The sequence below is a fragment of the Burkholderia anthina genome (genome assembly GCF_902498995.1).
Lineage (GTDB): Bacteria > Pseudomonadota > Gammaproteobacteria > Burkholderiales > Burkholderiaceae > Burkholderia > Burkholderia anthina.
The window spans coordinates 1-55,700 of the sequence record NZ_CABVLY010000001.1; the positions used below are offsets into that span (position 1 = coordinate 1).

54 protein-coding genes (1 of these 54 running past the window's edge) are annotated in these 55,700 nt (G+C 68.4%); 35 read left to right on the forward strand and 19 right to left on the reverse strand.

Going from position 1 to position 55,700, the window contains the following annotated elements:
* The 3 genes from BME24068_RS00005 to BME24068_RS00015 form a co-directional block, all read left to right on the forward strand.
* A partial coding sequence (locus BME24068_RS00005) for an acetyl-CoA C-acetyltransferase (RefSeq protein ID WP_174924804.1) occupies positions 1-822 on the forward strand: 822 nt, incomplete at its 5' end.
* 182 nt (positions 823-1,004) lie between these two features.
* Positions 1,005-1,748 carry an acetoacetyl-CoA reductase gene (gene phbB, locus BME24068_RS00010; RefSeq protein ID WP_174924805.1) on the forward strand — a complete coding sequence of 248 codons (744 nt, stop codon included), beginning with the start codon at positions 1,005-1,007 and terminating at the stop codon, positions 1,746-1,748.
* Between the two features lie 111 nt (positions 1,749-1,859).
* Positions 1,860-2,060 (forward strand): hypothetical protein, encoded by a 201-nt coding sequence (locus BME24068_RS00015; protein WP_096508670.1) that lies wholly within the window; start codon positions 1,860-1,862, stop codon positions 2,058-2,060.
* An 82-nt stretch (positions 2,061-2,142) separates the two neighbouring features.
* On the opposite strand, the gene BME24068_RS00020 is transcribed toward BME24068_RS00015, so the two are convergent.
* The 10 genes from BME24068_RS00020 to BME24068_RS00065 form a co-directional block, all read right to left on the reverse strand.
* Complete coding sequence (locus BME24068_RS00020; RefSeq protein WP_096508671.1) at positions 2,143-2,436, reverse strand: hypothetical protein; 294 nt, start codon at positions 2,434-2,436, stop codon at positions 2,143-2,145.
* A gap of 22 nt (positions 2,437-2,458) precedes the next feature.
* Positions 2,459-2,992, reverse strand: coding sequence for a hotdog family protein (locus BME24068_RS00025; RefSeq protein ID WP_174924806.1), 534 nt, complete (start codon positions 2,990-2,992; stop codon positions 2,459-2,461).
* Complete coding sequence (locus tag BME24068_RS00030; RefSeq protein WP_174924807.1) at positions 2,989-3,807, reverse strand: beta-ketoacyl synthase chain length factor; 819 nt, start codon at positions 3,805-3,807, stop codon at positions 2,989-2,991. The genes BME24068_RS00025 and BME24068_RS00030 overlap by 4 nt, the downstream gene beginning before the upstream one ends.
* The gene (locus BME24068_RS00035; protein WP_174924808.1) at positions 3,804-5,030 is read right to left on the reverse strand and encodes a beta-ketoacyl-[acyl-carrier-protein] synthase family protein; all 1,227 of its coding nucleotides are present in this window, start codon (positions 5,028-5,030) and stop codon (positions 3,804-3,806) included. The genes BME24068_RS00030 and BME24068_RS00035 overlap by 4 nt, the downstream gene beginning before the upstream one ends.
* Before the next feature lie 63 nt (positions 5,031-5,093).
* Complete coding sequence (locus BME24068_RS00040) at positions 5,094-5,972, reverse strand: polysaccharide deacetylase family protein (protein ID WP_174924809.1); 879 nt, start codon at positions 5,970-5,972, stop codon at positions 5,094-5,096.
* Positions 5,969-8,449, reverse strand: coding sequence for an MMPL family transporter (locus BME24068_RS00045; RefSeq protein WP_174925069.1), 2,481 nt, complete (start codon positions 8,447-8,449; stop codon positions 5,969-5,971). Before BME24068_RS00045 ends, BME24068_RS00040 begins: the two co-directional genes overlap by 4 nt.
* 8 nt (positions 8,450-8,457) lie before the next feature.
* Positions 8,458-9,084, reverse strand: a complete 627-nt coding sequence (locus BME24068_RS00050; protein WP_174924810.1) for an outer membrane lipoprotein carrier protein LolA — start codon at positions 9,082-9,084, stop codon at positions 8,458-8,460.
* The gene (locus tag BME24068_RS00055) at positions 9,081-10,055 is read right to left on the reverse strand and encodes a lysophospholipid acyltransferase family protein (RefSeq protein WP_096508677.1); all 975 of its coding nucleotides are present in this window, start codon (positions 10,053-10,055) and stop codon (positions 9,081-9,083) included. The genes BME24068_RS00050 and BME24068_RS00055 overlap by 4 nt, the downstream gene beginning before the upstream one ends.
* On the reverse strand, positions 10,052-11,791 hold the full coding sequence (locus BME24068_RS00060; RefSeq protein WP_174924811.1) for an AMP-binding protein: 1,740 nt from the start codon (positions 11,789-11,791) through the stop codon (positions 10,052-10,054). Before BME24068_RS00060 ends, BME24068_RS00055 begins: the two co-directional genes overlap by 4 nt.
* 65 nt (positions 11,792-11,856) lie before the next feature.
* Positions 11,857-12,501 (reverse strand): COG4648 family protein, encoded by a 645-nt coding sequence (locus tag BME24068_RS00065; RefSeq protein WP_174924812.1) that lies wholly within the window; start codon positions 12,499-12,501, stop codon positions 11,857-11,859.
* Between the two features lie 564 nt (positions 12,502-13,065).
* Here BME24068_RS00065 and BME24068_RS00070 point away from each other — a divergent pair.
* The 5 genes from BME24068_RS00070 (at position 13,066) to loiP (ending at position 17,391) form a co-directional block, all read left to right on the forward strand.
* Entirely contained in the window at positions 13,066-13,350 is a 285-nt protein-coding gene (locus BME24068_RS00070) for a phosphopantetheine-binding protein (RefSeq protein ID WP_096508681.1), read from the forward strand.
* A gap of 115 nt (positions 13,351-13,465) precedes the next feature.
* A complete protein-coding gene (fabG, locus tag BME24068_RS00075; protein WP_174924813.1) occupies positions 13,466-14,182 on the forward strand; it encodes a 3-oxoacyl-ACP reductase FabG in 717 nt (238 codons plus the stop codon).
* Positions 14,183-14,284: 102 nt separating this feature from the next.
* Positions 14,285-15,547, forward strand: coding sequence for a chorismate transformation FkbO/Hyg5 family protein (locus tag BME24068_RS00080; RefSeq protein WP_174924814.1), 1,263 nt, complete (start codon positions 14,285-14,287; stop codon positions 15,545-15,547).
* 125 nt (positions 15,548-15,672) lie between these two features.
* Positions 15,673-16,479 (forward strand): glycosyltransferase family 2 protein, encoded by an 807-nt coding sequence (locus BME24068_RS00085; protein ID WP_174924815.1) that lies wholly within the window; start codon positions 15,673-15,675, stop codon positions 16,477-16,479.
* 150 nt (positions 16,480-16,629) lie between these two features.
* Positions 16,630-17,391 (forward strand): metalloprotease LoiP, encoded by a 762-nt coding sequence (gene loiP, locus BME24068_RS00090; RefSeq protein WP_096508684.1) that lies wholly within the window; start codon positions 16,630-16,632, stop codon positions 17,389-17,391.
* 118 nt (positions 17,392-17,509) lie between these two features.
* Here loiP and BME24068_RS00095 read toward each other — a convergent pair whose 3' ends face one another.
* From BME24068_RS00095 to BME24068_RS00110, 4 genes are read right to left on the reverse strand one after another with little or no spacing between them, the layout of a single operon-like run.
* On the reverse strand, positions 17,510-19,216 hold the full coding sequence (locus tag BME24068_RS00095; protein WP_174924816.1) for a lactate permease LctP family transporter: 1,707 nt from the start codon (positions 19,214-19,216) through the stop codon (positions 17,510-17,512).
* A gap of 50 nt (positions 19,217-19,266) precedes the next feature.
* Positions 19,267-20,712: a LutB/LldF family L-lactate oxidation iron-sulfur protein gene (locus tag BME24068_RS00100; RefSeq protein ID WP_096508686.1), complete on the reverse strand. Its 1,446-nt coding sequence runs from the start codon at positions 20,710-20,712 to the stop codon at positions 19,267-19,269.
* Positions 20,709-21,434, reverse strand: coding sequence for a LutC/YkgG family protein (locus tag BME24068_RS00105; protein ID WP_174924817.1), 726 nt, complete (start codon positions 21,432-21,434; stop codon positions 20,709-20,711). The genes BME24068_RS00100 and BME24068_RS00105 overlap by 4 nt, the downstream gene beginning before the upstream one ends.
* Positions 21,431-22,231, reverse strand: coding sequence for a (Fe-S)-binding protein (locus BME24068_RS00110; protein WP_174924818.1), 801 nt, complete (start codon positions 22,229-22,231; stop codon positions 21,431-21,433). Before BME24068_RS00110 ends, BME24068_RS00105 begins: the two co-directional genes overlap by 4 nt.
* A 134-nt stretch (positions 22,232-22,365) precedes the next feature.
* Here BME24068_RS00110 and BME24068_RS00115 point away from each other — a divergent pair, with 134 nt between their 5' ends.
* The 5 genes from BME24068_RS00115 to BME24068_RS00135 all read left to right on the forward strand — a co-directional run bounded on the left by BME24068_RS00115 (position 22,366) and on the right by BME24068_RS00135 (position 27,806).
* On the forward strand, positions 22,366-23,082 hold the full coding sequence (locus BME24068_RS00115) for a FadR/GntR family transcriptional regulator (protein ID WP_096508689.1): 717 nt from the start codon (positions 22,366-22,368) through the stop codon (positions 23,080-23,082).
* Between the two features lie 231 nt (positions 23,083-23,313).
* Entirely contained in the window at positions 23,314-24,939 is a 1,626-nt protein-coding gene (locus BME24068_RS00120) for a phospholipase D family protein (RefSeq protein WP_174924819.1), read from the forward strand.
* 238 nt (positions 24,940-25,177) lie between these two features.
* On the forward strand, positions 25,178-25,951 hold the full coding sequence (locus tag BME24068_RS00125) for a class II aldolase/adducin family protein (protein ID WP_174924820.1): 774 nt from the start codon (positions 25,178-25,180) through the stop codon (positions 25,949-25,951).
* A gap of 343 nt (positions 25,952-26,294) precedes the next feature.
* Positions 26,295-26,729 carry a CHRD domain-containing protein gene (locus BME24068_RS00130; protein ID WP_174924821.1) on the forward strand — a complete coding sequence of 145 codons (435 nt, stop codon included), beginning with the start codon at positions 26,295-26,297 and terminating at the stop codon, positions 26,727-26,729.
* Between the two features lie 114 nt (positions 26,730-26,843).
* Positions 26,844-27,806: an alpha/beta hydrolase gene (locus tag BME24068_RS00135; protein ID WP_174924822.1), complete on the forward strand. Its 963-nt coding sequence runs from the start codon at positions 26,844-26,846 to the stop codon at positions 27,804-27,806.
* Here the strand turns inward: BME24068_RS00135 and BME24068_RS00140 are convergent.
* The gene (locus BME24068_RS00140) at positions 27,776-28,618 is read right to left on the reverse strand and encodes an EcsC family protein (protein ID WP_096508694.1); all 843 of its coding nucleotides are present in this window, start codon (positions 28,616-28,618) and stop codon (positions 27,776-27,778) included. The genes BME24068_RS00135 and BME24068_RS00140 overlap by 31 nt on opposite strands.
* 106 nt (positions 28,619-28,724) lie before the next feature.
* Here BME24068_RS00140 and BME24068_RS00145 point away from each other — a divergent pair, with 106 nt between their 5' ends.
* Together BME24068_RS00145 and BME24068_RS00150 are read left to right on the forward strand one after the other, a co-directional pair.
* On the forward strand, positions 28,725-30,320 hold the full coding sequence (locus BME24068_RS00145) for an MDR family MFS transporter (protein ID WP_174924823.1): 1,596 nt from the start codon (positions 28,725-28,727) through the stop codon (positions 30,318-30,320).
* A 26-nt stretch (positions 30,321-30,346) separates the two neighbouring features.
* Positions 30,347-30,793 carry a MarR family winged helix-turn-helix transcriptional regulator gene (locus BME24068_RS00150; RefSeq protein WP_096508696.1) on the forward strand — a complete coding sequence of 149 codons (447 nt, stop codon included), beginning with the start codon at positions 30,347-30,349 and terminating at the stop codon, positions 30,791-30,793.
* Between the two features lie 145 nt (positions 30,794-30,938).
* On the opposite strand, the gene BME24068_RS00155 is transcribed toward BME24068_RS00150, so the two are convergent.
* Together BME24068_RS00155 and BME24068_RS00160 are read right to left on the reverse strand one after the other, a co-directional pair.
* Entirely contained in the window at positions 30,939-31,520 is a 582-nt protein-coding gene (locus BME24068_RS00155) for a DJ-1/PfpI family protein (RefSeq protein ID WP_096508697.1), read from the reverse strand.
* A 171-nt stretch (positions 31,521-31,691) separates the two neighbouring features.
* A complete protein-coding gene (locus tag BME24068_RS00160; RefSeq protein WP_174924824.1) occupies positions 31,692-32,972 on the reverse strand; it encodes an amino acid deaminase in 1,281 nt (426 codons plus the stop codon).
* Positions 32,973-33,091: 119 nt separating this feature from the next.
* Here BME24068_RS00160 and BME24068_RS00165 point away from each other — a divergent pair, with 119 nt between their 5' ends.
* The 6 genes from BME24068_RS00165 (at position 33,092) to BME24068_RS00190 (ending at position 37,526) form a co-directional block, all read left to right on the forward strand.
* On the forward strand, positions 33,092-34,027 hold the full coding sequence (locus BME24068_RS00165) for a MurR/RpiR family transcriptional regulator (RefSeq protein WP_174924825.1): 936 nt from the start codon (positions 33,092-33,094) through the stop codon (positions 34,025-34,027).
* Positions 34,028-34,029: 2 nt separating this feature from the next.
* Positions 34,030-35,511, forward strand: a complete 1,482-nt coding sequence (locus BME24068_RS00170; protein WP_174924826.1) for an N-acyl-D-amino-acid deacylase family protein — start codon at positions 34,030-34,032, stop codon at positions 35,509-35,511.
* A 124-nt stretch (positions 35,512-35,635) separates the two neighbouring features.
* Complete coding sequence (locus tag BME24068_RS00175) at positions 35,636-36,022, forward strand: RidA family protein (RefSeq protein ID WP_006751946.1); 387 nt, start codon at positions 35,636-35,638, stop codon at positions 36,020-36,022.
* 296 nt (positions 36,023-36,318) lie between these two features.
* Positions 36,319-36,672 carry a DUF1493 family protein gene (locus tag BME24068_RS00180; protein ID WP_174924827.1) on the forward strand — a complete coding sequence of 118 codons (354 nt, stop codon included), beginning with the start codon at positions 36,319-36,321 and terminating at the stop codon, positions 36,670-36,672.
* A 78-nt stretch (positions 36,673-36,750) separates the two neighbouring features.
* Entirely contained in the window at positions 36,751-37,110 is a 360-nt protein-coding gene (locus BME24068_RS00185) for a hypothetical protein (protein WP_174924828.1), read from the forward strand.
* Entirely contained in the window at positions 37,104-37,526 is a 423-nt protein-coding gene (locus tag BME24068_RS00190) for a hypothetical protein (protein ID WP_174924829.1), read from the forward strand. Before BME24068_RS00185 ends, BME24068_RS00190 begins: the two co-directional genes overlap by 7 nt.
* 67 nt (positions 37,527-37,593) lie before the next feature.
* Here the strand turns inward: BME24068_RS00190 and queF are convergent, their stop codons facing one another.
* Positions 37,594-38,424 carry an NADPH-dependent 7-cyano-7-deazaguanine reductase QueF gene (gene queF / locus BME24068_RS00195; protein WP_174924830.1) on the reverse strand — a complete coding sequence of 277 codons (831 nt, stop codon included), beginning with the start codon at positions 38,422-38,424 and terminating at the stop codon, positions 37,594-37,596.
* 12 nt (positions 38,425-38,436) lie between these two features.
* Positions 38,437-39,960 (reverse strand): threonine ammonia-lyase, biosynthetic, encoded by a 1,524-nt coding sequence (gene ilvA, locus BME24068_RS00200; protein WP_174924831.1) that lies wholly within the window; start codon positions 39,958-39,960, stop codon positions 38,437-38,439.
* A 587-nt stretch (positions 39,961-40,547) separates the two neighbouring features.
* Between ilvA and BME24068_RS00205 the strand changes: the two genes are divergently transcribed.
* From BME24068_RS00205 to BME24068_RS00270, 14 genes are all read left to right on the forward strand, one after another.
* Complete coding sequence (locus tag BME24068_RS00205; protein WP_174924832.1) at positions 40,548-44,573, forward strand: DUF3683 domain-containing protein; 4,026 nt, start codon at positions 40,548-40,550, stop codon at positions 44,571-44,573.
* Between the two features lie 87 nt (positions 44,574-44,660).
* Positions 44,661-45,104, forward strand: coding sequence for an HIT family protein (locus tag BME24068_RS00210; protein WP_096507085.1), 444 nt, complete (start codon positions 44,661-44,663; stop codon positions 45,102-45,104).
* Entirely contained in the window at positions 45,101-45,514 is a 414-nt protein-coding gene (locus BME24068_RS00215) for a gamma-butyrobetaine hydroxylase family protein (protein WP_014896073.1), read from the forward strand. The genes BME24068_RS00210 and BME24068_RS00215 overlap by 4 nt, the downstream gene beginning before the upstream one ends.
* 52 nt (positions 45,515-45,566) lie before the next feature.
* Entirely contained in the window at positions 45,567-46,298 is a 732-nt protein-coding gene (gene ubiE, locus BME24068_RS00220; protein WP_096507086.1) for a bifunctional demethylmenaquinone methyltransferase/2-methoxy-6-polyprenyl-1,4-benzoquinol methylase UbiE, read from the forward strand.
* Positions 46,299-46,339: 41 nt separating this feature from the next.
* Positions 46,340-47,371, forward strand: coding sequence for a Tim44 domain-containing protein (locus tag BME24068_RS00225; protein WP_174924833.1), 1,032 nt, complete (start codon positions 46,340-46,342; stop codon positions 47,369-47,371).
* Between the two features lie 164 nt (positions 47,372-47,535).
* Complete coding sequence (locus tag BME24068_RS00230; protein WP_096507088.1) at positions 47,536-48,162, forward strand: ubiquinone biosynthesis accessory factor UbiJ; 627 nt, start codon at positions 47,536-47,538, stop codon at positions 48,160-48,162.
* Between the two features lie 12 nt (positions 48,163-48,174).
* Complete coding sequence (ubiB, locus tag BME24068_RS00235) at positions 48,175-49,752, forward strand: ubiquinone biosynthesis regulatory protein kinase UbiB (RefSeq protein ID WP_096507089.1); 1,578 nt, start codon at positions 48,175-48,177, stop codon at positions 49,750-49,752.
* Positions 49,753-49,769: 17 nt separating this feature from the next.
* Positions 49,770-50,396: a class I SAM-dependent methyltransferase gene (locus BME24068_RS00240; protein WP_174924834.1), complete on the forward strand. Its 627-nt coding sequence runs from the start codon at positions 49,770-49,772 to the stop codon at positions 50,394-50,396.
* Positions 50,397-50,493: 97 nt separating this feature from the next.
* A complete protein-coding gene (locus BME24068_RS00245) occupies positions 50,494-50,835 on the forward strand; it encodes an FmdB family zinc ribbon protein (protein WP_174925070.1) in 342 nt (113 codons plus the stop codon).
* 61 nt (positions 50,836-50,896) lie between these two features.
* The gene (locus BME24068_RS00250) at positions 50,897-51,547 is read left to right on the forward strand and encodes a DUF502 domain-containing protein (RefSeq protein ID WP_162826253.1); all 651 of its coding nucleotides are present in this window, start codon (positions 50,897-50,899) and stop codon (positions 51,545-51,547) included.
* 67 nt (positions 51,548-51,614) lie between these two features.
* Entirely contained in the window at positions 51,615-53,417 is a 1,803-nt protein-coding gene (gene aspS, locus BME24068_RS00255; RefSeq protein ID WP_085042373.1) for an aspartate--tRNA ligase, read from the forward strand.
* A gap of 156 nt (positions 53,418-53,573) precedes the next feature.
* Entirely contained in the window at positions 53,574-54,068 is a 495-nt protein-coding gene (gene nudB, locus BME24068_RS00260; protein ID WP_174924835.1) for a dihydroneopterin triphosphate diphosphatase, read from the forward strand.
* Positions 54,065-55,339 carry a cardiolipin synthase ClsB gene (gene clsB, locus BME24068_RS00265; protein WP_096507093.1) on the forward strand — a complete coding sequence of 425 codons (1,275 nt, stop codon included), beginning with the start codon at positions 54,065-54,067 and terminating at the stop codon, positions 55,337-55,339. The genes nudB and clsB overlap by 4 nt, the downstream gene beginning before the upstream one ends.
* A gap of 200 nt (positions 55,340-55,539) precedes the next feature.
* A protein-coding gene (locus tag BME24068_RS00270) for a TetR/AcrR family transcriptional regulator (RefSeq protein WP_096507094.1) crosses the window boundary here: on the forward strand, positions 55,540-55,700 show its 5' portion. 439 nt of this gene lie beyond the right edge of the window; the window shows 161 of its 600 coding nt (coding positions 1-161); it begins with the start codon at positions 55,540-55,542; its stop codon lies off the right edge, out of view.

A 55,700-nucleotide genomic window follows, 5' to 3' on the forward strand; every position in this document is an offset into this window, starting at 1 on the left:
TCGCCGCACGTGCTGCCGGGCTCGCGCGACGGGTTCCGGATGGGTGACGCGAAGCTGGTCGACACGATGATCGTCGACGGCCTGTGGGACGTGTACAACCAGTACCACATGGGCATCACGGCGGAGAACGTCGCGAAGGAATACGGGATCACGCGCGAAGAGCAGGACGCATTCGCGGCGCTGTCGCAGAACAAGGCGGAAGCCGCGCAGAAGGCCGGTCGTTTCAACGACGAGATCGTGCCGGTGTCGATACCGCAGCGCAAGGGCGAGCCGCTGCAGTTCGCGACGGACGAATTCGTGCGTCACGGCGTGACGGCGGAATCGCTGTCGGGCCTGAAGCCGGCGTTCTCGAAGGACGGCTCGGTGACGGCGGCGAACGCGTCGGGTCTGAACGACGGCGCGGCGGCGGTGCTGGTGATGTCGGCGCAGAAGGCGGCGGCCCTGGGGCTGACGCCGCTTGCGCGGATCAAGGCGTACGCGAACGCGGGGGTGGATCCGAGCGTGATGGGGATGGGTCCGGTGCCGGCCTCGCGCCGTTGCCTGGAGCGTGCGGGGTGGACGCCGGGCGACCTGGACCTGATGGAAATCAACGAGGCATTCGCGGCGCAGGCGCTGGCGGTGCACAAGCAGATGGGCTGGGACACGTCGAAGGTGAACGTGAACGGCGGCGCGATCGCGATCGGCCACCCGATCGGCGCATCGGGCTGCCGGATCCTGGTGACGCTGCTGCACGAGATGGTCAAGCGCGACGCGAAGCGCGGGCTGGCGTCGCTGTGCATCGGCGGCGGGATGGGCGTCGCACTCGCGGTCGAACGTGGCTGAGCAGGGCGTCGCGCAGAGGTCTGACGACGATATCGCGCGGAGCAGGCAACCAACAACAAGCGTGATGTTCCGGTGCGCGCCCGCCCGTAAAGGGTGGCCGCGCATCGCAGCGGTGGGGCGGCAGCATGTGCCATGCCGTCGCTCCGCATCATTGACTACTTTTTTTGTCGGTAACTTATAGGATGACTAAGCGAATTGCGGTTGTGACAGGTGGAATGGGCGGTCTTGGTGAAGCGGTCAGCATCCGGCTGCACGATGCGGGTCACCAGGTCGTCGTCACGTATTCGCCGAACAATGCCGGCGCCGATCGCTGGCTGACCGAGATGCACGCGGCCGGCCGCGCATTCCACGCATATCCGGTCGACGTGGCCGATCACGACTCGTGCCGGCAGTGCATCGAGAAGATCGCCGAGGACGTCGGCGCGGTCGACATCCTGGTGAACAACGCGGGCATCACGCGCGACATGACGCTGCGCAAGCTCGACAAGGTCAACTGGGATGCGGTGATCCGCACCAACCTCGATTCCGTGTTCAACATGACCAAGCCGGTCTGCGACAGCATGGTCGAGCGCGGTTGGGGGCGCATCGTCAACATCTCGTCGGTCAACGGCTCGAAGGGCTCGGTCGGTCAGACCAACTACGCGGCCGCGAAGGCGGGCATGCACGGCTTCACGAAATCGCTCGCGCTCGAGATCGCGCGCAAGGGCGTGACGGTGAACACGGTGTCGCCGGGCTACCTCGCGACGAAGATGGTGACGGCGATCCCGCAGGACATCCTCGATACGAAGATCCTTCCGCAGATTCCGGCGGGACGGCTCGGTCAGCCGGAGGAAGTCGCGGCGCTGGTCGCGTATCTCTGCTCCGAGGAAGCGGGCTTCGTGACGGGCTCCAACATCGCGATCAACGGCGGCCAGCACATGCACTGACGCGCGGCGGCCCGGCGGCGTTCGCGCGCGTGTCCGGGCCGCGCTCCCGCTGTATCCAGCGCCGGGGCGGCGCGCACGCGCGCGGCACCGGCCTCGCATTCCGGAGGACGCATGGGCGACACCTGGATGGGACTCGCGATCGGCGGCTCGGCACTGGCCGTCGCGCTGACGATGGCGATCGCGCTTCACTGGCTGGAGCGGCGCCGCGCGCGGCTGCTGCGCAACTTCGATCATCGCGATTGCTGGCTCGTCGCGTACGGCAAGCGCCTCGCGCGCGGGCCGGCGCGCCGCACCCGCGGCGGCGCGCGATAAAGGCGGCGCGGCGGCGCGATTCGCGCGTCTGCCGCATCTCGCCGCTCGCGCATCCGATCGGCGATGCGCGCGCCGCCCGCGTTCAATCGCTCTTCTTCTGCGCGCCTTCGCCCGAATCGCTCTTGTGGAAGATCCGCTTCGTCGTGCGCTTGGTGGCATCCCAGCCTTCGCGCGACGCATGCGCGATGCCGTGACCGACCGTCTTCGCGGCGCTCGCGGTCGCATGACCGAAGCCGCGTGCGGCCTCGCCGGTCTTGTGGGCGGCTTCCTTCGAATCCCGTTTGATGTCCTGCTTCACTTCGGACATGTCTGCGTGCGCGATCGGGCTGATCAGCGCGAGAACGAGCGCGGTGCGAATGAACTGACGTGCTTTCACGACCTGATTTCCTTGGGCAAATTCATCGGGGATCGGCGTCGCCGGCCGGCGACGGACGAAATGCGCCGGCCGCCGATGCATCGAGCATCACGGCGGCACGGCCGCTGAGCAGCACGCGCTCGCCGCAGCGCAGCGCGAAGCCGTACAGCACGGAGCGGTTATCGCCGCCGATGCGCTCGGCCTCGATGGTCAGCGGCAACGCGAACGTGTCGAGCCGGTCGACGAACGCGTCGACGTTGCGCACGCTGGCGAGATAGCCGACGCGCGGGCGCGTTTGTTCCGCTTGTTCCGGTCGCTCCGCCTGCTGCGTGCCGAGCAGCGCGCCGTGCACGGCCATCGCCTGCGCGGCATATTCGATTCCGCAGACCGACGCGAGCCGGCCTTGCGAACGCAGCGGATTGTGCGGATCGCGATGGCTCGTCGCGCTGCAGCGGATGCGTGCGGCATCCCATGCATCGACGCGATCGAGCAGGCACATCGCGCCGTCGTGCGGGATATGCGCGGCGATCCACGCTTGATCGAGCGCGGGTATTCGTGACGATGCGGGCGTGGTCATTGCGCGTGCTCCGCTGCGCCATCCGGCATCGCGACATCGACCTGCACGCGCGTATCGGGCAGATAGTCGAGCACGACCCGCGCCGGGCGCCGCGCGGCGAGCGCGTCGAGCAGCGGCAGCGCGCGTGCGGCCGGATTGCCGGTGCGCAGCGCTTCGAACCCGGCGTTCGCGAGCGTGGTTGCCGGTGCGTCGGTCAGTTGCACGTCGATGCGCGCGAGCGCGCGCCCGGTCGAGTCGGGTGCGAGCACGAGCGCGACGCCGAATGCGTCGACGATCGGCCGCACCGCGTGCAGCGGCTCCGGATAGTCGGTGTCGTACGCGATCAGCAGGCTCGGAACGCGGTCGACCGCGACCTGGCACAGGCTTTCGAGCAGGCCCGCGCAAAAGCTGCCGTCGTGCGCGCACAGCACGTTCGACGTCGCCATCGCACGCGCCGCGATGCTCCAGTAGCCGGCCGGCGCGTTGTGCACGGAGTTGTGGAACCGCGTGGGCGACAGCTGGCGATCGTCGCCGGCGAGCGTTTCGCAGATCGCGTGGCAATTCTGGCCGTCGCCGCCGGATGCGCTGAACACGGTCGCGAGCGCGGCGGCGTCGCGCCCGCTCGCGGCCGCCGCTTCGTGACCGACCGCGAGCGCGACGCGCACGACGGGGCCGGTGCGGCGGCGTTCCGCCGGCGGCAGGCCGGCCGGCGGCGGCAGCACGGTGCGCGCGTTCGCATAGGCTGCGCGGCCCGCGAGCACGTCGGCCGCGTGCGGCCAGTCGTTCAGTCCCGGCCCGATCAGGCCGACGCTTTCGATGAAGGCGGTCAGCATCATGTCGGCTCCCGGCGGCTGGCAGGCTCGGCGCGGCCGAGGATCAGGCTGCAGTTCGTGCCGCCGAAGCCGAACGAATTGGACAGGACGGCGCGAATGCGCGCGTCGCGGCTGGCGAGCACGTAATCGGCGGCCAGCGCCGGGTCGGGTTGCGTCGTGTTGACGCCGGCCGGCACGAACTGCTCGCGCAACGCGAGCGCGGCGACGACGGCTTCGAGCGCGCCGGCGGCGCCGAGCGTATGGCCGGTCGCGCCCTTGGTCGAGCTGCACGGCGTGCGCGCGAGCAGCGCGCCGACGGCGTGGCTTTCGGCGGCGTCGTTGCTGGGCGTCGCGGTGCCATGCAGGTTCACGTAGTCGATCCCGCTCGCGTCGAGGCCGGCCGATGCGAGCGCCTGTTCGATCGCGATGCGCGCGCCGAGTCCTTCAGGGTGTGGCGACGACATGTGATGCGCGTCGCTCGATTCGCCGATGCCGAGCAGCAGGATCGCGTCGTCGTCGTCGAGCGCGGCGGGCGAATCGGGCACGCGTTCGAGCAGCGCGAACGCGGCGGCCTCGCCGATCGAGATGCCGTCGCGCGCGACGTCGAACGGCCGGCACGGCCGGCGCGACAGCAGTTCGAGCGAATTGAAGCCGTACAGCGTCGTGAGGCACAACGAATCGACGCCGCCGACGACGGCCGCGTCGATCAGCCCCGCGTCGATCATCCGGCGTGCGGAGCCGAACACCTTGGCGCCCGACGAGCACGCGGACGAGATCGCCGTCGCGGGCCCGCGCAGCGCGAAATACGCGCGCACGAACGCGGCGACCGAATACGGGTTGTGCGTGTGCGCATAGCGGAACCCGGCCGGCAGCGCGCCGCTTGCCGGATCGCGGTGCGCGTACGCGCGCTCGGTTTCGAGGATGCCGGACGTGCTCGTGCCGATGAACACGCCGACGCGCGCCGCGCCGTAGCGCGATACGGCCGCCGCGACGTGCGCGTCGAAGCCGTCCTGGACGAGGCCGAGTTGCGCGAGGCGGTTGTTGCGGCAGTCGAAGTCGGCGAGATCCGCGCGCACGGGCTGCGCATCGACGCCGTCCACGGCGCCGATCCACGTGTCGAGATCGGCGCGTTCGAAGTGGCACGGCACGAGGCCGCCGCGCGCGTTGCGCAGTGCGTCGAGCGTCGCGTCGAGGCCGCGGCCGATGCAGCTGGTGGCGGTGAAGTGCGAGAGCAGGAGAGGTTTCACGAAGGTCGCATCCGGTGGCCGGAACGGGCGCCGCGGCGAGGCTGGCGGGCGCGCCGGGCGTGGTCAGATTTTATCAAGCGGGGGTGTCGCAATGCCCGTCTGGCGGGGCGGCTCGGGCCCGAGCGCGGCGCGCAGCGTGATCCAGTGCAACTGCGCGTCGGCGGCCGCGCGCAGCACCGCCGGCAGCACGTCGAGCACGACCGGCTCGCCACGCGTATCGCGGGCCGCATGGCCGTCGTGCACGAGCAGGATGTCACGCGGTGCGAGGTCTTTCAGCAGGCGGCGCGCGACGGTGCCCGCGTCGTGTGCCCGCGTGTCGAAGCCGCGCCGCGTCCAGCTCGCGAGCTGCAGGCCGAGCTCGCACAGCACCGGTTCGAGAAACGGATTGCGCAGGCCGGCCGGCGCGCGGAAGAACCGCGGGCGCGTGCCGGCGATGTCGGTCAGCGTCTGCTGCGCGGCCGCGATCTCGCGCCGCAGTGCGGCGGGCCCCGACAGCGAGAACGTATGCCGGTGCCGCTGGCTGTGATTCTCGATCGCATGGCCGCGCGCGACGATCGCTTCGATCCACTGCGGATGGCGGCGCGCGAGATCGCCGATGCAGAAGAAGGTTGCGCGCGCATCGTAGCGGTCGAGCAGGTCGAGCACGCGCGGCGTGACGTCCGGGTCCGGGCCGTCGTCGATTGTCAGTGCGATCCGGCGGCCGGCGCCGGCGGGCAGGCGCGTCCAGTTCGGGCCGAGCAGCGTGCTGCGCGGCCACAGGCCCGCGGCGGTCAATGCGAGATGCGACGCGACCACGCCGCCGGCGGCCCACGTCCACGTGGCCGGCTGTGCGACCACGGCCGCGAGCGCGCCGACGTGCAGCGCGGCCGTGCCCGTAATCAGCGGCGTCGGCTTCCAGCGGCGTGCATCGTCAACGGACGAAACGGATGCGCGCGCGTTCATGCATGCCCTCCTGTCGGACGCGGTCGCGGGCTATCGGTGCGCGGCGTGTGCGGCGCGAGAATCGCCGCGAACGCGAGCGCCAGCATCGCGCCGGGGCCGACGGTCAGCCCGAAGGTTTCGAGCAGCGGCACGCTCGACAGCGCGAGCAGTCCGAAGCCGGCGACGGTTGCGAGGTTCGCGATCAGCAGCGACACGAGCGTGTACGGCGTGATCGGCTGCGCATCGTCGCGCTTGCAGAAGAACAGCGCGTAGTTCGAGCCGACCGCGACGATCAGCAGCATCCCGACGAGGTGCAGGATCGTCAGTTGCACGCCGGCGAGCGCGAAGCCGGCGGCCACGACGAGCACGGCCGCGACGAGCGGTGCGAGCGCGCGCGCGACGCGTCGCGGCGAGCGCAGCGCGATCAGCAGCAGCACGGCGATCGCCGCGAAGCCCGCGAGCGACAGCCGGATGTCCTCGTGCACGTAATCCACGTACAGGCGATCGGCCTCGGCCTTCATGTCGATGAACAGCGCATCGGGCACGCCGGCGCGCGCGACGGCCGCGCGGATCGGCGCGGCATCCAGACCGGGCGACGGCTGCGTGGCGGTGCGCGCGACGTCCGGTGCGCGCAGCGGCAGCATCGCGCTCCAGCGGCCGGCGCGCTCGGTCAGCAACGCGTCGACGGCGAGCGCCATCGACGTGCCGCGCAGATCCGCGCGCGTGAGCAGCGGCGCGTGACGCGCGGCGTCGACATCGGCGATGAACGGGGCGAACAGCCCGGGCTTGACCGCGATCGGCTGGTTCTCGACCGCGTCACGCATCCTTGCGGCAAGCACGTCGGGCGCCGGCAGGCTCGCCTGGCGCGCGCGCTGCGCAGCGTCGCTCGGCAGGTAGCGCGCGGGACTTTCGAAACCCGCGAGCGCACCGCGATCGACGAGCGGCTGCAATTGCGCGGCGACGCGTTCCGCGCGTTCGAGCGCAGCCTGTTCGGTCGGCGCGGAAATCACGACGAGGTAGCGCACGTCCGGTGCGCCGACGTCGGCACGCAGGCGCGCGTCGAGCGCCTGCGCGCGGGCGGGAACGGGGCTCAGCGCGGCGAGCTCGCGGCTCCACAGGCCGCCTCGATGCAGCACGAGCGTCGCGCACGCGGCGAGCACGAGCACGGCGAGCGGCCAGCGCAGCCGCGGCGCCGCATCGGCCGCGCGTGCGAGCACGGCGCCCGCGCGCGACACGTCGCGAATCGCAACGTGCTCGCCGCGCAGGTGCGGCAGCACGAAGCGCGTGACGAGCGCGGCGGACGTCAGCCCGGCGATCGAATACAGCCCGAGCTGCACGAGGCCGGGGAAGCCCGAGAACAGCATCGACGCGAAGCCGCACACGGACGTCAGCACGCCGAGCCGGATCGTCGGCCAGTATGCGGCGATCCAGGCGCGCGTCGCGTCGGCGGGCCGTTCGGCGCCGCGCGCCGCACCCGGTGCCGATTGCACGAACAGGTAGATCGAATAGTCGACGGCTTCGCCGATCAGCGTCGTGCCGAAGCCGAGCGTCAGCCCGTGGACCGTGCCGAACGCGACGCTGACCGCGGCGATGCCGGTCGCGACGCCCGTGAGCACCGGCAGCAGCCCGAGCGCGAGCGTGCGCGGCGAGCGATACAGCGTCAGCAGCAGCGCGACGATCAGCACGACGCTCGCCGTCGACAGCCGCTCGACGTCGTGCCGGATCGTGTCGCGCGTCTCGACCGAGAACACGCCGGGCCCCGTCATCGCGAGCGTGTACGCGCCCGGGTTCGGCAGCGCCTGCGTCGCGGCGGAGAACGCGCGGCGCACGGCGTCGAGCGCGCGTGCCTGCGCATCGGTGTCGGAGCCGGCGGCGGCCGTCTGTGCGACGAGCACGGCGCGCGCGCCGTCGCGCGACGCCCACACGCCGTCGCGCAGGGCCGGCTGCGCGCCGCTGTCGAGCTGGTCGACGAGCGCACTGACTTCGCCGGTCGGATCGCGCGGCAGCATCGCCTTCGCGACGAGGCCTGCCGACGAGCTCAGCAAATCGAGGCTGTTGCCGAGTGCCTGATGCAGCCCGTCGGCGCTGAAGCGCTGCGGCGTGACCGTCGGGCTCAGCAGGTAGCGATGGTCGAACACGAACTGCCGGTCGCGCGCGTCGTTCACGGCCTCGCCGTTGTTGACCGCCGAGAATTGCCGGTCCGCGCGCAGCGTGCCCGCCACGCGGCGCGACAGCGCGGCACGCGTGGTCGCGTCGCCGCCGTCGATCGCGACGAGGATCAGCCGCGACACGATGCCGTCGCGCAACTGGTCGACGAGCACGCGCTGCCCGGCGCTCGGCGCGCGCGGCAGGAACGCGGACAGGTCGGCCGTGAAGTTCGCGCGGGCGATCGCAATCCCGCATGCGACGAGCGCGAACAGCCACACGAGCACGGCGCGCCGCTGCCACACGGGCACGCGGCGAGCGACGGGGGCGGGCGGCCGGGCGCGTTCGTTCATCTCGTCCATCAGTTCGCGGCGACGGGTTGCAGGCGCATCAGCGAATGGTCGCCGTCGGCCTGCCGGATCGCGACGCTGCGCAGCGCGTCGCGCGTGCCTTCGAGCGTGATCGTGCTGACCACCTTCAGCATCCGCGAATCGAGCGGCGTGAGCGTCAGCGTCCAGTCGTCGCCGCGTCCGGCGAGCGCGACCTTGTAGACCTGCTCGAGCGCGAAGCGGTTGCCGGAGAGCGTCGCGCGGATGCTGTCGATGAACGCGCCGAGTTCCGGGTAGCGAGACAGCGCGAGCGTGTACTTGTGGTTGTTGCGCTCGACGGTGAGCATGTCGCCGTCGACGACGAGATGTTCGGGCTTCGGGCTCAGCGTGTGCTTCTCGAGATGGTCGGGCGCGACGAACACGAGTTCGCCCGACGATTCGATCGGTTGCGCGGCGATCGACAGGGTCTTCGTCTCGGTGAACGTCGCGCGGCCGGACTTGTGCTGCGCGAGCGTCGACATCAGCCGGTCGAGCGTCCACGCCGAGCCGGTGTCGGCGGCATGCGCGGGCGTCGCCAGCGCGACGGCGGCCGTGACGGCGAACGTGCGCACCGCGCGGCGCAGCGCGAGCGGAAGCCAGGAGCGGTGAACGGCGGTCATGCGTCGGAATCCCTCGTGGCGGTCAGATCGGTATGCGCGCGCGCATCGTCGCGGCGCGCGGCGATCTCGTCGCTCCGCCAGAAATCGAAATAGTTGAACCAGTTGTACGGCGCCGCGCGGCAGTACCGGTCGAGCAGCGCGACGTAGCGCGCGAGCGCCGCGTCGACGGCCGCCGCGCGCGCATCGCGGCGCACGTCGGAGAAGTCGGCGAGCGTCTCGAAGTGCACATCGTAGCGGTTGCCGTCGCGGTAAAGGCCCGTCATGAAGAGCACCGGACGCCGCAGCATCGCGGCCATGTACAGCGGCCCGAGCGGAAACGCGGCAGGCGCGCCGAGCAGCGGCAGCCGCCGCAGCGACGCGGCCGCATCGTCGAGCAGCGTGCGGTCGGCCAGCATGCCGACCATGCAGTTCGCGTCGAGCCGCTCGCGCACTTTCAGCATCGAGTCGACCTGTCCGAGCGGAATCACTTCGGGCTTCGCGGCCGGGTTCACGGCGGCGAGCGTCGCGTTGATCTTGCGCGCGTTTTCTTCATACATCGTGACGACGACGCGCAGGTCCGGACGCGTGCGGCCGATTGCGCGCACGACTTCGAAGCTGCCGAGGTGTGCGCCCAGCATGAACGCGCCGCGCCCGCCGGCGAGCGCGTCGTCGACGAGCGTTGCGCCGTGCAGCCGGATGTCGAACAGGTCGAAGCGGCCGTTCATCAGGTAGATGCGATCGTGGATCGTCGCCGCGAACGTGAACACGTGGCGGTACACGTCGCGCCAGCGCGCGGGACGGCCGAGCGCGCGGCGCAGATAGTCGCGCGACGCCGCGCAGGCGGCCGGCGAGAACAGCACGAAATACGCGGCGATGACGTGCAGCACGACGCGCGACGGCCGTCGACCGAAGTACAGCGAGATCCACGTCATCGCGCGCAGCAGCGCGGCGTTGCTGCGCTCCTGGCGCTCGGCCCACGCGGTGCGTTTCATGGCCGCGCGCCGTCCTGCGGGCCCGGCGGGGCGGACAGCATGCCGGTCGCGACGTCGCGCGGGCCGACCCGCAGCGTGAAGCGGATCGCGCCGCCGGCCGCCGCCTCGAACGCGAGGTCGACCGGTTCGCCGGGCGCGACCGGGCTCAGGAATTTCGCGGAAGCGAGCCGCCACGTGTGCAGCGGGCGGTTCAGCGACGCGCCGAGTGCTGCGATCGCGTGATCGAGCAGCACGACGCCCGGCACGATCGGATGACCGGGGAAATGACCGGGCAGCGCCGGATGATCGGCGGGAATCGTGAACGCGAGCGGCCGCGCGTCGGCCGTGGCGGTGCGCGCGTGCCGGGCGACGAGCGCGGCGAGCACGTCGCGCGGCAGCTTGCCGGTTTCGTTGCGCGGCAATGCCTCGACGAACACGAGCGGGCGCGGCATGAATGCGGAATCGATCCGTTCGCGCAGCGCGCGCTGCAGTTCGGCTGCGGCAAGCGTCGGCGCGACCACGAGCGCAACCAGACGCGTGACGGATTCGCGGTCGGCCTCGCCGTTGGCCGGCGCGGTGTCGTCCGGCATGAAGAACACGCCGTCGACCACACCGGCAATCGCGTTCAACTGATGATTCAGGTACGCGAGCGACGTGCGCTTGCCGGCGATGTTGACGAGGTCGGCCTTGCGGCCGTGCAGCAGGAACCGGCCGTCGTCGAGCAGTTCGAGCGCGTCGCCCATCGGCACGGGCGTCTCGACGTGCCCGCCCGACACCCACACGGTCGGCCCGCCGTCGTCGCTCGCATGGCCGTGATCCGTTGTGTCATGCGTGTCGCGCGCGTCGAGCCGGATCTCCGGGAACAACGACCAGGCCGCGCCCTGCGACGTGCGGCGCGTGGCGATCTGGCCGGTCTCGGTGCTGCCGTAGATTTCGACGAGCGGCGCGTGGAGCGCGGCTTCGGCTTCGCACGCGAGTTTTTCCGACAGCGGCGCGGTGGCCGACAGCACGAGCGCGGCCGGCGGCAGCGCATGGCCGGCCGACAGCAGTGCGCGCAGGTGGGTCGGCGACGTGACGAGCACGCGCGGCTGCGGGATGGCCTGCAACGCCTCGCGAATGTCGACCGGGTAGAACGGCTGGCGGTTGCTGAACGCGAGGCCGCCGATCAGCGCGAGCAGCACCGTCGATTCGAAGCCGTACATGTGCTGCGCGGGCACGGTGCCGATCAGCGTGGCCGCGTCGCCGTCGAGCAGGCCGAGGCGGTCGGCCGCGGCGCGCACGCAGCCGACGAGGAAGCCCCAGGTCTTGCGGTGCGGCACCGGCGCGCCGGTCGAGCCGGACGTGAACACGTACGCCATGATCCGCGCCGCGTCGATCCGCGGCACCACGAAGTGCGCGTCGCCGGCAAGCGCGGCGGGGGCGGCGTCCGGATACGCGAAGCGCGGCAGGTCGATCGTGCAGTCCGGCGCGTCGTGCAGGCAGAACGCATCCGGCGCGAACGACGCGAGCTGGCGAACCGTTTCCGGCGTGTGCGTCGACGGCAGCAGGCTGATCCTGCCGGCGACGAGCGCCGCGCACAGGCTGACGGCGAAGCGGTAGCGGTCGCGGCACACGTTGAACACGTGGCCGCCGGCGGGCAGCGCGGCGGCCACGCGCATGACGTCGGCGACGAACGCACGCACGGTGACGGGCGAGCCGTCGCGCCAGGCGATCGTCTGGTCCGGCGAGGAATGGAATACCAGCGGGTGAGTCGGCATAAATCAACGGAAACGGAAGGCGGTGACCGGCGCGGCCGCGAAGCGGCGCCACGCCGGTCGTGAATTCATCGTGACGGCTGCGTCGACGCGCGGTACGCACGCACCGCGTCGATCATCCGCGGCCGCGCGTCGTCGGGCAGCGCGAAGCGCCGGCACGCATGCTCGGCGGCGAACATCACGGCGACGAGCGGCAGCGACAGGTAGTTGGCGAAGGTCGACCACGCGACGATCGGCGCGGCCGCGAACATCAGCGTCGACACCGCGGCGATCGCGACGAAGAACAGCGTCCACGCGAGCGTGATGCGCCGCGTATAGCGCGCGACGGGCGGCGTGATCGTGCCGTGGATCATCGTCGCGAAGCGCGTGCAGAGCGGCATCTGGCCGGCCGCGAGCGTGCGGCCGAACAGCAGCGCCATCGCGAGGTTGAAGCTTGCGTGCTCCAGATACAAACCCCATTCGAAATGCCGCGCGAGCGGCATGCGTGCGGCCCACAGCACGGCGGCGACCAGCAGCCACGCCGGCACCAGCCATGCGCGTCGCGGCGAGCGCCACGCGGCACCGAGCGCGATCAGCAGCGGCGGCACGAGCGCCATCGCGAGGCCGAAGCCGTGCGCGCCGGGCGTCGCGGCCGCATGGTGCGCGCCGATCTGCCAGGCCGCCACCGCACCGACCGCGCCGACGCCGCGCGCGACGTTCAGCAGCGTGCTCATGGCCGCGCTCCATGCGTGCCGGGCAGGCGCGCGTTGCCGGCGGTCGCGGCATGGCGGCCACGCGGCAGGCAAAGCGGCGAGCGAGGCTGAGCGGAACGGTCGAACGGGCGCGGCATGGCGGCTGGAAACATCGGACGGATCGAGGCCCGGACGCAAGCGTCGGGCCGTTAAACATCATATGAAAGGCAGCCGGGGCAGGTGCATCGTCCGGCTGTCGTGCACGCACATTTTAGGGCCCCGGCACCGCGGTTCGGAGCAGGCGCGGCCGGGTTTTGTAACCGAATGTATGGCAGCGCGCTGAACGTTTCCCGATGACGATTCGTTTACATCCGAAGCGGCTCAAGCGTCTCGTGCGATCCGGTCCCGACAGGGGCCTCGGCGGGGCCCTTCAGTCTGTAACCATTCGCGGTATACGCGTCGATACCCATCGTCTAGAATCCGCGTAACTTTTACAAACGATCCCCAGATTACGCAGGCGGGGAAGCCGGCAGACACCGGAGGGACGGAGATTTGCACGCGCCGGGCGTGCACGACAGTTGCCGTTTCCGGGCGCCTTCCGCTGCCATGGGCCGCCTGCCCGCAAGCATGATGAACGCACTGGAACAAGAGCTCGCCACGCTGATCATCGGCGAACTGAATCTCGAAGACGTCCCGCTTGATACGGTGACGGCCGGGACCCCGCTGTACGGCGAGGGCTTCGGGCTCGACTCCATCGACATCCTGGAAATCGCGCTGCTGATCTCGAAGAAATACGGCTTCGAGCTGCGCTCGGACAATCCGGACAACAAGCAGATCTTCGCGACGCTCGGCGCGCTTGCCGGGTACGTCGCCGCCCATCGCACGAAGTGACGGCGGCGCGCGCGGTCGCGACGCGATACGCGGAGGATGACGGCATGCGGCGATGGTCGCTGGGCGGCACGCCGCCGCGTCGATCGAGGTGGAACGCGATGAACGGAGCAATTCGATGCGGGCGCTCGTAACGGGCGGCAGCGGCGCACTCGGGCAGGCGATCTGCACGGCGCTCGCGCAGGCCGGCCATGAAGTGTGGGTGCATGCGAACCGCAATCCCGAGCACGCGGAGGCGGTCGCGCAGCGGATCGTCGCGGCCGGCGGCGCCGCGCACGCAATCGCGTTCGACGTGACCGACGCCGATGCGACGCTCGCCGCGCTCGCGCCGTTCATCGACGATGCGCCGGTGCAGATCCTCGTCAACAACGCGGGCATTCACGACGACGCGCCGCTGGCCGGGATGTCGCGCGAGCAGTGGCGCAGCGTGATCGACGTGACGCTCAACGGTTTTTTCAACGTCACGCAGCCGCTGTTGCTGCCGATGATCCGCACGCGGCGCGGCCGGATCGTCAATATCGCGTCGGTCGCCGGCGTGACCGGCAACCGCGGGCAGGCGAATTACGCCGCCGCGAAGGCGGGGCTGATCGGCGCGACGAAGTCGCTGTCGCTGGAGCTTGCGTCGCGCGGCATCACCGTGAACGCGGTCGCACCCGGCATCATCGAATCGCCGATGGCCGAGCACGCGTTTCCCGCCGACCGGATCAAGCAGCTCGTGCCGGCGCAACGCGCGGGCCGGCCCGACGAAGTCGCGGCGATGGTCGCGTATCTGGTATCCGATGCGGCCGCCTATGTGACCGGGCAGGTGTTGTCCGTCAACGGCGGGCTCGCATGACGACGACGCACGCAGCGTCGGATTGACGCGGCGCAACGCGCGCAACGCGGCGTGTAGCAACCGTGGTGCCGCGAGCCTGCGCCGCTTAGTGAGGAAATCGAAGTGTCAGTGCATCCAGTCGACGCCGAACGGCGAGCGTGTTCCCTGTCGTCCGCCACGGCGGCGGTCGCGCGCGGCCGCATGGCAGCCGGGCTCGCCGCGGACGGCGGCAATCGTGCGCTGCGACTCGTCCGGATCGATCACGCGCGGCTGGCGGTGCGCCTGCACGATGCGCAACGGCGCGGCGACACGTTCGACCAGGTGTTTCCCGGCGCGCTGGGCGCGGTGTGTATCGGCGCGGCCGGCGTGTCGACCGACGCGATGGCGCGCCTGCTGACCGATGCCGCGCCCGACCTGCCGCTCGCGCCCGTACCGATGGCGCTGCTCGACGCCGGCGGTCACGCACGCGCCGGCGCCGTCTGCGAAATCTGGCAGTGCGACGCGCCCGACCTGCGCAGCGAACGGCGCGGCGCGCTGCAATACCGCTACAGCGAAACGGCGGGGCTCGTGTTCGGCAGCATCGTCGTGCAGGAAGCGACCGGTGTGACGGGTGCGGATCGCGACGGCGGCATGCCGCTCGAACGGGCGACCCATGATGCGTACCGCGCGCTGTTCGACGTGCTCGATACGCTCGGCATCGTGCATCCGCTGCGGATCTGGAACACCGTGCCGGCGATCAATGCGCAGCAGTTCGGAATCGAGCGCTATCGTCAGTTCAATATCGGCCGTCAGCGCGCATTCGACGCGTGCCGCCGCGCGCTGACGGGCGGCGTGCCGGCCGCGTGCGCGCTCGGTTCGATCGTGCCGGTCGCGGGCGACATGCCGCCGGCCGCGCCGCTCGCGATCCATTTCATCGCGAGCCGCACGCCGGCCGATCCGGTCGAGAACCCGCGCCAGGTCAGCGCGTATCACTACCCGGCGGAATACGGCCCGCGTGCGCCGACGTTTGCGCGCGCGGCCGCATGGAGCGACGGCGATGCGCCGCCGCTGCTGTTCGTGTCGGGCACCGCCAGCATCGTCGGACATCGCACCGCGCATCGCGGCGACGTCGTCGCGCAAACGCGCGAGACGATCGCGAACCTGGCCGCCGTGCTCGAGCAGGCCGCGCGGCAGGGGCATGGCCCGTTCGCACTGGCCGACCTGAGCTATCGCGTCTACGTGCGCGACGCCGCCGATGCCGCGGCGCTCGCCGCGATCGAACGCGCGTTGCGCGATGCGGCCGGCCCCGACGTGCGGCCGCTGTTCGTCCACGCGGACGTGTGCCGCGACGATCTGCTGGTCGAGATCGAGGCGAGCGCCGGGCATCCGCTGGAGCCGTTGTCGTGAAGCGCGCGGGCCTGTCGCTGCGCGAACCGTCGACGCGCGCGGGCGGCGTCGACGCAGCCTGTCCGCTGTCGCCCGCAGGTCATACACTTTTGTCAGGATCACCGTCTTCGCAATCGGCCGTTCCCATGTCCAAGCTGCACGCCTCGTCCACTCATCTCGTTCTGATTCCGAGCTACAACCCGGGCGCCAAGGTCGACACGACCGTGCGCAACGCCCGCGCGCAGTGGAATCCGGTGTGGGTCGTCGTCGACGGCAGCACGGACGGCAGTGCCGAGCGGCTGCAGGCGATGGCCGAGCGCGATCCGGGGCTGCGCGTGATCGTGCTGCCGGAGAACCGCGGCAAGGGCGCAGCGGTGCTCGCCGGGCTCGACGCGGCCGCCGCGAGCGGCTTCACGCACGTGCTGACGATGGATTCGGACGGCCAGCATCCGGCCCAGCTGATTCCCGACTTCATGGCCGCGTCGCAGGCGGCGCCCGACGCGATGGTGCTCGGCCTGCCGAAGTTCGATGCGAGCGCGCCGCAACTGCGCGTGCAGGGCCGCCGGCTGTCGAACGCGTGGGCCGACCTCGAGACGCTGTGGGCCGGGATCGGCGATTCGCTGTACGGCTTTCGCGTGTACCCGGTCGCGCCGCTCGCCGCGATCATGCACCGGCAGCCGTGGATGCGCGGCTTCGACTTCGATCCCGAAGCGGCGGTGCGACTGTGCTGGGCCGGCGTGCCGCCGATCCGCATCGAAGCGCCGGTGCGCTACTTCGGCGAGCACGAGGGCGGCGTGTCGCATTTCCACTATGGCCGCGACAACGCGCTGCTCGCATGGATGCATCTGCGGCTCTTCGCCGGTTTCGTCGCGCGGCTGCCGATGCTCGTCGCGCGACGGCTGACGCGCCGGTCGCGCTCGCCGTTCAGCCGGTCGCCGGGTCGCAGCGATTGATTGCGTTTTCGGCATCAATTCGCTGGATGATCGGGCATTGCGTGTCGAATCGGCAAGTAATCAAGTTGTCATGCGTTGTAAACAACTGGTAATTTTCTGCCGGATTATGCAAAATCGCCGCTCCTAAATACAACTATCGAGGGATCCGGGATGCATATCAAGAAAGCGGCGGCAGCATGTGGCGTGGCGTTCCTGTTGAGCGCATGCGGCGGGATGCAGAGTCTCGACGCGAACAGCCTGACGTCGGCGGGGACCAACCTGTTCAAGGCGGCAACGCTGTCGGACACGGACATCGCAGCCCTGTCGAACGATTCGTGCAAGGCGAGCGACGCGGAATCGAAGATCGCGGCACCGAACAGCGCGTACTCGAAGCGTCTGACGAAGGTGATGAAGGGCTTCGGCGACATGACGCTGAACGGCCAGAAGGTCAACTACAAGGTCTACGTGACCAAGGACGTCAACGCGTGGGCGATGGGCAACGGCTGCGTGCGCGTGTACAGCGGCCTGATGGACATGATGAACGACGACGAACTGCGCGGCGTGATCGGTCATGAAATGGGCCACGTCGCACTGGGTCACTCGAAGAAGGCGATGCAGACGGCCTACGCGGTCAGCGCGGCGCGCAGCGCGGCCGGCGCGGCGTCGCCCGGCGTGGCGGCACTGACGAGCTCGCAGCTCGGCGACATCACCGAGAAGTTCATCAACGCGCAGTTCTCGCAGACGCAGGAAAGCGCGGCCGACGATTACTCGTTCGACCTGATGAAGCAGAAGGGCATGAACCAGAAGGGCCTCGTCACCGCGTTCCAGAAGCTCGCGCAGCTCGACGGCGGCCAGAGCTCGATGATGAGCTCGCACCCGTCGTCGGCGAGCCGTGCCCAACACATCCAGGATCGCATCGCGAAAGGCAGCTGACCGCCTCGTGCGGCGCCGGTGCGGCACGCCCCGGCGTCCGGCGCGATGAAGAAAAACCCCACGCTCGTCCGGGCGTGGGGTTTTTGTTTTTCGGGGGTGCGTGGCGCAGCGGTGCGGCTTACGGCACCATCCCCGGCAGCACGTAGGCCTGCACGAGCGTGATCAGGCCGACGATTACGACGAACAGCAGGCTGTGGCGCACGGTGAAGCGGAACAGCTCGGACTCCTTGCCGACGAGGCCGGTCGCCGCGCAGGCCACTGCAATCGACTGCGGCGAGATCATCTTCGCCGTGACGCCGCCCGTCGTGTTCGCGGCGACCGCGAGCGTTTCCGGCACGCCGAGCTGGTGCGCGGTCGTCTGCTGCAGCGAGCAGAACAGCGCATTCGACGACGTGTCCGAGCCCGTCAGGAACACGCCGAGCCAGCCGAGGAACGGCGAGAAGAACGGGAACGCGGCGCCGGTCGCGGCCAGCATCAGCGCGAGCGTCGACGACATCCCCGAGTAGTTCGCGACGAACGCGAACGCGAGCACCAAGCCGATCGACAGGATCGGGCGCGTGAGTTCCGACAGCGTTTCGCCGAACGTGACGAGCGCATCGCGCGGCTTCATCCGCAACAGCACCATCGAGATCAGCGCGGTCACGAGGATCGCGCTGCCGACCGCCGACACGAGATCGATCTTCAGCACGGCCTCGAGCGCCTTCGGCGTCGCGGCGATCGGCGCGGTTTTCACGACCAGCTGGTCGAGCCCCGCCACATGGAACTTCAACACGGTCGACGCGAGCGCGCCGTGCGCGGCGAACAGCGCCTTGAACGGCGCGATGCTCCACACGGTGACGACGGCGGTCAGGATCAGGAACGGCGACCATGCGCGCACGGTCTGCGCGAGCGTGTACGGCGACGCCTGACGGCTCGTGCGCGCTCCCGCAACGTTGCTGCCCGCGCCGAACCCGCCAAGCGCCGCGCCGCCGCCCGAAGCGACGATGCCGCCGGCCGTCTGTTTCGCGCTGCTCGGCTGCCACACCTTCAGGAAGGCGGCGAGCGCGACGAGGCTGACGAGCGACGACGTGATGTCCGGCAGCTCGGGCCCGATGTGGTTCGACGTGAAGTACTGCGTGATCGCGAAGCTGCCGCCCGCGACGAGCGCGGCCGGCCACGTCTGCCGCACGCCGCGCAGCCCGTCCATCATGAACACGAGCCAGAACGGCACCGCGAGCGACAGCAGCGGCAACTGGCGGCCGGCCATCGCGCCGATGTGCATCGGGTCGATGCCCGTCACCTGTCCGGCGACGATGATCGGAATGCCCATCGCGCCGAACGCGACCGGCGCGGTGTTTGCAATCAGACACAGTCCTGCCGCGTGCAGCGGCTTGAAGCCGAGGCCGACCAGCAGCGCGGCCGTGATCGCGACGGGCGCGCCGAAGCCGGCGGCACCTTCGAGGAACGCGCCGAACGAGAAGCCGATCAGCAGCATCTGCAGCCGCTGGTCGTCGGTGATCGACAGCACCGACGCGCGGATGACGTCGAACTGGCCGGTTTTCACGACGATCTTGTACAGGAACACGGCCGCGACGATGATCCACGCGATCGGCCACAGGCCGTACGCGAAGCCGAAGCCGGCCGCCGCGAGCGCCTGCGGCACGGGCATCCCGTACGCGAGGATCGCGACGCCGAGCGACAGCAGCAGCGTGATCGCGGCGGCGACGTGCCCCTTCATCCGCAGCGCGGCGAGCGCGACGAAAAAGAAGATGATCGGAATTGCGGCGACGAACGCCGACAGCCCGAGGCTGCCGAGCGGGGTGTAGATCTGATGCCAAACCTGCATGGGTGTCTCCTCCATGGATTTCTATTGGTACGGGTTTGAAAACGGATGGGTTATTCGGGCTGGCCGCGAGCGCGCAGCAGGTCGGACAGGCTGCGCGGCGCGGGCTCGAGCGGCGTGCGGTGCTGGGTCCAGCCCATCTGCTTGGCGGGCGTCAGCGCGCGCAGCCGCGTCGCGGTCCAGCGGAATGCGCGATACGCGCGCGGATGCGCGAACGCACCCGACCAGAAGCGCCACACGAGGTCTTCCGCGCGGTTGTAGTTCGCGCCCTGGCCGCGCAGCGGGTGTGCGACGGGTTCGTCGGGCTTGCGGTTCGCCTCGGTGCGCAGCCGCACGAGCAATTGCGGGATCGGAATCCGGACCGGGCACACCTCGCCGCATGCGCCGCACAGCGTCGACGCGGTTGGCAGGTCGGCCGTCGCGTCGAGGCCAAGCAGGTGCGGCGAGATGATCTTGCCGATCGGGCCCGGGTAGGTGGTGCCGTATGCGTGGCCGCCGATGCGCGTATAGACGGGGCAGTGGTTCATGCACGCGCCGCAGCGGATGCACTGCAGCGTCGCGCGCAGTTGTTCGTCCGCATACGCCTGCGTGCGGCCGTTGTCGAGCAGCACGAGATGCAGCTCGCGCGGGCCGTCGCGTTCGCCGTCGCGGCGCGGGCCGGAAATCAGGTTGAAGTAGGTCGTGATTGCCTGGCCGGTGGCCGAACGCGTAAGCAGGCTCGACAGCGGCACGATGTGCTCGAGTTTCTCGACGACCTTCTCGATCCCCATGATCGCGACGTGCGTGTCGGGCACCGTCGTCGACAGCCGGCCGTTGCCTTCGTTCTCGACGAGCCACAGCGTGCCCGTGTCGGCCGCCGCGAAATTCACGCCGGACAGGCCGATGTCGGCCTCGGCGAACGCGCGGCGCAGCGCCCGCCGGCCGGTCTGGATCAGCTCGTCGACATCTTCCGTGTAGCGCGTGCCGGGGATGTGCTGCTCGAACAGCCCGGCGATGTCGCCGCGCGTCTTGTGGATCGCCGGCATCACGATATGCGACGGCTTCTCGCCCGCGAGCTGCACGATGAACTCGCCCATGTCGGACTCGATGCAGTCGACGCCATGATCCGCGAGGTAATGGTTCAGCTCGATTTCCTCGCTCGCCATCGACTTGCCCTTGATCACGCGGCGCGCCTTGTTCGCCTGCGCGATGCCGAGCACGATCGCGTTCGCGTCGGCGGCCGTCTCGGCCCAGTGCACGTGGACGCCGGCTTCGGTCAGCTTCGCTTCCAGCCGCTCGAGCAGCGACGGCAGTTGCGCGAGCGCATGCTGCCGCACGGCTTCGCCGAGATCGCGCAATTGCTGCAGCTCGGTGTCGTCGGGGAACTGGGTCGCGCGCTTGCCTTGCAGGAAGTCCATCGCGCCGCGAAAGCTGCTGCGCAGCGCCGGATCGTCGAGCGCGGCGCGCGCGCGGGCCTTGAAGTCGCCGGGGGCGACGAATTGCAGCGGTTGGTCGCTCATCGCGGCAGGTCCTGGCGGGCGGTTGCGGCCGGCGCGGCGGCCGGTTCGGTGACGATCACGACCCAGAGGTTGCGCGGGCCGTGTGCGCCGTACGCAAGGGTCTGCTGGATATCGGAAGTTTTCGACGGGCCCGACACCAGCACGACGTTGGTCGGCATGCCGGCGTGCCAGCGTTCCGCATGCACGGCTGCATGAAGATCCGCGTGCAGCGTGTTCGCATGCACGAGCGCGACATGCAGCGGCGGCACCAGCGACACCGTGCGCGGCGAGCCGGGATCGGGTGCGAGCACGACGGTGCCGGTTGCCGCGATGCCCGAGCGCGCGACGGTGAAGCCCGCATCGATCGTGTCGAACAGCTCGGCCTTCCACGCGTCGATCGGGCGGTCGAACGGCACCGGCGCAACCGCGTCGGGCAGCACGCGCGCGAGTGCCGCGGATTCGGCGCGGGCCGGATCGAGCAGCAAGCGGCGCACGCCGGCTTCGGCGAGACGCGCGGCAAGCTGCGCGGGCCACGCATCGGCGCTGGCGCACCAGACGTCCGCGTGCGACGCGGCGAGCGCGGCCTGCATCGTCTGCGCGAGCGCGTGAGGATCGGGGGCGACGGGCGCACGCCGCGCCGCGTAATGCGTGTCGATGCGCGCATCGAGCGCGCTCGCGGCGTGCGCCGCGACGCCGGGCGCCGCGCTGCGCAGGCGCGCGAGGATGGCGTCGCGCGCGCTCATTGCGAATCTCCGCGCAGCGACGCGGCGCCGGCCGTGCGGCGCCACAGGAAGCTCGCGAGATGCTCGACGGGCAGCGCCGCACCGGCCTTGGTCGCCGCGTGGCCGATGTTCAGCAGGCAGCCGCAGTCCGCCGACACGAGCCGGTCGCAGCCCGTCGCGCAGGCCGACGCGACCTTGTCGTGCACCATCGCGCCGGAGATGTCGGGATGCTTCAGCGAGAACGTGCCGCCGAAGCCGCAGCATTCGGATTCGCGTTCATGTTCGATGCGCGTGACGCCGGGCAGCGCATCGACGAGCGCGACGCCATGCACGCGCGTCCCCATCTCGCGGCGGGCCGCGCACGACGTGTGCAGCACCACGCGTTCTGCCGGGCCGGCGTTCGCGGGGAGGGCGTCCAGCCGCACGTCGAGCACATGGACGAGGAATTCCGCGAGTTCGTAGGTGCGTTCCGCGATCGCGCGGGCCTTCGGGCCGTGCACGGGGTCGTCGGCGAAGAGGGCCGGCCAATGGTGCCGGATCATGCCCGCGCACGAGCCGGACGGCACGATCACGGGCCACGGCTCGCCGAACAGGTCGAGCTGCGCGGCCGCGACGCGGCGCGCCTCGTCGGGATTGCCGCTGCTGTAGGCCGGCTGCCCGCAGCAGCTCTGGCCGCGCGGATAGTGGACGGTCAGGCCTTCGCGTTCCAGCAGGCGAACCGCATCGAGCCCGGCTTCGGGGACGAACAGGTCGACCAGGCAGGTCGCGAACAGATAGACGTGCGTGGGGGCGGTGGCGGGGTAGTGCCTTTCGTTCATGTCTCGCTCCAGGGGCGACCGCCCGGCATTCGAATGCGGGGCGACGATTTCGCTGCATAATTCCCGCGACGGCGCCGCAGCTCAAATTGGTTGGGCCAATCGGCGCGACGGACATTCCGGATGGAGAGGTGGCGATGGCGGCGATGACGGCACGGGGCCGGACCGAAGTGGTGATGCGCAAGATCGAAACGGCGCTGCTCGACGGCACGTGGCCGGCCGGCGCGCGGCTGCCGGCCGAGCGCGTGCTCGCGCAGCAGTACGGCGTGGCACGCAATACGGTGCGCGAGGCGACCCAGCGGCTCGTCGCGCGCGGACTGTTGCAGAGCCGGCGCGGCGCGGGCGTCTATGTGACGGATCAGCTGCGCGCGGGCATCGCGTCGCCGTGGGGCCAGCTGGTCGCCGATCATCCGGCGCTGCGCGACGACATTCTCGAATTCCGCCGCGTGCTCGAGGGCGCGACCGCGTATTTCGCCGCGCTGCGCGCCGACGCGAACGACCGGCGCCGGATCCGCACGCTGCTGCGAGAGCTCGAAACCGCGCATGCGAACGACGATGCGGCCGTCGAGGCGTCGACCGACGCGAAGCTGCACGAGGCGATCGCGCTCGCGTCGCACAACACGATGTTCCTGCACCTGCACACGAGCGTGATCGGGATGCTGCGCGAGCACATCTCGATCAACGTCGCGGGGATGACGACGCACGACGAGCAGGCGTCCGAGCTGCTGTTGCTGCAGCATCGCGTGGTGTGCGACGCGATCTGCGCGCACCGGCCCGAGGAGGCGCGCACCGCGATGCAGACCCATATCGACTACGTGCGCAGCCACTTCGAGCGAAGCGGCGATGCGCCGTGAGATTGGTTGGACCGCGGCCACGGCAGGCCCGCCCGACGGGCGCTCGCGCGCCGCGTTCTCTGTTCCGGCGGGCCGCCGTGCGTAGTGCGAGCCGCGGCCTGGCGCCGCCGCGCGCGCCGGCCGCGCGATTGACCGGTTCGTCGGGCGCCTACTAGAATCGGCCGGAACCGCCCGTCAGCCGCGCGCCGCGGCGATTGCGGACCCATTGATCCGCCTGTCGAGGAAGCTCTCGTGCTCACGTCTTTGATCCGGCGCGCGCCGGCCGCGCTCACGTGGCGCGCCGCGTGCCGCCCGGCCCGCGCGCTGGCCGTCTGCGTGCTGCTGTCGCTGGTCGCCGCCTGCGCGACCCATCCGCCCGCCACGTCCCTCGATCGTCCCGTCTCCCACGCGTTGCCGCCCGATGCCGCGACGCCGCTGCGCGACGCGCTGGTCGCGCCGGAAGCCGCGCACCCGGGCCAGTCGGGCTTCCGGCTGCTGCCCGATGGCGCCACCGCGCTGCAGATGCGCATCGCGCTCGCGCGCGCGGCGACCAGGACGCTCGACATGCAGTACTACATCGCGACCGAGGACACGACGGGCAAGCTGCTGCTCGGCGCCGCGCTGTACGCGGCCGATCGCGGCGTGCGCGTGCGGATGCTGGTCGACGACCTGAACTTCCGCGACATCGACCGCGTCATGGCCGCGCTCAATACGCATCCGAACATCGAGATCCGCGTGTTCAACCCGTTCGGCGCGTCGCGGCACGGGATGGTGGAGCGCACGGCCAATTTCTTCACGCGCATCGACAACTTCACGCGCCGGATGCACAACAAGGCGATGATCGCGGACAACCAGATCGCGATCGTCGGCGGGCGCAACCTCGGCGACGAATACTTCAGCGCGAGCCCGACGCTGCAGTTCCGCGATCTCGACGTGCTGGCAGCCGGGCCCGTGACGAACGACGTCTCGACGAGTTTCGACGACTACTGGGCGAGCGCGAGCAGCTATCCGCTGCGCGTGCTGAATCATCAGTCGTTCGACCCGAAGGATCTCGACGCGATGCGCGACGAGTTGCGCGACCACTGGCGCAAGTACGCGGACCCGTACAACGCGAAGCCGCTGAACGCGACGCCGCTCGCGCAGCAGATCGCGCGCGACGAGCTCGAGCTCGTGTGGGCGCCGGCCGAATTCGAGGTCGACGCGCCGTCCAAGGTCGCGCGGCCGACCGATACCTACGTGAGCCCGCCGATGCGGCGCCTGGTCGACCTGACGCACACCGCGCAAAAGGAGTTCCTCGCGTTTTCGCCGTACTTCGTGCCGCACGACGCGGGCGTGACGATTCTCGGCGACATGACCGCGCGCGGCGTGCGCGTCGCGATCCTCACCAACTCGCTCGCCGCGACCGACGCGGTTGCCGTGCAGGCCGGCTACGCGCCGTATCGCGTGCCGCTGCTGCAGCACGGCGTCGAGCTGTACGAATTCAAGGCGCAGCCGGGCTCGCCGCGCGCGCGCCTGTTCGGCTCGCGTTCGCGGGCGAGCCTGCATGCGAAGGCGTACGTGATCGACCGGCAGATCCTCGTGATCGGCTCGATGAATCTCGATCCGCGTTCCGCGCACCTGAATACGGAACTGGCGCTCGTGATCCACAGCCCGGCGATCGCGCAGCAGGCCGCGGAGATCTTCGCGCGCGCGACGCAGCCCGACGAAAGCTACCGCCTGAGCCTCGTGGCGCCGACGGGGTGGGGTACGCCCGAACTCGAGTGGACCGGGATGGACAACGGCACGTTGACCACCTATCACGTCGATCCGCATGCGGGGCTGATGCGCAACCTGATGACCGGCCTCTTCATGCTGCTGCCGGTCGACGACCAGTTGTAAGGGCCGGAACGGCTCGGGCCAAACCCGCGATACCGGTGCGCGGGGAAAGGTGATATGGTTGTGCACGCAACTATATGCGTATCGTGAAGGCGCCGTCGAACGGCTCGTGCAACGCGGGCCGGAACGGTGCGCAACGACACGCCGCATGCGCCGCGCGACCCGCGTGCGACGCCAGGAGACGAGGGACGATGTGCGCAGCCGCCCGCGCGGTTGCGCCCGCCCGCAACCGGAGTGCCCCATGCAACGTGTACCGAACCAGCCGTTCACGCGTCCCGCCCGTTTCTCCGAAGCCGAATGGCAGGCGCGCGTGCAGCTCGCCGCCGCCTACCGGATCTTCGACCATCTCGGCTGGACCGAACTCATCTACAACCATATCTCGCTGCGCGTGCCGGGCGAGGACGGCCATTTCCTGATCAACCCGTTCGGGCTCCATTACCGCGAGGTATGCGCGTCGAACCTCGTGAAGATCGACATCGACGGCAACGTGATCGGTCATTCCGACTGGCCGATCAACCCGGCCGGCTTCACGTTCCACAGCGCGATTCATGCGGCGCTGCCGGACGCGCATTGCGTGATGCACGTGCATACGACGCCGACGATGGCCGTGTGCTGCTCGCGCGACGGGCTGTCGTTCACGAATTTCTATTCGGCGCAGCTTTACGGGAAGGTCGCGTATCACGATTTCGAGGGCATCACCGTGCATCTCGAAGAAGGGCGGCGCATCGTCGGGAGCGCGGGCGGGCGGCCCGTGCTGCTGCTGCGCAACCACGGGCCGGTGACGATCGGCGCGACGCTCGCGCAGACGTTCTCGCTGATGTGGCTGCTCAATCGCGCGTGCGAGGTGCAGGTCGCGACCCGCGCGATCGGCGATGCGTTGCCGATCGCGCCGGCGGTGCTCGACGCATGCGTGCGCGATTCGCTGAATTTCGATCCGAAGCATGGCGCGGGGCAGGACGCATTCGACGCGCTGCAGCGCATCGTCGACCGGATCGATCCCGGCTATCGCGCGTAGGGGCGCGGTGTCGGCACGATGCCGGATTCGATCGGCGCGGCGAAAGTTGATTCGCGATGCTTGACGGCCGGCGAAACCGGATGTGCCCGGCGCTGCGCGCATGCCGTGCGCGACGGGCAAAAAAAAACGCGGCCGGATGGCCGCGTAAATACTCGCAGACTCCTTCGGACGAAGGAAACAAGCAACTGTGAGACGAAGTGTAGCGAAAGGCCGCGAGCGGATTCAGGGCCCGGGCTGCAAAGGTCTCTTCCAGGTTGCGGCAGTCTGCCGGATCCGCGGCGATCGACTACCATCATGGAGCGTCGCCGGCCGGGTGGCGTACTACGTCGTACAAGGAGGATTCATGCCGAAGCTGCGTTTGCTCCAGGTGGCGTTACTCGCGGGCGTGCTGGCCGCCGGCAGCGCCGCCGCCGAAACGGTGCGCCTGTCCGCCAACCTGCAACCGTCGAGCGAAGTGCCGCCGACCGCGACGAAAGGCGCCGGCGCGCTCGACGCGACTTACGACACGGCCAGCCACATGCTGCAGTGGAGCGTGACTTACGAACACCTCACGGGGCCGGCGACCGCCGCGCACTTCCATGGGCCGGCGCCGGTCGGCCAGAACGCCGGTGTGCAGGTGCCGATTCCGAAGGACGAGCTCGCGAGCCCGATCAAGGGTTCGAAGGCGCTCACCGACGCGCAGGTCACCGACCTGATGGGCGGCAAGTGGTACTTCAACATCCACACGAAGGCGCATCCGTCCGGCGAGATCCGCGGCCAGGTGATGCCGGCGAACTGACCCCGGCGAAGCGGCGCGCGAACCGGGCGGCGCGTTTGATGTAGAGCCTCCCGTCGAGCGGCGCCGGCGCGATCGCACGTACCATCGTCACACTGTGATGACGGAGTGCGTTCGATGAGTTGGCAAAGCAGGTTCGCGTGCTGGCTGCTGCGCTGGCAGTTTCGTCCCGAGACCACGCGTCCGGTGCTCGATCCCGCCCGTGCGCGGCGCTTCACGGATCTCAGGATGATCGTGCCGCGCCGCGCGCCGTCGGGCTACCGGCTGCGCGAATGCTACGGTCCCGGCGACGCGCCGCTGCGCGGCGAGTGGCTCGAGCGCACCGACGCGGCGCCCGCGCGCGGGCCGGGCCGCACGCTGCTGTACTTCCACGGCGGCGGCTACTACTTCTGTTCGACGAAAACCCACCGGCCGCTGGTATTCGGCCTGACGAAGCGCGCGGGCGTGCGCGCGTTCTCGCTCGATTACCGGCTTGCGCCCGAGCACCGCTTCCCGGCCGCGCTCGACGACGCGCTCGCCGCGTACCGGCAATTGCTCGCGCTCGGAACGCCGCCCGAATCGATCGTGTTCGGCGGCGACTCGGCGGGCGGCGGCCTTGCGCTTGCGACGCTCGTCGCGCTGCGCGATCGCGGCGAACCGCTGCCGGCCGGCGCGATCCTGTTTTCGCCGTGGACGGACCTGGCCGGCACGGGCGGCACGATGCGCACCAACGACGGCCCCGACCCGATGTTCGCGGGCGCGGCGCTGCCGAAGGCGGCGAAGCTGTACCTCGGGGACGAGGCGCCGACGCATCCGTACGCGTCGCCGTTCTATGCGGATTTCACCGGGCTGCCGCCGCTGTATATCCAGGTCGGCAGCACCGAAGTGCTGCTCGACGATTCGCGCCGCGTCGCCGACAAGGCGAAGGCGGCCGGCGTGCCGGTGGACATCGAGATCTGGCCGGACATGCCGCACGTGTGGCAGCTCTATACGCCGATGGTGCCGGAGTCGCGCGATGCGCTCGACCGGGCGGCCGCGTTCCTGCGCCGCGTCGCGGTCGAACGGGCGGTTCAGCGCGTCGGCGAGGCGTCGATCGCCTGATACGCGGCCTTCACGGCCACCGCGCCGTACTTGCGCTCGAGCCGGCGCACGGTGAAGTGGCCGTGCGCCATCTGCTGGAAGTGGTCGATGAACAGCGTGTTGACGGTCGCGCCGAGCACCGCGCCGATCGCCGGGATCGACTTCGCGGCCATCTGCTCGGTCACCTGCACCGAAAAGCGTGACGCCACCGTCTGCACGAGCTTGAATACCGCCGCCGAGCTGTGCGCGGCGATCCCTTTCGTCGTGATGTCCGACGAGGCCTTCGAGATCGCCTGCGCGAGCGCGCCGCGCAGCACGAAATAGCCGAGATCGGCTTCGTCGTCGTGCCTGTCCGGGTTGCCGCCCATGCCGAGCACGGCCAGGCACTGCAACTGCGTATCCACCGAGCCCAGGTCCTCGCCCTCGCTGCGCGCGATGTCGCAGACCGAGCGGAAGATCAGCGTGGTCGTTACCGGCAGCTCGACCGGCAGCGCGAGGAAGCCGAACGCGCCGCCTGCCGCGCCCGTCGTGGCGACCGCCAGCTTGTGCAGCAGGTTGCTCGGTTTGTCCGGTTCGGCATCCGGCCCCGGCGGCTTGCCGAGTGTGCGCAGCGCGATGTTCAGGCACTTGCGCAGCGCGAGCTGCGTTGCGTCGTTGATCTTGCCGGTCGCGAAGTCGGGCAGCCGCGCGATCATCTTCTCGACCGGCGCGCCCAGCACGCCCGTCAGCTTCATCGTCAGCGACGGGCTTTCCAGCACCTGTTTCGCGCGCCGCAGCGCGTCCCGGTCGTCGGGCGACAGCGTCGTCGCGGGCGTGATTGAAATCGGTTCCATCTTTCTCCTTCGGGGCCAGAAGCCCTAAACCGTCGCCAGCCTAGATTACTCCGCCATGCTAAAATTTTGAGATTGTTTGACTCGTCAAAAGTTGCATCAACAAAAAATGGCCGTCCATACTGCCGCCCACCATTCGAGCGGGCAAGTCCTGCCGTTCCGCGAATCGCTGCTGGCGATGATCGGGATCTCGTTCGTCACCATGCTCGTCGCGCTCGACCAGACGGTCGTCGGCACCGCGCTGCCGACCATCGTCGCCGAGTTGAGGGGCTTCGACCTGTACGCATGGGTCGCGACGTCGTACCTGCTCAGTTCCGTGATTACCGTGCCGATCTTCGGCCGGCTCGGCGACTATTACGGCCGCAAGCCGTTCGTGATCGCGTCGATCGTCGTGTTCACCGGCGCGTCGGTGCTGTGCGGGATGGCCAACGACATGCTGTACCTGGTGCTCGCACGCGGCCTGCAGGGCATCGGCGGCGGGATGCTGGTCGGCACCGCGTTCGCGTGCATTCCCGACTTGTTCCCCGATTCCGTCGTGCGGTTGCGCTGGCAGGTGCTGATGAGCTCCGCGTTCGGCATCGCCAACGCGGTCGGGCCGTCGCTGGGCGGGATCCTGACCCAGTCGTTCGGCTGGCGCTCGGTGTTCTACGTGAACCTGCCGGTCGGCCTGCTGTCGCTGTTCTTCGTGTGGCGCTACCTGCCGCACCTGCGGCACGTCGCGCACGACCGCAAGATGCGGCTCGACTGGCCCGGCGCGCTGCTGATCGCGCTGTCGCTCGGCGCGCTGCAGCTGTTCGTCGAATGGCTGCCGAAGTACGGCGTGATGAGCTGGGCGTCGCTGCTGCTGGTCGTCGCGGTCGGCGCCGGCGTCGGCTTGTGGCATTGGGAAAAGCGCTGCGCGCAGCCGATCCTGCCGTTCGACATGTTCGGCAACCGCGCGCTGTCCGCGCTGTTCGTGCTCGCGATCCTCGCGGGCTTCTCGATGTTCTCGCTGCTGTTCTATGCGCCGCTGCTGTTCCAGGGCGGCTTCGGGATGTCGCCGAAGGAGGCGGGGCTCGTGATCACGCCGCTCGTCGTGTTCATCACGATCGGCAGCATCATGAACGGACGGGTCGTCACGCGCATCCGCAATCCGAACGCGATGCTGCACGTCGGTTTCGTGCTGTTCGCGATCGCGTGCGCGGGCATCGTCGTGTCGACGCATACGACGTCGACCTGGGTGCTGATGGCGCTGATGGTCTCGGGCGGCATCGGCCTGGGCTTCGTGCTGCCGAACCTCACCGTGTTCGCGCAGCAGACGGCCGGGCGCGAGCACCTCGGCATCGCGACCGCGCTGCTGCAGTCGCTGCGGATGGTCGGCGGGATGATCGGCACCGCGCTGACGGGCACGCTCGTCAATCAGCTGTATTCGAGCGGCGTGCGCGATGCGCTGTCGGGCGACCACGCAATGCAGTGGCATGCGCAGCTCGCCGATCCGCAGATCCTGATCGATCGCGCGGCGCAGGGCGGTCTCGTCGCGGCGCTCACGCGCGCCGGGCATAATGGCGCGCTGCTGCTGGAAGCGGCCCGCGAATCGCTGGTCGGCGCGATTCACCTGGGCGTCGCGATGGCGGCCGTCGTCGCCGTCGTGTCGGTGTGGCAGTGCCGCCGCGTGCCGCCGATCGCGCTGCGGCACAAGATCGAGCCGCATGTCGCGGCCGATTGATCGATTGAATGAATAGAACTCAGCGCATGGAAGAACAGGACCGCGTCGCGATCTTGCAGCAATTCGGACGCACGTATCGCGCGTTCATGACCGCGTTCGAAACGCACGTCGGACAGCCGATGCCGCGCTGGCGGATCATGGTCGCGCTGCACACGCTGGGCGGGCATGCGTCGCAGAAGAAGCTCGTCGAGGTGCTGCGCATCGATCCGGGCGCGCTCACGCGCCAGCTGAAGTCGCTCGACGCGCTCGGCTGGATCGAGCGCGCGTCCGACGCACGCGACAACCGCGTGACCAACGTGACGCTCACCGCCGACGGCCGCGCCGCATTCGACGCGTGCTTGCCGCGCCGCAAGGCATTCCTCGATCAGACGATGGCGCAACTGCCGGACGACGTGCTCAGTGCGCTGTCGGGCGCGCTGGCGATGCTGGAATCGCGGATCGCGGACGTCGCGTCCACGCCGGCGTCGCCCTGAACGGCGCGGCGGAAACGGGCAGGAAGAAGGGGCGGGCTGGAGAAGACGCGGCACGGAACAGCACGCCCCGGCCGTGCGCGACCGGAGCACGGGTTGCACGAACCCGCCGCCGGCCGGCCTTTCATCTCATCTCATTTCACTTCGTTCACAGCTCGATGCGCGTGCCCAGCAGCGCGAGGAACTGCGCGATCCATGCCGGATGCGCGGGCCACGCGGGTGCGGTGACGAACGGCGCATCGGTCACGGCGGCATCGACCGGAATGTCCGCGTATTCGCCGCCTGCGAGCTTCACTTCGGGCGCGCAGGCCGGGTAGGCCGAGATGCGCTTGCCGCGGATCACGTCGGCGGCCGCGAGCAGTTGCGCCGCATGGCAGATCGCGGCGATCGGCTTGCCGGCTTCCGCGAACGCGCGCACCAGCGCGATCACCTTCGCATCGAGCCGCAGGTATTCGGGCGCACGGCCGCCCGCGATCGCGAGCGCGTCGTAGCCGGACGCATCGACGTCGTCGAACGTCGCATTCAGCGTGAACTGGTGGCCGGGTTTTTCGGTGTAGGTCTGGTCGCCTTCGAAATCGTGGATCGCGGTCTTGACCTTGTCGCCCGCGCGCTTGCCCGGGCAGACTGCATCGACGTGATGGCCGACGGCCTGCAGCGCCTGGAACGGCACCATCGTTTCGTAGTCTTCGGCGAAATCACCGGTCAGGAACAGGATCTTCTTCGCGGCCATGGCTTTCTCCATTGAACAGCGTTGAGGGCCCGTTCGCGTCGTGTGCGGCAGACGGTGCAACGGCGGCGAAGCGGCCCCGAGGACGAAAGCGCAGTGTACTCCGGCCGATTGAAGCGCGCGTGACGGCCGCCCCGCGCGGCGGCGGGGCGGTGGGGTGGCGCGTGCGGTGCGTCAGAAGAAGGTTTCGACGACTTCCGTCACGCGGAACTGCGGATCGAGGACGAGCAGCTGGCGCCACTTGTCGAACGTCAGGCACGGGTGCGAGATGTCGAACGCGACCATGTCGCCGACCTTCACGTCCGCGCCCGGCGGGATCTGCAGGTACGCGTGCTGGTCCATCATCCCGGTGACCGCCCAGCCTTCGCTCGCGGCGACGTCACGCGGTGCGCTGTCGCGGCCCGGACGGAAGTGCCGCGCCGGCTCGGGCAGGCCCGCGTCGAACGCGGCGTCGCGCTTGCCGAGCGCGATGATCGCGCGATCCTGCTCCGGCACCGACTGCACGTACGCCCACAGCTGCAGCGCCGGCAGCAGCCCTTCGCCCATCTTGCGTGCGATCGGGTTGCGCGCGAACACGTCGGTCTGCGCCTTCTTGTAGATGCCGACGTCGTGCGTCAGGTAGCAGCCCGGACGCAGCACGACTTCCGCGAAACCCGCGTCGGAGGCCTTCGCGAATTCCTCCGCGACCACGTCGTACCAGGCCGAGCCCGCGCCCGACAGGATCGCCGGCGTGCGCGCGAAGCGGCCGGCTTCGGCCAGCTCGCGCGTGAGCGCGACCGCGCCCTGCAGGAACGCGCGGATCTCGCCTTCCTCCTTCAGCACGCCTTCGTAGAGTTCGATGCCGGCCAGCTTCAGCGTGTCCGGATAGCGCGCGATCGCGTCGAGCACCGCCTGGCGCTGCGCGGCATCGCGCACGCCCGCGCGGCCGCCCGGCACGCCGAGTTCGATCAGCACGTTCAGCGATTTCTTCGCGTCGCCGAAGAAGCGGCCGAGCTGGTCGACGCTGTCGGCCGAATCGACGAGGCAGAAAAACTCGAAATCGGGATCGGACAAGAGCCCCGCGATGATCGTCATGTTCTGGCGGCCGACCAGCTGGTTCGCGAGCAGCACGCGCCGCACGCCGCCGTGATACGCGGCCTGCGTCTGATGCGCGGTCGCGAGCGTGATGCCCCACGCGCCGGCGTCGAGCTGGCGGCGGAACAGTTGCGGCGCCATCGTCGTCTTGCCGTGCGGCGCGAACTGGACGCCGTACTGCTGGACAAACGCCTGCATCCAGTTCAGGTTGTGTTCGATGCGATCCGCGTACAGCACCGCGGCCGGCAGGCTGACGTCTTCCGCGAGCAGGTTCCACTCGAGACGGCTCGCGTCGTCGAGCGGCACGCTCGCGCTCGGGACGTTGCCGAGACCCTTGCCCAACGGATCGATCGTCGGTTCCTGATAGTTTGTAACTTTCATGTCATCCCGCTCCATCATCACTATGCATTGCATTGAAGTTGACATGCAGATGGTACAGAAAGTAGCATCGGCGCGGTGATGTTATTTAGTAACATCAAGCTCCGCACCCTTTTCAGCAGATGAATACGCCCGCCATCCCGTCCGCTTCGTCCGCCGCCGAGCCGCCGGCTCCGGTTGCCCCGCCGGTCCTCGACATCGTCGCGCGGATCGCCGAATGCGCGCCCGAGTTGCGCGAAGCCGAGCGCAAGGTCGCCGCGTTCATCCTCGCCGATCTCGCGCGCGCCGCGCATGCGAGCATCGGCGCGCTGGCACGCGACGCCGAAGTCAGCGTCGCGACGGTCACGCGTTTCGCGAAGGCCGTCGGCTGCCGCGACGTGCGTGAACTGAAGGTGCTCGTCGCGCAGGCGGCGGCCGTCGGCCAGCGCTTTCTGGTGCCGTCCGACGACGGTCCCGCCGAAGACGCGAGCCCCGCGTCGGTCGTCTACGACGAAATCCGCGTGGCGCTCGCGCACAACCATCAATTGCTGCGCAATACGTCGTTCGACGCGGCCGCCGACCTGCTCGCCGGCGCGAAGATGATCTATGTGTACGGGCAGGGCGGCGGTTCGACCGCGCTCGCCGACGAGCTGCGTTTCAGGCTCGTGCGTTTCGGCCGGCCGGTCGCGAGCTACCAGGACAGCCTGCTGCAGCGGATGGTGTCCGCGACGCTGTCGCGCGACGCCGTGGTCGTCGCGCTGTCGGTCAGCGGGCGCGTGCCCGAGTTGCTCGAGAGCTGCCGGCTTGCGAAGCGCTACGGCGCGAAGCTGATCGCGATTACCGCGCCGGCGTCGCCGCTCGCGAAGCTCGCCGACCACCTGATTCCGGTCGTCGCATTCGAAACCGATTTCATTTACAAGCCTTCGACATCGCGCTACGCGATGATGATGGCGATCGACGTGCTCGTCACCGGAGTCGCGCTGCGGCTCGGCGATGCGGGCCGAGAATCGCTGCGCCGCATCAAGCATGCGCTCGATGCGCATCGCGGCGGCGGAGACCGTCAACCGGTAGGAGACTGACCATGCATTCGCACCCCGAAGCCGCCGATACGCTGATCGTCGGCGCGCAGCTGTACGACGGCACCGGCGCCCCGCCCGTCACGCGCGACGTCGCGATCCGCAACGGCGCGATCGCGGCGATCGGCAACCTGTCGAACTGGCTCGCCGAGACCGTCGTCGATGCGAACGGCCGCGCGCTCGCGCCGGGCTTCGTCGACGTGCACACGCACGACGACACGCACGTGATCCGCGCCCCGGAGATGCTGCCGAAGATCTCGCAGGGCGTGACGACCGTGATCGTCGGCAACTGCGGGATCAGCGCGTCGCCCGTGACGCTCGCGGGCGATCCGCCCGACCCGATGAACCTGCTCGGCGAGCGCGATGCATTCCGCTATCCGACCTTCGCCGACTACGTCGCGGCCGTGAACGATGCGCGTCCGGCCGTCAATGTCGCGGCGCTCGTCGGGCACACCGCGCTGCGCAACAACCAGATGGACCGCCTCGACCGCGCGGCGACCGACGGCGAAATCGCCGGGATGCGCGCGCAGCTCGAAGAGGCGCTCGCGAACGGCGCGCTCGGATTGTCGTCGGGCCTCGCGTACGGCTCCGCGTTTGCGGCGCCGGCCGAAGAAGTGATGGCGCTGGCCGAGCCGCTCGCGAATGCGGGCGCGCTGTACACGACTCACATGCGCACCGAGTTCGACGCGATCCTCGACGCGATGGACGAGGCTTACCGCGTCGGCCGTCACGCGCAGGTGCCGGTCGTGATCTCGCACCTGAAGTGCGCGGGTCCGTCGAACTGGGGGCGCAGCACCGAGGTGCTCGCGTCGCTCGAAGGCGCGCGTCGCTACCAGCCGGTCGGCTGCGACTGCTATCCGTACAGCCGCAGTTCGTCGACGCTCGACCTGAAGCAGGTGACGGGCGACATCGACATCACGATCACGTGGTCGGAGCCGCATCCGGAAGTCGCCGGCAAGCTGCTGAAGGCGATCGCGGCCGACTGGGGCGTGACCGAGCAGGAAGCCGCGCAGCGGATCCGCCCGGCCGGCGCCGTGTACCACAACATGTCCGAGGACGACGTGCGCCGGATCCTGTCGCACCCGGCGACGATGGTCGGCTCGGACGGCCTGCCGAACGATCCGCTGCCGCATCCGCGGCTGTGGGGCGCGTTTCCGCGCGTGCTCGGCCATTACGTGCGCGACACGAACCTGCTGCCGCTCGAGGAAGCGATCCGCAAGATGACGTCGCTGTCCGCGCGCCGCTACGGGATCGCGCGGCGCGGCGAAGTGCATGTCGGCTATCACGCGGATCTCGTGCTGTTCGATCCGGCGCGCGTGATCGACGCCGCGACGTTCGAGAAGCCGCAGCAACCCGCGCACGGGATCGATGCGGTGTGGGTGAACGGCGTGCTGACTTACGAGAACGGCCAGCCGACCGGCGAGCGCGCCGGCGGTTTCGTCGCGCGCGGCGAGCGCGTGCCGGCGAGTGCCGACGCCGCGTTCTGAGCGCGGTTCCGATTCGATCTGCCGCGCGTGCCAGGGTCGGCGCGCGCATCCGCAACCGTGCGTTGCATGGGGCGGGAGCAGGCGCTGAAGCGTCGGCTCCCGCCGACAAACAAGGAGTGAAACGATGAAGCGATATGGCGTAGGCGAAGCGAAGGGGACCGGCGGCCAGGTGATGCCGTTTGCGCGTGCGGTCGAGGCCGACGGCTGGCTGTACGTGTCGGGCCAGACGCCGATGGTGAACGGCGAGGTCGTCGAAGGCGGGATCGTCACGCAGTCGAAGCAGACGATCGAGAACGTGATCGCGATCCTGAAGGAAGCCGGTTACGGCCTCGAGCACGTCGTGCGCTGCGGCGTGTGGCTCGACGACGCACGCGATTTCGCGTCGTTCAACAAGGTGTTCGTGTCGTACTTCGGCGAGCACCCGCCGGCACGCGCGTGCGTGCAGTCGAGCATGGTCATCGACTGCAAGGTCGAGGTCGACTGCATCGCTTACAAGGCGCCGGCGAAGTAACGCGCGAGGGCGAATGGTTGGGTGACGGGGCCGGCGCATTGATGTGCGCCGGCCCCGTTGCGTTTGGGCGGAGCCGATGCGTGGACGAGGGCGATCGGATGGGCGGCGGCGTTCGAATGCAGCGCGGTTGACGCGGGGTACGAGAGGCACTGGAATTTTGCATTGCGTGACGAAATTTTTTCGACGAGGCCCGACGTGACATGCCTGTCTGGCGAGCTGCGGCGGGGATCGGCACGGGTGCGCGGCGCGATCGCCAAATACAACCGCCTTGTCGAACCGGACGGCAAGGTGTTTTGATGGAAAGCATGCGTTGGGACGAGATCGAGGTATTTGTCAGATCGGAGGTCGGGCTCGGTAAATCGATGCCGCTGTCCGCCGCCACGAGGCTTTGGGAGGATCTTGGCCAGACCGGCGACGAGGCCGACGATTTCATGGGCCATTTTTTTGAGCGCTTTTCCATCGATACCGGCGACTTCGATTTTCACCGCTATTTCCTGATGGAAGGCGAGGGGCCGCTCTATTCGCTGTTCCGGAGATGGGTACTTCGGAAACCGCACGATCTCAAACGGGAATCGATCACGCTGGCGATGCTTTACCGCGCGGCGGTTGACCGGAAATGGGACACCAGACGACTGGCCGAGCTGCCGTGAAAGGCCGGATGAATGGTGTGCGTGACGGGAGAGGGCCTGAACGCAAGCGATGGGGTGGAAAGATTGCGGCGATATGACGTGGGCCGAATCAAGGCGTGCTGCGTTGCCGAATTGCGTTGCACGCCAGTCGAACTGCAGCAGCTTCGCCGTTTTGACCCGCGCGGCGAAAACCGGCGGGAGATGCGCAAGGTGGTCCCGGACCGTTACCCTTCCAATGCAGACAGCATTGGCGTGGAATGGGTCGGGGAGGCGCTACCGCTCAATGAACCCAACCCTGATCGACAGACCTACCTCGCGGCGCCGGACGCTCAGAATGACTCGCTTCGATGGCTCATCCATGAAATTTCGATAACGATGAATGTTCCGATGGCAGAGGTTTTTCGCCACCCGACAGTATCGAGGAAGAACCGGACGGAGGCGGCGAGGGCGCAATGGTGATTCGGATCGCGGTTTTGATGTTGGCGTTCTTGCTCAACCTCAGTGCGGTTGCGGGCACGCTGTCCGGCGGGGAGGTTCCCGCTGTCGGACCGAAGTCAGTCGAAATCGTGAGGAACGGCGCGTGGTCGGCAGATATCAGCGGAGACGAAACGCCGGATATGTGTCGCGCATTCGTTCTTCGGCAGGCGGATGTCAGCGCGTTTTTCAAGCGTGCGAGCCGTGTAACGGCACGGGCGTACAGCCATGATCTGGACGCCGCGAATTGCTATGCGGAAGGCAACGCGCGTCTCGCGGGCGGTGGCGCGGCGAAGTGGCGGATAGACCAGGCAAGGCGCGGCTTCATTTCGATGCCCGATGGTCGAACACTCTACCTGTATTGCCCGAAGTGCCGAGCAGGCGTGTTCGCACCGAATTAGCGCGACGCTTCTTCCGCAAGCGGTCGGTGTTGGCGGCCCCGCAAAGTGCCCGCCAACACCACGTCATTTACTGCCGCGCCGTCCGCGCGTTATCCGGCATCGGCTGGTTGTAGTTCGTGCGGAACGGGTTGATGTCGAGCCCGCCGCGGCGCGTATAGCGCGCATACACCGCGAGCTTCACCGGTTTGCACGCGTGCATGATGTCGAGGAAGATCCGCTCGACGCACTGCTCGTGAAAGCCCGTGTGATTGCGGAACGAGATGATGTAGCGCAGCAGCCCCGCATGATCGATCTGCGGGCCGACGTAGTGGATCTGCACGCTGCCCCAGTCGGGCTGGCCGGTGACCGGGCAGTTCGAGCGCAGCAGGTCGGACACGAGCGTTTCCTCCACCGGCGCTTCGTCCTCGGCGTCGGCCGCCGACAGCAGCGACGGATCGGGTTCGTACACGTCGGTGTCGAGGTCGAGCCGGTCGAGCGACAGCCCGTCGAGTTCTTCCATCTCGAGCTTTGCGAAATCGTGCGGCGACACGAGCTGCACCGACACGCTCACGCCGCACGCGGCCGACACGTCGCGCTTGAGCGCGTCGCGCACCGCGTCGACCGAGTCGAACTTCGATTGCGCGAACGAGCCGAGATACAGCTTGAACGACTTCGATTCGACGATGCTCGGCGATTCGGCCGGCACGTAGAACGTCGCGACCGCGACCTGCGGCTTGCCGCGCGCATTGAGCCACGACAGCTCGTACGCGTTCCAGATGTCGGTGCCGAAGAACGGCAGCGCCGACGTGATGCCGAGTTGCTCGCGCGCGCCGGCGCGCGGGATCGGGAACAGCAGCGACGCGTCGTACTGCGTCGCGTAGACGGTGGCCTTGCCGAGCGGGGAGTGTTCGGGATTCATTGCGTGACGCCTTTACGACAGGAAGAGGCGGTAAGCCGGATTGGCGCTCTCTTCGACATACGGATAGCCGAGTGCCGCGAGGAAGCGCTCGAACTCGGTGCGATCGGCCTGCGGCACCTGCAGCCCGACGAGGATCGAGCTGTAGTCCGCGCCCTGGTTGCGGTAGTGGAACAGGCTGATGTTCCAGTCCGGCGCCATCGACGACAGGAACTTCATCAGCGCGCCGGGCCGCTCCGGGAATTCGAAGCGGAACAGGCGTTCGTCCAGCGCGAGCGGCGAGCGGCCGCCCACCATGTAGCGGATATGTTCCTTCGACAGTTCGTCATGCGTCAGGTCGACGCTCTTGAAGCCGTGCGACTCGAAATTCTCGGCGATCTCGGCCGATTCGTCGCGGCGCTTGATCTGCACGCCGACGAAGATGTGCGCGGACTGCGCATCGGCGATCCGGTAGTTGAACTCGGTGACGTTGCGGTCGCCGACGAGCGAGCAGAAGCGCTTGAAACTGCCGCGTTCCTCGGGAATGGTGACCGCGAACACGGCTTCGCGTGCTTCACCGACTTCCGCGCGTTCGGCGACGAAGCGCATCCGGTCGAAGTTCATGTTCGCGCCCGACGTGACCGCGACGAGCGTCTGGTTCTCGATGCCTTCGCGTTCCGCGTAGCGCTTGGCGCCCGCGACCGCGAGCGCGCCCGACGGCTCGAGCACGCTGCGCGTATCCTGGAAAACGTCCTTGATCGCCGCGCACAGTGCGTCGGTGTCGACCGTCACGACGCCGTCGAGGAATTCGCGGCACAGCCGGAAGGTTTCCTCGCCGACGAGCTTCACCGCGGTGCCGTCCGCGAACAGGCCGACCTCGCTCAGCTCGACGCGCTCGCCCTTCTGCAGCGATTGCGCCATCGCGCAGGAATCCTCGGCCTGCACGCCGAACACCTTGATCTCCGGACGCACCGCCTTCACGTACGCGGCCACGCCGGACGCGAGCCCGCCGCCGCCGATCGGCACGAAGATCGCGTGGATCGGGCCCTGGTGCTGGCGCAGGATCTCCATCGCGATCGTGCCCTGGCCGGCGATCACGTACGGATCGTCGAACGGGTGGACGAACGTGAGGTCGCGCTCGGCCTGCACCTTGACCGCGTGCGCATACGCATCGCTGTACGATTCGCCCGCCTGGATCACCTCGACGCTCGGGCCGCCGTGCGCACGCACCGCATCGACCTTCACCTGCGGCGTCGTGACCGGCACGACGATCACGGCCTTGACGCCCATCCGGGCCGCCGAGAACGCGACGCCCTGCGCGTGGTTGCCTGCCGAGGCCGTAATCACGCCGCGCGCGAGCGCGTCGGCCGGAATGTGCGCCATCTTGTTGTACGCGCCGCGCAGCTTGAACGAGAACACCGGCTGGTTGTCCTCGCGCTTCAGGTAAACGGGGTTGCGCAGCCGTGCCGACAGATTGCGGGCGGGTTCGAGTTCCGTCTCGAGCGCGACGTCGTAGACGCGCGCGGTGAGGATTTTCTTCAGGTAATCGTGGGATGCCATGGACGCTCGCGTGCAGTGCGGAAAGCAGACGGTAAAGGATCAATGATAGCGCCAAGGGTCCGTGCGCACGCAAGCGGCATGCCGGGCGCACCGCCGCGGCGTGGCCCCGCGCGCGTATTTGACGGATGCGACGCCCGTTTTTTACCGGTTTAACTGCACGTTAACTGCGCGGTTACCGACCGGACGGATGGCGAATGCCGCAGCAAAACCGCGCAGGCCCAGGCGTGGCGCGGGTTGCGGGGATAGCCCCACGACCTGTCCGGCGTGTCACGGACGACCCGATCATGGGTTAGAATTCCGTTTTGAATCAAGGATCGGAAGATGCAGAGGCACCCTCGGATCGCCCCATTGAAGCCGACGCCGCGTGCAGCCAGCCCCGCGGCGGAGCGGCATGCGCGCCGCGCGCGATCGTGCTGATGGCTCCGAGTGCCGCCAGGCCCTGCCGGCCCGGAACGGTGAGTCCAGACCCGCTCCGGCCCCATGCGAGATAGTCGCGCGCCTGGCACCAGAACAGATTTCCCCAAGATTGCGCGTACGCGCTTGCCGACGCCCGTTCACGGTGTATCGGCCCTCCGAGTCGTCCGAACATGAACGCACCACAAGTTTTCGATCCGCATGGCGCGGCCGCCGCCGTCGCTGCCGACCCCGCGCCCCGACTGCGCGAGATTCCCTATAACTACACGTCCTTCTCCGACCGCGAGATCGTGATCCGCCTGCTCGGCGAGGAGGCGTGGTCGGTGCTCGACGAGCTGCGCGCCGAGCGCCGCACGGGTCGCTCGGCACGGATGCTGTACGAGGTGCTCGGCGACATCTGGGTCGTGCGCCGCAACCCGTACCTGCAGGACGACCTGCTCGACAACCCGAAGCGCCGCGCGCTCCTGATCGAGGCGCTGAACCACCGCCTGACCGAGATCGGCAAGCGCCGCCGCGCCGACCTGACCGAGCACCACGACGACGCGGGCCGCGAGCGCGCATCGCGTGTCGAGATGCTCGAGACGGCCGCGCAGCGCGCGGTCGACGAGTTCGCCGACGAATTCGAGAAAATGGCCGACCTGCGCCGTCGCGCGACCAAGGCGCTCGGCCGCTGCACGCAGAAGGACAACATCCGCTTCGACGGGCTGTCGCGCGTGTCGCATGTGACCGACGCGACCGACTGGCGTGTCGAATACCCGTTCGTCGTGCTGACCCCCGATACCGAAGCCGAGATCGCGGCGCTGATCAAGGCCTGCTTCGAACTCGGCCTGACCGTGATTCCGCGCGGCGGCGGCACCGGTTACACGGGCGGCGCGGTGCCGCTCACGCCGTTCTCCGCGGTGGTCAACACCGAGAAGCTCGAACAGCTCGGCGCGGTCGAACTCACCGAGCTGCCGGGCGTCGCGCACAAGGTGCCGACGATCTTCTCCGGCGCGGGCGTCGTCACGCGCCGCGTGACCGAAGCGGCCGAGGCGGCCGGCTACGTGTTCGCGGTCGATCCGACCTCGCTCGACGCATCGTGCATCGGCGGCAACGTCGCGATGAACGCGGGCGGCAAGAAGGCCGTGCTGTGGGGCACCGCGCTCGACAACCTGGCCTGGTGGCGGATGGTCGACCCGGACGGCAACTGGCTCGAAGTCACGCGCCACGAGCACAACCAGGGCAAGATCCACGACATCGCGGTCGCGCGTTTCGAGCTGAAGTGGTTCGACGGCGCGTACGCGCCGGGCGAGAAGCTGCTGCGCACCGAGATGCTCGAGATCGAAGGCCGGCGCTTCCGCAAGGAAGGCCTCGGCAAGGACGTGACCGACAAGTTCCTCGCCGGCCTGCCGGGCGTGCAGAAGGAAGGTTGCGACGGGCTCATCACGTCCGCGCGCTGGGTGCTGCACAAGATGCCCGCGCACACGCGCACCGTGTGCCTCGAGTTCTTCGGCCAGGCGCGCGAGGCGATCCCGAGCATCGTCGAGATCAAGGACTACCTGTTCGAAACGTCGAAGCAGGGCGGCGCGATCCTCGCGGGCCTCGAGCACCTCGACGAGCGCTACCTGCGTGCGGTCGGCTACGCGACCAAGAGCAAGCGCAACGCATTCCCCAAGATGGTGCTGATCGGCGACATCGTCGGCGACGACGCCGATGCGGTCGCGCACGCGACGTCCGAAGTGATCCGGATGGCGAACGGCAAGAGCGGCGAAGGCTTCGTCGCGGTCAGCGCGGAGGCGCGCAAGCGCTTCTGGCTCGACCGCAGCCGCACGGCCGCGATCGCGAAGCACACCAACGCGTTCAAGATCAACGAAGACGTCGTCATCCCGCTGAACCGGATGGGCGAGTACACCGACGGCATCGAGCGGATCAACATCGAGCTGTCGCTGAAGAACAAGCTGCAGCTGGTGGACGCGCTCGAAGCGTTCTTCAGGGCCGGCAACCTGCCGCTCGGCAAGACCGACGACGCGAACGAAATCCCGAGCGCCGAGCTGCTGGAAGACCGCGTGCAGCAGGCGCTGGAGTTGCTCAAGCGCGTGCGCGCGCGTTGGGAGTTCGTGCGCGACCGGCTCGACCAGCCGCTGCGCGAGGCGCAGCATTACCTCGTGCAGCTCGGTTACGAGGCGCTCGCCGAGAAGTTCGCGGATCGCGCGGACGACCAGCCGGGCGCGACCGTGTTCCATGTCACGCAGGACCGCACGGTCCGCATTTCGTGGAAGCAGGAGATCCGCGCGGAGCTGCGCACGATCTTCAACGGCGGCGCGTTCAAGCAGATCCTCGACGAAGCGCAGGCGATCCACAAGCGCGTGCTGCGCGGCCGCGTGTTCGTCGCGCTGCACATGCACGCGGGCGACGGCAACGTCCACACGAACCTGCCGGTCAACTCCGACAACTACGAGATGCTGCAGGATGCGCACGCGGCGGTTGCGCGCATCATGACGCTCGCGCGTTCGCTCGACGGCGTGATCTCCGGCGAACACGGGATCGGCATCACGAAGCTCGAGTTCCTGACCGACGACGAGATCGCCGAATTCCGCGCGTACAAGCAGCGCGTCGACCCGAACGGCCGCTTCAACAAGGGCAAGCTGCTCGACGGCGCCGACCTGCGCAACGCGTACACGCCCAGCTTCGGGCTGATGGGTTACGAGTCGCTGATCATGAAGCAGTCCGACATCGGCGCGATCGCCGATTCGGTGAAGGACTGCCTGCGCTGCGGCAAGTGCAAGCCGGTGTGCGCGACCCACGTGCCGCGCGCGAACCTGCTGTACAGCCCGCGCAACAAGATCCTCGCGACGTCGTTGCTGGTCGAGGCGTTCCTGTACGAAGAACAGACGCGCCGCGGCGTGTCGATCAAGCACTGGGACGAGTTCAACGACGTGGCCGACCACTGCACGGTGTGCCACAAGTGCGTGACACCGTGCCCGGTGAAGATCGACTTCGGCGACGTCACGATGAACATGCGCAACCTGTTGCGCAAGATGGGCAAGAAGAAGTTCAATGCCGGCAATGCGGCGGGCATGTTCTTCCTGAACGCGACCAATCCGCAGACGATCAACGCCGCGCGCAGCGTGATGATGGGCGTGGGCTACAAGGCGCAGCGCTTCGCGAACGACATGCTGAAGAAGGTCGTGACGAAGCAGACGCAGCACCCGCCCGCGACGACCGGCAAGCCGCCCGTCGTCGAGCAGGTGATCCACTTCGTCAACAAGAAGATGCCGGGCAACCTGCCGAAGAAGACGGCGCGCGCGCTGCTCGACATCGAGGACAACAAGATCGTGCCGATCATCCGCAACCCGAAGTCGACGACCGTCGATTCGGAAGCGGTGTTCTACTTCCCGGGCTGCGGTTCCGAGCGCCTGTTCTCGCAGGTCGGCCTCGCGACGCAGGCGATGCTGTGGGAAGCGGGCGTGCAGACCGTGCTGCCGCCGGGCTACCTGTGCTGCGGTTATCCGCAGCGCGGCTCGGGCCAGTACGACAAGGCCGAGAAGATCGTCACCGACAACCGCGTGCTGTTCCACCGGGTCGCGAACACGCTCAACTACCTCGACATCAAGACGGTGGTCGTGTCGTGCGGCACCTGCTACGACCAGCTCGCGGGCTACGAATTCGACAAGATCTTCCCGGGCTGCCGGATCATCGACATCCACGAGTTCCTGCTCGAGAAGGGGATGAAGCTCGACGGCGTCACGGGCACGCGCTACATGTATCACGACCCGTGCCACACGCCGATCAAGACGATGGATCCGGTGAAGCTCGTCAACGAGCTCATGGGCACGGAGAAGGACGGCTACAAGATCGAGAAGAACGAGCGCTGCTGCGGCGAATCGGGCACGCTCGCGGTCACGCGTCCGGACATCTCCACGCAGGTCCGCTTCCGCAAGGAAGAGGAAATCCGCAAGGGCGCGGCCAAGCTGCGCAGCATCCCGGTCGTGGCCGGCGATGCACCGGCGCCGGCCGCCGCGGCCGAGAACGGCCCGGACGTGAAGATCCTGACGAGCTGCCCGTCGTGCCTGCAGGGCCTGTCGCGCTACAGCGAGGACGCGAACCTCGAGGCCGACTACATCGTGGTCGAAATCGCGCGTCAGACGCTCGGCGAGAACTGGATGGCCGACTATGTCGCACACGCGAACAATGGCGGGATCGAGCGCGTGCTGGTCTAATGCGGGCATGACGACTGCCCGGCGGGGCTTGGGATGAGAGCGGGCGCCGGCGCTGAAATGCCGGCGCCCGTCCACATGGGAGCGACGATGGAATGCGTGTTTTGCCGTGAAGACGGTGGCGAGGTGCTCTGGCAGGACGACGTGCTGCGCGTCGTCCTTGCGACGGGCGAGCACGAGTACCCGGGCTTCTGCCGGGTGATCTGGGGCGCGCACGTGGCCGAGTTCTCCGATCTCGGTGAACCCGAGCGGGCACATCTGATGCGCGTGGTGTACGCGGTGGAGCGGGCCGTGCGCCGCGTGATGCAGCCGAACAAGGTGAATCTCGCGAGCCTCGGCAACATGGTGCCGCACGTGCACTGGCACGTGATCCCGCGCTTCTCGAACGACGCCCATTTCCCGCAGCCCGTGTGGGCGCCGCGCCAGCGCAGCGTGTCCGGGGCGCTGCTGCGCACGCGCGCGGCGCAGGCCTCGCTGCTGCACAATGCGGTGCGCGAGGAAATTCAACGAACGACCGATCCGAGGCAGCCATGAGCGGTTTGACTTCCACGACGCCGATTCCGTCCGGCGTCGTCGTGCACGCGGTGTCGCGCGTGCTCGAATTGCAGTACCCGAACGGCGACAGTTTCCGGATCCCGTTCGAGCTGATGCGCGTCTATTCGCCGTCGGCCGAGGTGCGCGGCCACGGGCCCGGCCAGGAAACCCTGCAGACGGGCAAGCGCGAAGTGACGATCACCGCGCTCGAGGGCGTGGGCAACTACGCGCTGCAGCCGACGTTCTCCGACGGCCATTCCACCGGCATCTACTCGTGGGATCTGCTGTACGAGCTGGCGACGCAGCAGGACGCGCTGTGGCGCGACTATTTCGACAAACTGAAGGCGGCGGGCGTCGAGCGCGATGCGCCGATGCAGGCGGCCCCCGCGCCGCACGGCCACTGCCACTGAAATCGACGGCGCCCGCTCGGCGCCGTCTTGCCATTTACTGAGGATCAACGCGATGAGCAAAACCCACTTCGGCTTCGAAAGCGTCGAGGAAAACGAAAAAGCGAAGAAAGTGGCGGGCGTGTTCCATTCGGTCGCGAGCAACTACGATCTGATGAACGACCTGATGTCGGCCGGCATGCACCGCGCATGGAAGGCGTTCACGATCGCGCAGGCGAACGTGCGCCCGGGCTTCAAGGTGCTCGACATCGCCGCCGGCACCGGCGACCTGACCAAGGCGTTCGCGAAGGCGGCGGGCCCGACCGGCGAAGTCTGGCATACCGACATCAACGAATCGATGCTGCGCGTTGGCCGCGACCGGCTGCTCGACAAGGGCATCGTGACGCCGTCGCTGCTGTGCGACGCGGAGAAAACGCCGTTTCCGGACAATTACTTCGACGTGGTCACGGTCGCGTTCGGGCTGCGCAACATGACGCACAAGGACGCCGCGCTCGCCGAGATGCGCCGCGTGACGAAGCCCGGCGGCCGCGTGATGGTGCTGGAATTCTCGAAAGTCTGGGATCCGCTGAAAAAAGCCTACGATTTGTATTCTTTCAAAGTATTACCGTGGCTTGGCGACAAGTTCGCGAAAGATGCTGAAAGTTACCGGTATCTTGCTGAATCTATCCGGATGCACCCCGATCAGGACACCCTGAAGACGATGATGGAACAAGCAGGCCTCGACGCCGTCAAATATTACAATTTGTCAGGTGGCGTGGTAGCTTTACACCTAGGAACCAAGTACTAAGGGGTTCTTTCCATACATTCGCCTTACATCTGGAGAAACTGATGGCCGAATCGCGTTCGTTGTTCAACCGTAGCAAGCCGTCGAAGCCGTGGGCTCGACGGGTCGGCACGCTGCTGATGGTCGGCCTGCTCACGGCCGGCACGTTCGCATCGCTCGACGCTGAAGCCAAGCGCATGGGCGGCGGGCGCAGCATCGGCCGCCAGAGCTCAACCGTCACGCAGCGCCAGGCCACGCCGCCGGCGCAGCCGATGCAGCAGGCCGCGCCGTCGCAGGCGCAGCGCGCGAACCCGGCCGCTCCCGCAGCGGCCGCGCAGCCGAACCGCTCGCGCTGGCTCGGGCCGATCGCCGGTCTCGCGGCCGGCCTCGGCATCGCGGCGCTGCTGTCGCACTTCGGCCTCGGCGAAGCGTTCGCCGGCATGATGTCGAACGTCATCGTGATCGCGCTGCTCGCGATGATCGGCATCTGGCTGGTCCGCAAGTTCATGAACCGTCGCCGTCCGCAGGAGCCGGCGTACTCGGTGGGCGGCTCGGCATCGTCGTCGGGCAGCTACTCGCAAGGCCCGTCGTTCCAGCAGGGCAACACCGGCAGCAACTATGCGGGCAGCGGCAGCAGCTACGCGAACGAAGCGCAGGGCGTGTTCGGCGGCGGCGCGCCGGCCGCCGCAGCGGCGGGCGCAATGGCGGCCGCGCCGCTGCAGGTGCCGGCCGGCTTCGACACGGAAGCGTTCCTGCGCAGCGCGAAGGTCTATTTCGTGCGCCTGCAGGCGGCATGGGACCAGGGCAACCTGGCCGACATCCGCGAGTTCACGACACCCGAAATGTTCGCCGAGATCAAGATCGACCTCGATTCGCGCGGCAACGAGTCGAACCAGACCGACGTCGTGCAACTCGACGCGGAACTGGTCGGGATCGAGGATCGCGGCATCGAGCAGTCGGCGAGCGTGCGCTTCCACGGCCTGATCCGCGAATCGGCGAATGCGTCGGCCGCGCCGTTCGACGAGGTGTGGAACCTGTCGAAGTCGGGCAGTCAGGGCTGGTTGCTCGCGGGTATCCAGCAGATCAACACGCACTGAACGTGGCTGGCGGCCCCGCCCGCCGGCTTTCCGGGCGATGGCCGCCGCGCTGCGACCGGTTGCCGCCCGGATGTGCGGTCGGCCGCGGTCTGCCGACGATCCGACGTTACAATAGAAACCCGCGCGGGCGCCCGGCCCGCGCGGGTTTTTTCTTTCCCAGCCCGATGACCTTTGCCGCCAAGCCTTTTGCTGCTGCTGTCAATCACCTGCTCGCGCGCGAATCGTGGGCGCGCGACCGCCTGATCCCCTACGCGGGCAAGACTGCCCGGCTCGACGTGCCGCCCGTCACGCTCACGCTGCTCGTGCAGCCCGACGGTTACCTGTCCGCGGTCGAAGCGCACGATGCGCAACACGTCGACGTGTCGATCGCGCTCGCGGGCGACACGGTCGCCGCATTCCTGCAGGGCGGCCAGGCGGCCGTGATGAAGCACGTGAAGATCGAGGGCGACGCGGAGTTCGCGACGCAGATCGCGAAACTGGCCGAGCATCTGCGCTGGGAACCCGAAGAAGATCTCGCGAAGCTGGTCGGCGACGCGGCGGCGTACCGGATTGCGACGGTCGTGCGCGACGCCGGCGCGCGTGCGCGCCGCACCGGCCGCAACGTGCTCGATTCCGTCGCTGAATACTGGCTCGACGAAAACCCGCAGGTCGTCCGGCGCACGGCGCTCGGCGGCTTCGATGCCGAGCTCGCGCGCGCGCGCGATGCGCTCGCGCGGGTCGAAAAGCGGGTCGAGCGACTCGAACAGAAAATCGGCGCGCGCACGGGTTCCGGCCCGCGCGGCGCGCACTGAGGGCAGCAGGGCATGCGCATTTTCCGTTTCATCAAGATTGTCTACACCGTCATCCGCTTCGGCCTCGACGAGGTGATGCTGTCCCGGATCGACGACCGGCGCGTGAAGTTGCTGCTGCGTGTCACGACGATCGGCCGCCGTTATTCGTCGCCGCCCGCGGTGCGGCTGCGGCACGCGCTCGAAAGCCTCGGCCCGATCTTCGTGAAGTTCGGCCAGGTGTTGTCGACGCGCCGCGATCTGCTGTCCGTCGATTTCGCGAACGAACTCGCGAAGCTGCAGGACCAGGTGCCGCCGTTCGATTCGGCGGTCGCGATCGCGATCATCGAGAAGTCGCTCGGCGCGCCGGTCGACGAGCTGTTCGACGAATTCGAGCGCGAGCCGGTCGCGAGCGCGTCGATCGCGCAGGTGCATTTCGCGAAACTCAAGCAGGGCCCGCACGCGGGCAAGGCCGTCGCGGTCAAGGTGCTGCGCCCGAACATGTTGCCGGTGATCGATTCCGACCTCGCGCTGATGCGCGACATCGCGACGTGGACCGAGCGGATGTGGGCCGACGGCCGGCGCCTGAAGCCGCGCGAAGTCGTCGCCGAATTCGACAAGTATCTGCACGACGAGCTCGACCTGATGCGCGAGGCCGCGAACGGCAGCCAGTTGCGCCGCAACTTCGCGGGCCTCGACCTGCTGCTCGTGCCGGAGATGTTCTGGGATTTCTCGACGTCGCAGGTGCTCGTGATGGAGCGCATGACGGGCGTGCCGATCAGCCAGGTCGAGACGCTGCGCACGGCGGGCGTCGACATCAAGAAGCTGGCGCGCGAAGGCGTCGAGATCTTCTTCACGCAGGTGTTCCGCGACGGCTTCTTCCATGCGGACATGCACCCGGGCAACATCCAGGTGAGCCTCGATCCGAAGACCTTCGGCCGCTACATCGCGCTCGATTTCGGGATCGTCGGCGCGCTGTCCGACTTCGACAAGAATTACCTCGCGCAGAACTTCCTCGCGTTCTTCAAGCGCGATTACCACCGCGTCGCGACGCTGCACCTCGAATCGGGCTGGGTGCCGCCCGAGACGCGCGTCGAGGAGCTCGAAAGCGCGATCCGCGCGGTGTGCGAGCCGTATTTCGACCGCGCGCTGAAGGACATTTCGCTCGGCCAGGTGCTGATGCGCTTGTTCTCAACGTCGCGCCGCTTCAACGTCGAGATCCAGCCGCAACTGGTGCTGCTGCAGAAGACGATGCTGAACGTCGAAGGGCTCGGCCGCTCGCTCGACCCCGAACTCGACCTGTGGAAGACCGCGAAACCGTATCTCGAGCGCTGGATGACCGAGCAGATCGGCCTGCGCGGCTGGTATGAGCGTTTCAAGGTCGAAGCGCCGCAATGGAGCAAGACGCTGCCGCAACTGCCGCGCCTGCTCCATCACGCGATGGCGGCGCGCCACGACGCGCCGCGCGCGGCGAGCGAGGACCTGATGCGTCAGATCCTCATCGAGCAGAAACGGACGAACCGGCTGATGCAGGCGCTGCTGATCTTCGGCCTGGCCGTCGGCGTCGGCGCGCTGGTCGCGCGCGTGCTGCTCGCGCTCGCGTACGGCGCATGACCGAAAGGAGCAGTGCGATGCCGGAACCGAAACACCCTTTAGCGCCGGGCGCGGCCGAATTCGCGACGCGCGACCCCGGCAACGCATCGTTCTGGGACGAGCGTTTCGCGCGCGGCGTGACGCCGTGGGAATTCGGCGGCGTGCCGGACGGATTTCGCGCGTTCGCGCAGCGGCGCGAGCCGTGCGCGGTGCTGATTCCGGGCTGCGGCAGCGCGCAGGAGGCCGGCTGGCTCGCGCAGGCCGGCTGGCCCGTGCGCGCGATCGATTTCGCCGCGCGGGCGGTGTCGGCCGCGAAGGTGCAACTCGGTGCGCATGCGGACGTCGTCGAGCAGGCCGATTTCTTCGCGTACCAGCCGCCGTTCGACGTGCAGTGGGTGTACGAGCGCGCGTTCCTGTGCGCGCTGCCGCCGAGCCTGCGCGCGGACTATGCGGCGCGGATGGCCGAACTGCTGCCCGCCGGCGGATTGCTGGCCGGCTATTTCTTCGTGATGGCGAAACCGAAGGGGCCGCCGTTCGGAATCGAGCGTGCCGAACTCGATGCGCTGCTCGCGCCGTACTTCGAACCGATCGAGGATCTGCCCGTGACCGATTCGCTGGCCGTGTTCGAAGGGCACGAGCGCTGGCTCACGTGGCGCCGTCGCTGATCCCCGTGCGTTGTGCTCCGTTGCCGGAGCGCGCCGGGGGTTTCGGCTATAATTCAAGGTTTTGCAAGCCGTTTCCAGTTTCTGCGGGATAAATATCATGCCGATCTACGCCTATCGATGCGAAGCGTGCGGTTTCGCGAAGGATGTGCTTCAGAAGATGAGCGACGCGCCGCTGTCGCAGTGTCCGGAATGCGGGAAGGATGCTTTTCGCAAGCAGGTCACCGCCGCCGGCTTCCAGCTGAAGGGTTCCGGCTGGTATGTCACCGATTTCCGCGGCGGCTCGGGCGGCACCAGCGCGCCGGCCACGGCGTCGGGCGACGGTGCTGCAGCGCCGGCCGACGCAGCGCCCGCGGCAGCCGCGCCGGCCGCCGCGAGTTCCGAAAGTACGACGACGAGCGCTGCGCCGGCCCCGGCCGCGGCGCCCGCCGCCGGCAGTTGACAGTCGCGGCCCGGTCGGGCCGCGCCCACACCGCGCCGCCGGCGCGGTTCATTGACGGCAGATGATGAAAAAGACGACCCTGAAATCGGTGTTTCTGACCGGCCTGCTGGTTCTCGTCCCGCTCGCGATCACGCTGTGGGTGCTCGGCCTCATCATCGGCACGATGGACCAGACGCTGCTCCTGCTGCCCGAATCGTGGCAGCCCGAGCGCGTGCTCGGTTTCCGCCTGCCGGGGATCGGCGCGGTGCTGACGCTCGCGTTCATCTTCGTGGTCGGGCTGGCCACGCAGAACTTCATCGGCCAGAAGCTCGTCACGTGGTGGAACGCGGTCGTGCGTCACATCCCGGTCGTCGGGCCGATCTACACGAGCGTCAAGCAGGTGTCGGACACGCTGCTGTCGAGCAGCGGCAACGCGTTCCGCAAGGCGCTGCTGATCGAATACCCGCGTCGCGGCTCGTATACGATCGCGTTTCTGACCGGTGCGCCCGGCGGCGACGTGGTCAACCATCTGACGGAAGAGTACGTGAGCGTGTACGTGCCCACGACGCCGAACCCGACGTCGGGCTTCTTCCTGATGCTGCCCAAGAGCGAAGTCATCGAACTCGACATGTCGGTCGATGCCGCGCTCAAGTACATCGTCTCGATGGGCGTCGTGGCGCCTCCGGCGCCGGCTCCGGCGCCCGCCCGCCGTCCCGTCGAGCCGCCGCTGTAAGTAAAGAATCATCGCCCGGGCCGCGCGTTGCGGCGCCCGTTGATCAAACCGAACGAAAGCAAACATCATGTCGATGCGTACTGAATACTGCGGTCTCGTGACCGAACACCTGCTGGGCCAAACCGTGTCGCTGTGCGGCTGGGTGCAGCGCCGCCGCGATCACGGTGGTGTGATCTTCATCGACCTGCGCGATCGTGAAGGCCTCGTGCAGGTGGTGTGCGATCCGGATCGCGCGGAAATGTTCGCGACCGCCGAAGGCGTGCGCAACGAGTTCTGCGTGCAGATCAAGGGCCTCGTGCGCAACCGTCCGGAAGGCACGGTCAACGCCGGCCTGAAGAGCGGCAAGATCGAAGTGCTGTGCCACGAACTGAACGTGCTGAACGCGTCGGTCACGCCGCCGTTCCAGCTCGACGACGACAACCTGTCGGAAACGACGCGCCTCACGCACCGCGTGCTCGACCTGCGCCGTCCGCAGATGCAGCACAATCTGCGCCTGCGCTACCGCGTCGCGATCGAGGCACGCAAGTACCTCGACGAGCAGGGCTTCATCGACATCGAAACGCCGATGCTGACGAAGAGCACGCCGGAAGGCGCGCGCGACTACCTCGTGCCGTCGCGCGTGAACGCGGGCCAGTTCTTCGCGCTGCCGCAGTCGCCGCAGCTGTTCAAGCAGCTGCTGATGGTCGCGAACTTCGACCGTTACTACCAGATCACCAAGTGCTTCCGCGACGAAGACCTGCGCGCCGACCGTCAGCCGGAATTCACGCAGATCGACTGCGAAACGTCGTTCCTCGGCGAGCAGGAAATCCGCGACCTGTTCGAAGACATGATCCGTCACATCTTCAAGACGACGATCGACGTCGAGCTCGACGCGACGTTCCCGGTGATGCCGTACTCGGAAGCGATGGCGCGTTTCGGTTCGGACAAGCCGGACCTGCGCGTGCAGCTCGAATTCACCGAGCTGACCGACGCGATGAAGGACGTCGACTTCAAGGTGTTCAGCACGCCGGCCAACGCGAAGGACGGCCGTGTCGCGGCGCTGCGCGTGCCGAAGGGCAGCGAGCTGTCGCGCGGCGACATCGACGGCTACACGGAATTCGTGCGCATCTATGGCGCGAAGGGCCTCGCATGGATCAAGGTCAACGAGAAGGCGAAGGGCCGCGACGGCCTGCAAAGCCCGATCGTCAAGAACCTGCACGACGCATCGATCGCGGCGATCCTCGAGCGCACCGGCGCTGAAGACGGCGACATCATCTTCTTCGCGGCCGACCGCGCGAAGGTCGTCAACGACAGCCTCGGCGCACTGCGCCTGAAGATCGGCCATTCGGAATTCGGCAAGGCGAACGGCCTCGTCCAGGCCGGCTGGAAGCCGCTGTGGGTCGTCGACTTCCCGATGTTCGAATACGACGACGAAGATGCGCGCTACGTCGCGGCGCACCACCCGTTCACGAGCCCGAAGGACGAGCACCTCGAATACCTCGAGACCGATCCGGGCCGTTGCCTCGCGAAGGCCTACGACATGGTGCTGAACGGCTGGGAAATCGGCGGCGGCTCGGTGCGTATCCACCGCGAGGAAGTGCAGAGCAAGGTGTTCCGCGCGCTGAAGATCGGTGCGGAAGAAGCGCAGCTGAAGTTCGGCTTCCTGCTGGACGCACTGCAGTACGGCGCGCCGCCGCACGGCGGTATCGCATTCGGTCTCGACCGCATCGTCACGATGATGGCCGGCGCCGACTCGATCCGCGACGTGATCGCGTTCCCGAAGACGCAGCGTGCGCAGGATCTGCTCACGCAGGCGCCGAGCCCGGTGGACGAGCGTCAACTGCGCGAACTGCACATCCGTCTGCGTCAGCCGGAACAGCCGAAGGCGTAACGCGCGTCGCAACGCGTGCGCGCGGCGACGCGCGCACGACACCCAACGAAAAAGGCGCCGTGGTGCGCCTTTTTCGTTTTTTGCGGTACAGTCGCAGCACTTGCCGCACGTTCGGGCACGGGCCCGCCGCACGGCCCAGTGCCGCATGAAACCAAGATGACGAAGCCGCCGAAAATCCCCGAATCCGTTCTCGTCGTGATCTACACGCCCGAACTCGACGTGCTGGTGATCAAGCGTGCCGACCAGCCCGATTTCTGGCAATCGGTGACCGGATCGAAGGACGCGCTCGACGAGCCGCTCGCGCTCACCGCCGCGCGCGAAGTGGCCGAGGAAACCGGCATCTCGGTCGGCACGCACGATGTGCCGGCCGCCGCGCTGGTCGACTGGCGCCACCGGATCGAATACGCCATCTATCCGCAATACCTGCATCGCTACGCGCCGGGCGTCACGCGCAACGTCGAGCACTGGTTCGGCCTGTGCGTGCCGGGCCGCGTCGACGTGATGCTGTCGCCGCGCGAGCACGTCGACCATGCGTGGCTGCCGTTCCGCGAAGCGGCCGCGCGCTGTTTCTCGCCGTCGAACGCCGAAGCGATCCTGCAATTGCCCGTGCGCGTGGCGCTCGCCCGCGCGCCACACGGCTCGTCCGCATGAATGCGGAAACCCGCAAGCGCTTCGCGCAATTGCGGCAGATGTTCCTGCAGGAGCGCGGCTCCGCGTCGCGGCTCGCATTCACGGCCGGCAACACGGTGCGGCTGTGCGAGACCGGCAGCGCATTCTTCAGCGCGCTGATCGAGCGGATCGATGCGGCGCGCGAGCAGGTGATGCTCGAAACCTACATCTTCTGCGACGATGCGGCCGGCCGCCCGGTGTCGGATGCGCTGATTCGCGCGGCGCAGCGCGGCGTGCGCGTGCGCGTGATCACCGACGGCGTCGGCACCGCGCGCCTGCCGCTGTTCGACACGTGGGCTGCGGCCGGCGTCGAGCATTGCATCTACAACCGTTACCTGTTCGGCCGCTTCGGCTTCTCGCGCACGCACCGCAAGCTCGCGGTGATCGACCAGACGGCCGCGTTCTGCGGCGGTATCAACATCGTCGACGACTTCACGCAGGGCAGCGCGACGCTGCCGTTTCCGCGCTGGGATTTCGCGGTCGAGATGGCGGGGCCGGCGGTGGCGGACGTGCGTGCCGCGTTCGAACTGCAGTGGCACCGGATCCGGTTCGGCCACAAGCCGTATGCGCAGTATGCGGCGGGGCTGCACGGCGGCGAAGCGTTTCCCGACATGTTCCGGCGCTGGATGCGCAGCCACCGGTGGGTCAAGGCCGGCGCGCTGCGGATCGTGACGGAGCCGAGCGTCGCGTTCGTCGCGCGCGACAACGTCGTGAACCGCCGTGCGATCGAGAAGGCCTATCTCGCGGCGATCGGCCAGGCGCGCCACCGGATCCTGCTCGCGAACCCGTACTTCATGCCGGGTCGCAAGCTGCGCCGCGCGCTGACGGGCGCGGCACGCCGCGGCGTCGACGTGCGCATCCTGATCGGACGCAACGAATTCACGGCGCTCGATACGGCCGTGCCGTTCCTGTATCACTCGCTGTTGCGCGCCGGCGTGCGCGTGGCGGAATATGACAAGACGATCCTGCACGGCAAGGTGGCCGTGATCGACGACAATTGGGCGACGGTCGGCTCGTCGAATCTGGACGCGCTGAGCCTGATGCTGAACAATGAGGCCAATGTCGTGCTGGTGCGCTACGACACGGTCACGAACGAGCTGCGCGACGCGATCGCGGCCGCTTTCTCCGAAGGCCGCGAAATCGACGCCGCGCGGTATGCCGCACGGCCGCGCATCGAGCGTATCCTGAACTGGCTTGCGTACAACACGTACCGCATCGTGATGAAGGCGCTGACGGTCGGCGGTTACGACTGAAGCGGACTCAGCACTCGCTTCAAAATATCTGTCCGCACGTTCGTGCGGAAAAGCCGCTCCGGTCCCGCCGGAATCGCGCAAAATAGCGGCTCGGTTAGACACCGGTTTCTAATAATTTCCTTGTTTCGCGAGCGGCCGCACTCAATAATAGTACGGCCGTTCGATTTTATTCGAACCCCCGAACGGTTACAGAAAAAGCTATGCGAAAAGGCGAACAGACGCGTGCCGCGATACTCGAAGCTGCTTTGGACCTCGCCAGCCGTGACGGGCTGGAGGGGCTGACGATCGGCCTGCTGGCCGAGCGCATGCAGATGAGCAAGAGCGGCGTGTTCGCGCACTTCGGATCGCGCGAAGACCTGCA

Excerpts from the sequence above, each read along its gene's own strand:
- phbB (WP_174924805.1), top strand. The coding sequence starts at position 1,005 with ATGACTAAGCGAATTGCGGTTGTGACAGGTGGAATGGGCGGTCTTGGT.
- BME24068_RS00015 (WP_096508670.1), top strand. The coding sequence starts at position 1,860 with ATGGGCGACACCTGGATGGGACTCGCGATCGGCGGCTCGGCACTGGCC.
- BME24068_RS00025 (WP_174924806.1), bottom strand. The coding sequence starts at position 2,992 with ATGACCACGCCCGCATCGTCACGAATACCCGCGCTCGATCAAGCGTGG.
- BME24068_RS00030 (WP_174924807.1), bottom strand. The coding sequence starts at position 3,807 with ATGATGCTGACCGCCTTCATCGAAAGCGTCGGCCTGATCGGGCCGGGA.
- BME24068_RS00040 (WP_174924809.1), bottom strand. The coding sequence starts at position 5,972 with ATGAACGCGCGCGCATCCGTTTCGTCCGTTGACGATGCACGCCGCTGG.
- BME24068_RS00045 (WP_174925069.1), bottom strand. The coding sequence starts at position 8,449 with ATGAACGAACGCGCCCGGCCGCCCGCCCCCGTCGCTCGCCGCGTGCCC.
- BME24068_RS00050 (WP_174924810.1), bottom strand. The coding sequence starts at position 9,084 with ATGACCGCCGTTCACCGCTCCTGGCTTCCGCTCGCGCTGCGCCGCGCG.
- BME24068_RS00055 (WP_096508677.1), bottom strand. The coding sequence starts at position 10,055 with ATGAAACGCACCGCGTGGGCCGAGCGCCAGGAGCGCAGCAACGCCGCG.
- BME24068_RS00060 (WP_174924811.1), bottom strand. The coding sequence starts at position 11,791 with ATGCCGACTCACCCGCTGGTATTCCATTCCTCGCCGGACCAGACGATC.
- BME24068_RS00065 (WP_174924812.1), bottom strand. The coding sequence starts at position 12,501 with ATGAGCACGCTGCTGAACGTCGCGCGCGGCGTCGGCGCGGTCGGTGCG.
- BME24068_RS00070 (WP_096508681.1), top strand. The coding sequence starts at position 13,066 with ATGGGCCGCCTGCCCGCAAGCATGATGAACGCACTGGAACAAGAGCTC.
- fabG (WP_174924813.1), top strand. The coding sequence starts at position 13,466 with ATGCGGGCGCTCGTAACGGGCGGCAGCGGCGCACTCGGGCAGGCGATC.
- BME24068_RS00085 (WP_174924815.1), top strand. The coding sequence starts at position 15,673 with ATGTCCAAGCTGCACGCCTCGTCCACTCATCTCGTTCTGATTCCGAGC.
- loiP (WP_096508684.1), top strand. The coding sequence starts at position 16,630 with ATGCATATCAAGAAAGCGGCGGCAGCATGTGGCGTGGCGTTCCTGTTG.
- BME24068_RS00095 (WP_174924816.1), bottom strand. The coding sequence starts at position 19,216 with ATGCAGGTTTGGCATCAGATCTACACCCCGCTCGGCAGCCTCGGGCTG.
- BME24068_RS00100 (WP_096508686.1), bottom strand. The coding sequence starts at position 20,712 with ATGAGCGACCAACCGCTGCAATTCGTCGCCCCCGGCGACTTCAAGGCC.
- BME24068_RS00105 (WP_174924817.1), bottom strand. The coding sequence starts at position 21,434 with ATGAGCGCGCGCGACGCCATCCTCGCGCGCCTGCGCAGCGCGGCGCCC.
- BME24068_RS00110 (WP_174924818.1), bottom strand. The coding sequence starts at position 22,231 with ATGAACGAAAGGCACTACCCCGCCACCGCCCCCACGCACGTCTATCTG.
- BME24068_RS00115 (WP_096508689.1), top strand. The coding sequence starts at position 22,366 with ATGGCGGCGATGACGGCACGGGGCCGGACCGAAGTGGTGATGCGCAAG.
- BME24068_RS00125 (WP_174924820.1), top strand. The coding sequence starts at position 25,178 with ATGCAACGTGTACCGAACCAGCCGTTCACGCGTCCCGCCCGTTTCTCC.
- BME24068_RS00130 (WP_174924821.1), top strand. The coding sequence starts at position 26,295 with ATGCCGAAGCTGCGTTTGCTCCAGGTGGCGTTACTCGCGGGCGTGCTG.
- BME24068_RS00135 (WP_174924822.1), top strand. The coding sequence starts at position 26,844 with ATGAGTTGGCAAAGCAGGTTCGCGTGCTGGCTGCTGCGCTGGCAGTTT.
- BME24068_RS00140 (WP_096508694.1), bottom strand. The coding sequence starts at position 28,618 with ATGGAACCGATTTCAATCACGCCCGCGACGACGCTGTCGCCCGACGAC.
- BME24068_RS00145 (WP_174924823.1), top strand. The coding sequence starts at position 28,725 with ATGGCCGTCCATACTGCCGCCCACCATTCGAGCGGGCAAGTCCTGCCG.
- BME24068_RS00150 (WP_096508696.1), top strand. The coding sequence starts at position 30,347 with ATGGAAGAACAGGACCGCGTCGCGATCTTGCAGCAATTCGGACGCACG.
- BME24068_RS00155 (WP_096508697.1), bottom strand. The coding sequence starts at position 31,520 with ATGGCCGCGAAGAAGATCCTGTTCCTGACCGGTGATTTCGCCGAAGAC.
- BME24068_RS00160 (WP_174924824.1), bottom strand. The coding sequence starts at position 32,972 with ATGAAAGTTACAAACTATCAGGAACCGACGATCGATCCGTTGGGCAAG.
- BME24068_RS00165 (WP_174924825.1), top strand. The coding sequence starts at position 33,092 with ATGAATACGCCCGCCATCCCGTCCGCTTCGTCCGCCGCCGAGCCGCCG.
- BME24068_RS00170 (WP_174924826.1), top strand. The coding sequence starts at position 34,030 with ATGCATTCGCACCCCGAAGCCGCCGATACGCTGATCGTCGGCGCGCAG.
- BME24068_RS00175 (WP_006751946.1), top strand. The coding sequence starts at position 35,636 with ATGAAGCGATATGGCGTAGGCGAAGCGAAGGGGACCGGCGGCCAGGTG.
- BME24068_RS00180 (WP_174924827.1), top strand. The coding sequence starts at position 36,319 with ATGGAAAGCATGCGTTGGGACGAGATCGAGGTATTTGTCAGATCGGAG.
- BME24068_RS00190 (WP_174924829.1), top strand. The coding sequence starts at position 37,104 with ATGGTGATTCGGATCGCGGTTTTGATGTTGGCGTTCTTGCTCAACCTC.
- queF (WP_174924830.1), bottom strand. The coding sequence starts at position 38,424 with ATGAATCCCGAACACTCCCCGCTCGGCAAGGCCACCGTCTACGCGACG.
- ilvA (WP_174924831.1), bottom strand. The coding sequence starts at position 39,960 with ATGGCATCCCACGATTACCTGAAGAAAATCCTCACCGCGCGCGTCTAC.
- BME24068_RS00205 (WP_174924832.1), top strand. The coding sequence starts at position 40,548 with ATGAACGCACCACAAGTTTTCGATCCGCATGGCGCGGCCGCCGCCGTC.
- BME24068_RS00210 (WP_096507085.1), top strand. The coding sequence starts at position 44,661 with ATGGAATGCGTGTTTTGCCGTGAAGACGGTGGCGAGGTGCTCTGGCAG.
- BME24068_RS00215 (WP_014896073.1), top strand. The coding sequence starts at position 45,101 with ATGAGCGGTTTGACTTCCACGACGCCGATTCCGTCCGGCGTCGTCGTG.
- ubiE (WP_096507086.1), top strand. The coding sequence starts at position 45,567 with ATGAGCAAAACCCACTTCGGCTTCGAAAGCGTCGAGGAAAACGAAAAA.
- BME24068_RS00225 (WP_174924833.1), top strand. The coding sequence starts at position 46,340 with ATGGCCGAATCGCGTTCGTTGTTCAACCGTAGCAAGCCGTCGAAGCCG.
- BME24068_RS00230 (WP_096507088.1), top strand. The coding sequence starts at position 47,536 with ATGACCTTTGCCGCCAAGCCTTTTGCTGCTGCTGTCAATCACCTGCTC.
- ubiB (WP_096507089.1), top strand. The coding sequence starts at position 48,175 with ATGCGCATTTTCCGTTTCATCAAGATTGTCTACACCGTCATCCGCTTC.
- BME24068_RS00240 (WP_174924834.1), top strand. The coding sequence starts at position 49,770 with ATGCCGGAACCGAAACACCCTTTAGCGCCGGGCGCGGCCGAATTCGCG.
- BME24068_RS00245 (WP_174925070.1), top strand. The coding sequence starts at position 50,494 with ATGCCGATCTACGCCTATCGATGCGAAGCGTGCGGTTTCGCGAAGGAT.
- BME24068_RS00250 (WP_162826253.1), top strand. The coding sequence starts at position 50,897 with ATGATGAAAAAGACGACCCTGAAATCGGTGTTTCTGACCGGCCTGCTG.
- aspS (WP_085042373.1), top strand. The coding sequence starts at position 51,615 with ATGTCGATGCGTACTGAATACTGCGGTCTCGTGACCGAACACCTGCTG.
- nudB (WP_174924835.1), top strand. The coding sequence starts at position 53,574 with ATGACGAAGCCGCCGAAAATCCCCGAATCCGTTCTCGTCGTGATCTAC.
- clsB (WP_096507093.1), top strand. The coding sequence starts at position 54,065 with ATGAATGCGGAAACCCGCAAGCGCTTCGCGCAATTGCGGCAGATGTTC.